Source organism: Amycolatopsis albispora, from assembly GCF_003312875.1.
Lineage (GTDB): Bacteria > Actinomycetota > Actinomycetes > Mycobacteriales > Pseudonocardiaceae > Amycolatopsis > Amycolatopsis albispora.
The window spans coordinates 5,698,258-5,754,067 of record NZ_CP015163.1 but is presented as its reverse complement, the minus strand read 5'-3'; the positions used below and the strand labels follow the sequence as shown (position 1 = coordinate 5,754,067).

Annotated in this window: 52 protein-coding genes (1 of these 52 cut by a window edge); 28 read left to right on the top strand and 24 right to left on the bottom strand. The window is 70.8% G+C overall.

Annotated elements, in window-relative coordinates; genetic code table 11:
- The 5 genes in view from ftsH to folK are tightly spaced (at most 35 nt apart) and all read left to right on the top strand, a layout consistent with a single transcriptional unit that may run on beyond the window.
- Nucleotides 1-1,814: the 3' portion of an ATP-dependent zinc metalloprotease FtsH gene (gene ftsH, locus A4R43_RS27120; protein ID WP_113694892.1), read on the top strand. The gene continues 580 nt to the left of window position 1, outside the view; 1,814 of the gene's 2,394 nt are visible here — the last part of the coding sequence; the start codon falls outside the window, past its left edge; its stop codon occupies nucleotides 1,812-1,814.
- Entirely contained in the window at nucleotides 1,789-2,409 is a 621-nt protein-coding gene (folE, locus tag A4R43_RS27115) for a GTP cyclohydrolase I FolE (RefSeq protein WP_113697909.1), read from the top strand. The genes ftsH and folE overlap by 26 nt, the downstream gene beginning before the upstream one ends.
- 35 nt (nucleotides 2,410-2,444) lie before the next feature.
- Nucleotides 2,445-3,239 carry a dihydropteroate synthase gene (folP, locus tag A4R43_RS27110; RefSeq protein ID WP_113697908.1) on the top strand — a complete coding sequence of 265 codons (795 nt, stop codon included), beginning with the start codon at nucleotides 2,445-2,447 and terminating at the stop codon, nucleotides 3,237-3,239.
- Nucleotides 3,236-3,610, top strand: coding sequence for a dihydroneopterin aldolase (gene folB / locus A4R43_RS27105; RefSeq protein ID WP_113694891.1), 375 nt, complete (start codon nucleotides 3,236-3,238; stop codon nucleotides 3,608-3,610). The genes folP and folB overlap by 4 nt, the downstream gene beginning before the upstream one ends.
- Entirely contained in the window at nucleotides 3,607-4,086 is a 480-nt protein-coding gene (gene folK / locus A4R43_RS27100) for a 2-amino-4-hydroxy-6-hydroxymethyldihydropteridine diphosphokinase (RefSeq protein ID WP_113694890.1), read from the top strand. Before folB ends, folK begins: the two co-directional genes overlap by 4 nt.
- On the opposite strand, the gene A4R43_RS27095 is transcribed toward folK, so the two are convergent.
- Nucleotides 4,083-5,033: a helix-turn-helix domain-containing protein gene (locus A4R43_RS27095; RefSeq protein ID WP_113694889.1), complete on the bottom strand. Its 951-nt coding sequence runs from the start codon at nucleotides 5,031-5,033 to the stop codon at nucleotides 4,083-4,085. The two genes, folK and A4R43_RS27095, sit on opposite strands and share 4 nt — an antisense overlap.
- Before the next feature lie 61 nt (nucleotides 5,034-5,094).
- On the opposite strand from A4R43_RS27095, the gene A4R43_RS27090 reads away from it, so the two are divergent.
- From A4R43_RS27090 to A4R43_RS27050, 9 genes are all read left to right on the top strand, one after another.
- On the top strand, nucleotides 5,095-5,556 hold the full coding sequence (locus A4R43_RS27090; RefSeq protein ID WP_113694888.1) for a DUF3180 domain-containing protein: 462 nt from the start codon (nucleotides 5,095-5,097) through the stop codon (nucleotides 5,554-5,556).
- Between the two features lie 69 nt (nucleotides 5,557-5,625).
- The gene (locus A4R43_RS27085; protein ID WP_113694887.1) at nucleotides 5,626-7,374 is read left to right on the top strand and encodes a DUF6779 domain-containing protein; all 1,749 of its coding nucleotides are present in this window, start codon (nucleotides 5,626-5,628) and stop codon (nucleotides 7,372-7,374) included.
- Between the two features lie 736 nt (nucleotides 7,375-8,110).
- Complete coding sequence (locus tag A4R43_RS27080; protein WP_113697907.1) at nucleotides 8,111-9,244, top strand: PrsW family intramembrane metalloprotease; 1,134 nt, start codon at nucleotides 8,111-8,113, stop codon at nucleotides 9,242-9,244.
- Nucleotides 9,245-9,379: 135 nt separating this feature from the next.
- Nucleotides 9,380-10,282: a Rossmann-like and DUF2520 domain-containing protein gene (locus tag A4R43_RS27075; RefSeq protein WP_113694886.1), complete on the top strand. Its 903-nt coding sequence runs from the start codon at nucleotides 9,380-9,382 to the stop codon at nucleotides 10,280-10,282.
- A complete protein-coding gene (gene panC / locus A4R43_RS27070; protein ID WP_113694885.1) occupies nucleotides 10,283-11,194 on the top strand; it encodes a pantoate--beta-alanine ligase in 912 nt (303 codons plus the stop codon).
- Nucleotides 11,195-11,203: 9 nt separating this feature from the next.
- Nucleotides 11,204-11,710 carry an aspartate 1-decarboxylase gene (panD, locus tag A4R43_RS27065; RefSeq protein ID WP_113694884.1) on the top strand — a complete coding sequence of 169 codons (507 nt, stop codon included), beginning with the start codon at nucleotides 11,204-11,206 and terminating at the stop codon, nucleotides 11,708-11,710.
- Nucleotides 11,711-11,787: 77 nt separating this feature from the next.
- Complete coding sequence (gene lysS / locus A4R43_RS27060) at nucleotides 11,788-13,290, top strand: lysine--tRNA ligase (RefSeq protein ID WP_113694883.1); 1,503 nt, start codon at nucleotides 11,788-11,790, stop codon at nucleotides 13,288-13,290.
- Between the two features lie 136 nt (nucleotides 13,291-13,426).
- Nucleotides 13,427-13,774: a histone-like nucleoid-structuring protein Lsr2 gene (locus A4R43_RS27055; RefSeq protein ID WP_113694882.1), complete on the top strand. Its 348-nt coding sequence runs from the start codon at nucleotides 13,427-13,429 to the stop codon at nucleotides 13,772-13,774.
- Between the two features lie 275 nt (nucleotides 13,775-14,049).
- Nucleotides 14,050-14,628 carry a TIGR03086 family metal-binding protein gene (locus A4R43_RS27050; RefSeq protein ID WP_113694881.1) on the top strand — a complete coding sequence of 193 codons (579 nt, stop codon included), beginning with the start codon at nucleotides 14,050-14,052 and terminating at the stop codon, nucleotides 14,626-14,628.
- Between the two features lie 8 nt (nucleotides 14,629-14,636).
- On the opposite strand, the gene A4R43_RS27045 is transcribed toward A4R43_RS27050, so the two are convergent.
- On the bottom strand, nucleotides 14,637-15,458 hold the full coding sequence (locus A4R43_RS27045; protein ID WP_113694880.1) for a (2Fe-2S)-binding protein: 822 nt from the start codon (nucleotides 15,456-15,458) through the stop codon (nucleotides 14,637-14,639).
- A 375-nt stretch (nucleotides 15,459-15,833) separates the two neighbouring features.
- On the opposite strand from A4R43_RS27045, the gene A4R43_RS27040 reads away from it, so the two are divergent.
- A complete protein-coding gene (locus A4R43_RS27040; RefSeq protein WP_113694879.1) occupies nucleotides 15,834-18,392 on the top strand; it encodes an ATP-dependent Clp protease ATP-binding subunit in 2,559 nt (852 codons plus the stop codon).
- 590 nt (nucleotides 18,393-18,982) lie between these two features.
- Nucleotides 18,983-22,084, top strand: a complete 3,102-nt coding sequence (locus tag A4R43_RS27035; RefSeq protein ID WP_335645106.1) for an AfsR/SARP family transcriptional regulator — start codon at nucleotides 18,983-18,985, stop codon at nucleotides 22,082-22,084.
- Here the strand turns inward: A4R43_RS27035 and A4R43_RS27030 are convergent.
- Nucleotides 22,081-22,881, bottom strand: coding sequence for an ABC transporter permease (locus A4R43_RS27030; RefSeq protein WP_113694878.1), 801 nt, complete (start codon nucleotides 22,879-22,881; stop codon nucleotides 22,081-22,083). The two genes, A4R43_RS27035 and A4R43_RS27030, sit on opposite strands and share 4 nt — an antisense overlap.
- Nucleotides 22,878-23,846 carry an ATP-binding cassette domain-containing protein gene (locus A4R43_RS27025; protein WP_113694877.1) on the bottom strand — a complete coding sequence of 323 codons (969 nt, stop codon included), beginning with the start codon at nucleotides 23,844-23,846 and terminating at the stop codon, nucleotides 22,878-22,880. Before A4R43_RS27025 ends, A4R43_RS27030 begins: the two co-directional genes overlap by 4 nt.
- Nucleotides 23,847-23,967: 121 nt before the next feature.
- Here A4R43_RS27025 and A4R43_RS27020 point away from each other — a divergent pair, with 121 nt between their 5' ends.
- On the top strand, nucleotides 23,968-24,945 hold the full coding sequence (locus A4R43_RS27020) for an endonuclease/exonuclease/phosphatase family protein (RefSeq protein WP_113694876.1): 978 nt from the start codon (nucleotides 23,968-23,970) through the stop codon (nucleotides 24,943-24,945).
- Here the strand turns inward: A4R43_RS27020 and A4R43_RS27015 are convergent.
- From A4R43_RS27015 to A4R43_RS27005, 3 genes are all read right to left on the bottom strand, one after another.
- Nucleotides 24,929-25,759, bottom strand: coding sequence for an SIR2 family NAD-dependent protein deacylase (locus A4R43_RS27015; protein WP_236808303.1), 831 nt, complete (start codon nucleotides 25,757-25,759; stop codon nucleotides 24,929-24,931). The two genes, A4R43_RS27020 and A4R43_RS27015, sit on opposite strands and share 17 nt — an antisense overlap.
- Entirely contained in the window at nucleotides 25,756-26,067 is a 312-nt protein-coding gene (locus tag A4R43_RS27010; protein ID WP_113694875.1) for an antibiotic biosynthesis monooxygenase family protein, read from the bottom strand. Before A4R43_RS27010 ends, A4R43_RS27015 begins: the two co-directional genes overlap by 4 nt.
- Before the next feature lie 127 nt (nucleotides 26,068-26,194).
- Complete coding sequence (locus tag A4R43_RS27005) at nucleotides 26,195-27,622, bottom strand: M1 family metallopeptidase (protein WP_113697904.1); 1,428 nt, start codon at nucleotides 27,620-27,622, stop codon at nucleotides 26,195-26,197.
- Between the two features lie 14 nt (nucleotides 27,623-27,636).
- Here A4R43_RS27005 and A4R43_RS27000 point away from each other — a divergent pair, with 14 nt between their 5' ends.
- Nucleotides 27,637-28,401: an alpha/beta fold hydrolase gene (locus A4R43_RS27000; protein WP_113694874.1), complete on the top strand. Its 765-nt coding sequence runs from the start codon at nucleotides 27,637-27,639 to the stop codon at nucleotides 28,399-28,401.
- Here A4R43_RS27000 and A4R43_RS26995 read toward each other — a convergent pair.
- Both A4R43_RS26995 and A4R43_RS26990 read right to left on the bottom strand, forming a co-directional pair.
- Nucleotides 28,391-29,452 carry a peptidoglycan recognition protein family protein gene (locus tag A4R43_RS26995; protein WP_113694873.1) on the bottom strand — a complete coding sequence of 354 codons (1,062 nt, stop codon included), beginning with the start codon at nucleotides 29,450-29,452 and terminating at the stop codon, nucleotides 28,391-28,393. The genes A4R43_RS27000 and A4R43_RS26995 overlap by 11 nt on opposite strands.
- 184 nt (nucleotides 29,453-29,636) lie before the next feature.
- Nucleotides 29,637-30,512, bottom strand: coding sequence for an HhH-GPD family protein (locus tag A4R43_RS26990; protein ID WP_113694872.1), 876 nt, complete (start codon nucleotides 30,510-30,512; stop codon nucleotides 29,637-29,639).
- Nucleotides 30,513-30,589: 77 nt separating this feature from the next.
- Between A4R43_RS26990 and A4R43_RS26985 the strand changes: the two genes are divergently transcribed.
- The gene (locus A4R43_RS26985) at nucleotides 30,590-31,126 is read left to right on the top strand and encodes a TIGR03086 family metal-binding protein (protein WP_113694871.1); all 537 of its coding nucleotides are present in this window, start codon (nucleotides 30,590-30,592) and stop codon (nucleotides 31,124-31,126) included.
- Nucleotides 31,127-31,283: 157 nt separating this feature from the next.
- Here A4R43_RS26985 and A4R43_RS26980 read toward each other — a convergent pair whose 3' ends face one another.
- Nucleotides 31,284-32,384 (bottom strand): LacI family DNA-binding transcriptional regulator, encoded by a 1,101-nt coding sequence (locus tag A4R43_RS26980; RefSeq protein WP_113694870.1) that lies wholly within the window; start codon nucleotides 32,382-32,384, stop codon nucleotides 31,284-31,286.
- A 153-nt stretch (nucleotides 32,385-32,537) separates the two neighbouring features.
- Between A4R43_RS26980 and A4R43_RS26975 the strand changes: the two genes are divergently transcribed.
- Genes A4R43_RS26975 through A4R43_RS26965 form a run of 3 tightly spaced genes read left to right on the top strand, consistent with a single transcriptional unit; the run spans nucleotide 32,538 to nucleotide 35,311 of the window.
- Nucleotides 32,538-33,596 (top strand): metal ABC transporter solute-binding protein, Zn/Mn family, encoded by a 1,059-nt coding sequence (locus A4R43_RS26975; RefSeq protein WP_113694869.1) that lies wholly within the window; start codon nucleotides 32,538-32,540, stop codon nucleotides 33,594-33,596.
- Nucleotides 33,593-34,417 (top strand): metal ABC transporter ATP-binding protein, encoded by an 825-nt coding sequence (locus A4R43_RS26970; protein WP_113694868.1) that lies wholly within the window; start codon nucleotides 33,593-33,595, stop codon nucleotides 34,415-34,417. The genes A4R43_RS26975 and A4R43_RS26970 overlap by 4 nt, the downstream gene beginning before the upstream one ends.
- Entirely contained in the window at nucleotides 34,418-35,311 is an 894-nt protein-coding gene (locus A4R43_RS26965) for a metal ABC transporter permease (protein WP_113694867.1), read from the top strand. It begins immediately after the preceding gene.
- Here A4R43_RS26965 and A4R43_RS26960 read toward each other — a convergent pair.
- From A4R43_RS26960 to A4R43_RS26950, 3 genes are read right to left on the bottom strand one after another with little or no spacing between them, the layout of a single operon-like run.
- Complete coding sequence (locus tag A4R43_RS26960) at nucleotides 35,265-36,578, bottom strand: alginate O-acetyltransferase AlgX-related protein (protein ID WP_113694866.1); 1,314 nt, start codon at nucleotides 36,576-36,578, stop codon at nucleotides 35,265-35,267. The genes A4R43_RS26965 and A4R43_RS26960 overlap by 47 nt on opposite strands.
- 13 nt (nucleotides 36,579-36,591) lie before the next feature.
- Entirely contained in the window at nucleotides 36,592-37,818 is a 1,227-nt protein-coding gene (locus tag A4R43_RS26955) for a DUF445 domain-containing protein (protein WP_113694865.1), read from the bottom strand.
- 42 nt (nucleotides 37,819-37,860) lie between these two features.
- Nucleotides 37,861-39,084 carry a DUF445 domain-containing protein gene (locus A4R43_RS26950; RefSeq protein ID WP_418190754.1) on the bottom strand — a complete coding sequence of 408 codons (1,224 nt, stop codon included), beginning with the start codon at nucleotides 39,082-39,084 and terminating at the stop codon, nucleotides 37,861-37,863.
- A 92-nt stretch (nucleotides 39,085-39,176) separates the two neighbouring features.
- Here A4R43_RS26950 and A4R43_RS26945 point away from each other — a divergent pair, with 92 nt between their 5' ends.
- Entirely contained in the window at nucleotides 39,177-40,061 is an 885-nt protein-coding gene (locus A4R43_RS26945; protein WP_113694863.1) for a coiled-coil domain-containing protein, read from the top strand.
- Here A4R43_RS26945 and A4R43_RS26940 read toward each other — a convergent pair.
- Complete coding sequence (locus A4R43_RS26940) at nucleotides 40,048-41,436, bottom strand: FGGY family carbohydrate kinase (protein WP_236808302.1); 1,389 nt, start codon at nucleotides 41,434-41,436, stop codon at nucleotides 40,048-40,050. The genes A4R43_RS26945 and A4R43_RS26940 overlap by 14 nt on opposite strands.
- Before the next feature lie 224 nt (nucleotides 41,437-41,660).
- Between A4R43_RS26940 and lepB the strand changes: the two genes are divergently transcribed.
- Nucleotides 41,661-42,476: a signal peptidase I gene (lepB, locus tag A4R43_RS26935; RefSeq protein ID WP_162788609.1), complete on the top strand. Its 816-nt coding sequence runs from the start codon at nucleotides 41,661-41,663 to the stop codon at nucleotides 42,474-42,476.
- Here lepB and A4R43_RS26930 read toward each other — a convergent pair.
- Complete coding sequence (locus A4R43_RS26930) at nucleotides 42,412-43,056, bottom strand: hypothetical protein (RefSeq protein ID WP_113694860.1); 645 nt, start codon at nucleotides 43,054-43,056, stop codon at nucleotides 42,412-42,414. The genes lepB and A4R43_RS26930 overlap by 65 nt on opposite strands.
- Nucleotides 43,057-43,226: 170 nt before the next feature.
- On the opposite strand from A4R43_RS26930, the gene A4R43_RS26925 reads away from it, so the two are divergent.
- On the top strand, nucleotides 43,227-44,081 hold the full coding sequence (locus A4R43_RS26925) for an imine reductase family protein (RefSeq protein ID WP_113694859.1): 855 nt from the start codon (nucleotides 43,227-43,229) through the stop codon (nucleotides 44,079-44,081).
- Here the strand turns inward: A4R43_RS26925 and A4R43_RS26920 are convergent.
- The 9 genes from A4R43_RS26920 to A4R43_RS26880 form a co-directional block, all read right to left on the bottom strand.
- Nucleotides 44,074-44,487: a type II toxin-antitoxin system VapC family toxin gene (locus A4R43_RS26920; RefSeq protein ID WP_113694858.1), complete on the bottom strand. Its 414-nt coding sequence runs from the start codon at nucleotides 44,485-44,487 to the stop codon at nucleotides 44,074-44,076. The two genes, A4R43_RS26925 and A4R43_RS26920, sit on opposite strands and share 8 nt — an antisense overlap.
- Nucleotides 44,484-44,909, bottom strand: coding sequence for a helix-turn-helix domain-containing protein (locus tag A4R43_RS44825; protein WP_418190753.1), 426 nt, complete (start codon nucleotides 44,907-44,909; stop codon nucleotides 44,484-44,486). The genes A4R43_RS26920 and A4R43_RS44825 overlap by 4 nt, the downstream gene beginning before the upstream one ends.
- 106 nt (nucleotides 44,910-45,015) lie before the next feature.
- Nucleotides 45,016-46,452 carry an MBOAT family O-acyltransferase gene (locus A4R43_RS26910; protein ID WP_113694857.1) on the bottom strand — a complete coding sequence of 479 codons (1,437 nt, stop codon included), beginning with the start codon at nucleotides 46,450-46,452 and terminating at the stop codon, nucleotides 45,016-45,018.
- Between the two features lie 68 nt (nucleotides 46,453-46,520).
- Nucleotides 46,521-47,489 carry a 23S rRNA (guanosine(2251)-2'-O)-methyltransferase RlmB gene (gene rlmB, locus A4R43_RS26905; protein ID WP_113694856.1) on the bottom strand — a complete coding sequence of 323 codons (969 nt, stop codon included), beginning with the start codon at nucleotides 47,487-47,489 and terminating at the stop codon, nucleotides 46,521-46,523.
- A 2-nt stretch (nucleotides 47,490-47,491) separates the two neighbouring features.
- Nucleotides 47,492-48,877: a cysteine--tRNA ligase gene (gene cysS / locus A4R43_RS26900; RefSeq protein WP_113694855.1), complete on the bottom strand. Its 1,386-nt coding sequence runs from the start codon at nucleotides 48,875-48,877 to the stop codon at nucleotides 47,492-47,494.
- Between the two features lie 48 nt (nucleotides 48,878-48,925).
- Entirely contained in the window at nucleotides 48,926-49,612 is a 687-nt protein-coding gene (locus A4R43_RS26895; protein WP_113694854.1) for an HAD family hydrolase, read from the bottom strand.
- A 4-nt stretch (nucleotides 49,613-49,616) separates the two neighbouring features.
- Nucleotides 49,617-50,099: a 2-C-methyl-D-erythritol 2,4-cyclodiphosphate synthase gene (gene ispF, locus A4R43_RS26890; RefSeq protein ID WP_205215092.1), complete on the bottom strand. Its 483-nt coding sequence runs from the start codon at nucleotides 50,097-50,099 to the stop codon at nucleotides 49,617-49,619.
- The gene (locus A4R43_RS26885) at nucleotides 50,096-50,752 is read right to left on the bottom strand and encodes an IspD/TarI family cytidylyltransferase (protein ID WP_113694853.1); all 657 of its coding nucleotides are present in this window, start codon (nucleotides 50,750-50,752) and stop codon (nucleotides 50,096-50,098) included. Before A4R43_RS26885 ends, ispF begins: the two co-directional genes overlap by 4 nt.
- A 32-nt stretch (nucleotides 50,753-50,784) precedes the next feature.
- Nucleotides 50,785-51,276 carry a CarD family transcriptional regulator gene (locus A4R43_RS26880; RefSeq protein WP_020669809.1) on the bottom strand — a complete coding sequence of 164 codons (492 nt, stop codon included), beginning with the start codon at nucleotides 51,274-51,276 and terminating at the stop codon, nucleotides 50,785-50,787.
- A 297-nt stretch (nucleotides 51,277-51,573) separates the two neighbouring features.
- Here A4R43_RS26880 and A4R43_RS26875 point away from each other — a divergent pair, with 297 nt between their 5' ends.
- From A4R43_RS26875 to A4R43_RS26865, 3 genes are all read left to right on the top strand, one after another.
- On the top strand, nucleotides 51,574-52,365 hold the full coding sequence (locus A4R43_RS26875; RefSeq protein WP_162788608.1) for a copper chaperone PCu(A)C domain-containing protein: 792 nt from the start codon (nucleotides 51,574-51,576) through the stop codon (nucleotides 52,363-52,365).
- Between the two features lie 33 nt (nucleotides 52,366-52,398).
- Nucleotides 52,399-53,772 carry a DNA repair protein RadA gene (gene radA / locus A4R43_RS26870; RefSeq protein ID WP_113694851.1) on the top strand — a complete coding sequence of 458 codons (1,374 nt, stop codon included), beginning with the start codon at nucleotides 52,399-52,401 and terminating at the stop codon, nucleotides 53,770-53,772.
- A 158-nt stretch (nucleotides 53,773-53,930) separates the two neighbouring features.
- The gene (locus tag A4R43_RS26865; RefSeq protein ID WP_113694850.1) at nucleotides 53,931-55,304 is read left to right on the top strand and encodes an IS1380 family transposase; all 1,374 of its coding nucleotides are present in this window, start codon (nucleotides 53,931-53,933) and stop codon (nucleotides 55,302-55,304) included.
- Nucleotides 55,305-55,810: the final 506 nt, after the last annotated feature.

The following is a 55,810-nucleotide window of genomic DNA, read 5'->3' as shown; positions in this document are numbered from 1 at the left end:
CGCGCTACCAGGCGCTCGGCGCGAAGATCCCGAAGGGCGTGCTGCTCTACGGGCCGCCGGGTACCGGTAAGACGCTGCTGGCGCGCGCGGTGGCCGGTGAGGCCGGTGTGCCGTTCTACACGATCTCCGGTTCGGACTTCGTGGAGATGTTCGTCGGTGTCGGTGCCTCCCGCGTGCGTGACCTGTTCGAGCAGGCCAAGCAGAACGCGCCGTGCATCATCTTCGTCGACGAGATCGACGCGGTCGGCCGCCAGCGCGGCGCCGGCCTCGGCGGCGGGCACGACGAGCGCGAGCAGACGCTGAACCAGCTGCTGGTCGAGATGGACGGCTTCGACGCGCGCGGCGGCATCATCCTGATCGCCGCCACCAACCGCCCGGACATCCTGGACCCGGCGCTGCTGCGCCCCGGCCGCTTCGACCGCCAGATCCCGGTGTCCGCGCCGGACATGCGCGGCCGCCGCGCCATCCTGGCCGTGCACTCCAAGGGCAAGCCGATCGCGCAGGGCACCGATCTCGACGCGCTGGCCAAGCGCACGGTCGGCATGTCCGGTGCCGACCTGGCCAACGTGATCAACGAGGCCGCGCTGCTCACCGCCCGCCAGAACGGGCACGTGATCACCGACGCCGCGCTCGAGGAGTCGGTGGACAGGGTGATCGGCGGCCCGGCGCGCAAGAGCCGGATCATCTCCGAGAAGGAGAAGAAGATCACCGCCTACCACGAGGGCGGGCACGCGCTCGCCGCGTGGGCGATGCCGGACATCGAGCCGGTGTACAAGCTGACCATCCTGCCCCGCGGCCGGACCGGCGGGCACGCGCTGCTGGTGCCCGAGGACGACAAGGAGCTGATGACCCGGTCGGAGATGATCGGGCGCCTGGTCTTCGCGATGGGTGGCCGGACCGCGGAGGAGCTGGTCTTCCACGAGCCGACCACCGGCGCCTCGTCCGACATCGAGCAGGCGACCAAGATCGCCCGCGCGATGGTCACCGAGTACGGCATGAGCGCGCGGCTCGGCGCGGTCAAGTACGGCCAGGAGCAGGGCGACCCGTTCCTCGGCCGGTCGGCGGGCCGCCAGGCGGACTACTCGCTCGAGGTCGCGCACGAGATCGACGAAGAGGTCCGCAAGCTCATCGAAACCGCGCACACCGAGGCGTGGGAGGTGCTCAACACCTACCGCGACGTGCTCGACGAGCTGGTCATCGAGCTGCTGGAGAAGGAAACCCTGCAGCGCAAGGACCTGGAGCGCATCTTCGCCACGGTGGAGAAGCGGCCGCACATCACCGTGTTCAACGAGTTCGGTGAGCGCACCCCGTCGGACAAGCCGCCGATCAAGACCCCCGGTGAGCTGGCCATCGAGCGCGGGGAGCCGTGGCCCCCGCCGCAGGAGAAGCCGGTGGTGCGCCCGGCGCCGACCCCGGTCGGCACCGCGCCCGGTGGGGGTGACCTGCCCGGCGGGCCGCCGCACGGCGCGCCGGAGCCGCCGCCGAACCCGAACCCGTTCGCCCCGCCGCCCCCCGGTGGTTACCCGAACGGCGCCCGGCCGCACAACGGCCCGAACGGCACCGCGCACTGGCCGCAGCCGCAGGCACCGCAGCCGTACGGCGGGCAGCCGCCGTACCAGCCGGGCAGCGGGCAGAACCCGGCCGGGCCGCCGCACTACGGCGCGCCTCCCGGCTGGACCCCGGCCACGTCGCCGGGTGGGCAGCCGGCCCAGCCGTGGCGGCCCGCCGACCAGCCGCCGCCCGCCGATCCGGGCCAGGCCCAGGGCGGTCAGCGGCCGGAGGGTGACGATCAGGACGGCCAGCAGCGCCGCTGAGCACCGGGTCAGCGATGATGGTCCGGTGTTCGATCAGGATCGTGCCGAGAAGGCCGTGCGCGAGCTGCTGCTCGCGTGCGGCGAGGACCCGGACCGCGAAGGTCTGGTAGAGACGCCCGCGCGGGTGGCGCGGGCGTATCACGAGATGTTCGCCGGGCTGTACAGCAATCCGGACCAGGTGCTGGACCGCACCTTCGACGAAAGTCACGAGGAGCTGGTCCTGGTCACCGACATCCCGCTGTACAGCACCTGCGAGCACCACCTGGTGCCGTTCCACGGGGTGGCGCACGTCGGCTACATCCCGAACTCCCACGGCAAGGTGACCGGGCTGTCGAAGCTGGCGCGGCTGGTCGACCTGTACGCCAAGCGCCCGCAGGTGCAGGAGCGGCTGACCTCGCAGGTCGCCGACGCGCTCGACCGCAAGCTGCAGCCGAGCGGAGTGATCGTGGTGGTCGAGGCCGAGCACCTGTGCATGGCGATGCGCGGCATCCGCAAGCCGGGCGCGCGCACCACCACCTCCGCGGTGCGCGGCATCCTGCGGACGTCGGCCACCTCGCGGGCCGAGGCGCTGAACCTGATCAAAGGCCGCGGGTGAACCCCGCGCTGCCGGCCCCGGAGCGGTGCGCGGTGATGGGCGTGCTGAACGTCACCCCGGACTCGTTCTCCGACGGCGGCCGCTACCTCAACGTCGATGCCGCGCTGGCGCACGCCCGTGAGATGTGGGCGCGGGGGGCGGACGTGATCGACGTGGGCGGTGAGTCGACCAGGCCGGGTGCGGCCAGGGTGGACGCGCCGACCGAGATCGCGCGCGTGCTGCCGGTGATCAGGGCGCTCGCCGAAGAGGGCATGGTGCTGTCGGTGGACACCACGCGGGCCGCGGTCGCGGCGGCCGCGGTGGAGGCCGGTGCGCAGATCATCAACGACGTTTCCGGCGGCCTCGCCGACCCGGACATGGCGAAGGTGGCCGCGGCCACCGAAATGCCCTGGGTGCTGATGCACTGGCGCGGGCACAGCCGTGAGATGACCAAGCTGGCCGTCTACTCCGACGTGGTCGCCGAGGTGCGCGCGGAACTGTCCGCGCGGGTGGACGCGGCACTGGCCGCCGGGGTCGACGCCGGCGCGATCGTGCTGGACCCCGGCCTCGGTTTCGCGAAGCAGGCCGAGCACGACTGGGCGTTGCTGCACCACCTGGACGCGGTGCTTTCGCTCGGCTTCCCGGTGCTGGTCGGGGCTTCGCGCAAGCGTTTCCTGGGCAGGCTGCTGGCCGACGAAGCCGGTGAACCAAGGCCGCCCGCCGGTCGTGAGCACGCCACCGCCGCGGTGTCCGCGCTGGCCGCCGCGGCCGGGGCGTGGGGCGTGCGCGTGCACGAGGTCGGCGCCTCACTGGACGCCGTCGCCGTCGCCGCGGCCTGGAGGCGGGGATGACCGACCGCATCACGCTGACCGGCCTGCGGGTGTTCGGGCGGCACGGGGTCTTCGAGCACGAGAAGCGCGACGGGCAGGAGTTCGTCGTGGACATCACCGTGTGGCTGGACCTGGACGAGGCCGCCGCCACCGACGACCTGACCAAAACGCTGCACTACGGCGAACTGGCGCAGCTGGCCGCGGACATCGTCGCCGGTGAGCCGTACGACCTGATCGAGAGCGTCGGCGGCCGGATCGCCGACGAGGTGATGAAGGACTCGCGGCTGCACGCGGCCGAGGTGACCGTGCACAAGCCGTCGGCCCCGATCTCGCTCACCTTCGACGACGTGGCGGTGACCATCCGCCGGTCGCGGCGAGGGGCACGCGGATGAGCCGCGCGGTGCTCTCGCTCGGCTCGAACCTCGGCGACCGGCTCGGCCACCTGAACTCGGTGGTGACCGCGTTGCGGCCGGTCGCGGTGTCCTCGGTGTACGAGACGAAGCCGTGGGGTGTGGAGGACCAGCCGGACTTCCTGAACGCGGTGTGCGTGGTGGACGACCCGGCCCGCGACCACTGGGCGTGGCTGCGGGCCGGGCAGGAACTGGAGCGCGCGGCTGGCCGCGTCCGGGAGCTGCGCTGGGGGCCGCGCACGCTGGACGTCGACGTGGTGACCGTGGACGACGTGCGCTCGGCCGATCCCGAACTGCTGCTCCCGCACCCCGGTACGCCGGAGCGGGCGAGCGTGCTCATCCCGTGGCTGGAGATCGAGCCGGACGCCGTGCTGCCGGGGCACGGCCCGATCGCCGACCTGCTGGCCGCCCTGCCCGACGCGGGCGTGCACCGGCGCCGCGATCTGGTGCTCGGTTAGTCGATCGTCGCTCGCATCGCCTCGATGAGCCACCGCACGGCGGGCGCCTGGGTGGGGATCGGCGGCCAGCCGTTGATGATCGCGAGCAGCTGCCAGTACCGCTCGGCGCGTGGATCACCACCTTGGGCGAATCGCTCGAGCACTTCACGCCGATATAACACATCCGACGCGTCCCGCTCACCGGCCGAGGCGTTGAACAGTTCGTCGGCCAGCGCTCGTCCTTCTGGCGAATCCGGCGCTAGCCCGGCTGCCAGCGCCTCGTTCGCCCGGGTGAACAAGGTGGTGTAGTCCGGTTGGTCCGCGGGCGCCATCGACTCGCCGCGCTCGCGGGCCGCGGAATGCTGCTCGCTCATCCGCCGGATCAGCGCCCGGAAGTCCGGGTCCTGCACCAATTCGGCGAATTCGATCCAGGCTTCGAGCTGCTCGGCGGACGGGTCCTCCGGCAACTCCGGCTTCGCCGACCGCATCCGGTCGTAGAACTCCTGGTGCACGTCGAGTCCTTCGACCATTTCGGCCCAGAACTCGTCGATCAGCCGACGCCGTTCTTCGTCGGACATCGAGGCCAGCTTGTTCATCAGCTTCACTTCCTCCAGTTCGGATCCCCGTTTCGCGACCGCGCGCAGCACCGACCGCCGCAACCGCAGCCGCCGGATCTGCTCGTCGAGCGCGTCCACGTGCACCGCCGCGAGGTCGGCCACGCTGGCCTGCCCGGCCAGCGCGCGTTCCACCTCGGGCAGGCCGAGCCCCAGTTCACGCAGGGTCTTGACCAGTTCGAGCCGGGCCATCGCCTGCGCGTCGTAGAGCCGGTACCCGGCGTGGGTCCGGTCCGTCGGCGGCAGCAGGCCCTCGTCGGAGTAGAACCGGATCGTCTTCACCGGCAGGCCGGTGCGCCTGGCCAGCTCGCCGATGGTGAACCGGGGCGCGGTCGCGGAGTGCACAACAGGCATGCTGAACCTTCCAGTCGCTGGAGGGTCAAGCCTGCCAGCCGCGCCTGGGTACCGTGGGGTAATGCACTTCACCAGGCCCCGCGAGCTGGTTGTCGCCGGGCTGATCGGCCTTGTCCTCGGTTTCGCGCTGGTCGAGCTCTTCTACGGCGAACTGCCGCGGTTCCCGCTGCTCGCGGGCCTGCCGCTGCTGATCGTGGCCGCGGTCGAGGTCATCCTCGGGTTCACGCTGCGTAGTCGCATCCGCGCCGGTCGGGTACTGGACCCGATCGCCGTCGCGCGCGCGGTCGCGCTCGCCAAGGCGTCCTCGCTGCTGGGCTCGTTCATGACCGGTGCGTGGCTCGGCGTGTTGGCGTACCTTGTTCCGCGAGGTGGCGATGTCGCCGCCGCCGCCGATGACCTGCCCGGCGCGGGTATCGGGGCGGTGTGCGCGGCCGTGCTGGCGGGGGCCGCGCTGTGGCTGGAGCACTGCTGCCGCGCGCCGGACTCGCGTGATTCCGATCATCCGGGGCGGCCGACCGGTTAACGCACAGAAATCACCGCTCGAAGTACCGACTAGGTCTCGGTCGGGTTACTAGAAGGTACGGTATTGAGCATGACTGGCGTGGGTGACGACTCGCGCGGCCGCCGTTCGGGTAGGCCGTGGCTCGTAGTCGGCTTTGCCCTCGTGGTCGCCGCGACCGCCGCTCTGGTGCTCGCCCAGGACCTCCGCTGGCTGCGGCTGGGCATCATCGCCGCCCTGTGGGCCGCGTTGATCGGGGCCTTCATCGCCGCCAAGTACCGCAGGCAGGTGACGGCCACCGAGGACGAGGTGGCCCAGGCGCAGGCGGTCTACGAGCTGGAGCTGGAGCGGGAGATCGCCGCGCGCCGCGAGTTCGAGCTGGAGATCGAGGCGGAGAGCCGCGAGCGGGCGGCCGACGACGCGCGCGAGGAGCTGGACGCGCTGCGCGCCGAGGTGAGCGCGCTGCGGGAGAGCCTGCAGTCGCTGTTCGGCGGTGACGTGCTGTTCGAGCAGATCGCGCTGACCGCGCAGGCGACCAGGATGCGCTCGGTCAACGAGGACCAGCGGCTGGTGCAGGCGTCCAGTTCGACGGCGAAGCCCGCGCAGATCGCCGGGCCGAAGAAGGCCGCCGGCGAGCAGGCCGACCCGGCGGACCGGCCGACCGAGCTGATCGAGCGGGTCGAGCACGTGGTCGAGCGCAAGCTGGTCACGCCGGAACGCCGTCGCCGGATCATCGACGCCGAAGCCGTGCAGCCGCCTGGTGAGAGTTCCCAGAGCCTGCCGAACGTGCTCAACCCGCCGTCACCGCAGCAGCAGCCGAGGCGCCCGGAGCCCGCTGACACCGCCGGTCCGCCGACCCGCCGCGTGCGCCCGGCCGACAACGTCGGCTCGGCCGCCGCGCGTGCCAGCAAGGCCGCCGGTGAGGCGAGGGCGGAGTCCGCCCGCCGCCAGGCGAAGCAGGCCGAGCTGGACCACGCCGCGATGACCCCGCCGCCGCCTTCGAAGCGCCGGGTGCCGCCGCCCGCGCCGAAGCCGGAGGAACGCCGTCCGCGTCGCGAGGACCTGACGCGCCCCGGCATCACACCGCCGCGTCCGGCCGCGCCCAAGCCCGCACGGGCTCCGGAGCCGCAGAAGCCCGCGGCACCGAAGCCCGCCGCGCCGAAGCCGGCCGCCGCGCGGGCCGAGCCGCCCGCCGACCGCTACCTGCCCACCGGGCGCCCGACCGAGCTGTCGCAGGAGTTCGACCTCGACTGGACGGCGGAGCCGGCTTGGGAGTCGGGTCGCCGCAACGGCACGTCGAACGGGACGCGGTCCGGTGGCCGCCGCCGTGCCGACACCGGCCAGTTCGACGCCGTGCGCCAGGAGCCCGCGAAGCCGAAGCCGCCGGAACCGGCGAAGCCCGCCGAGCCGTCGCGGCCCGCTGAGCCGTCGCGGCCCGCGCGTCGCGCGCCGGAGCCCGCCGCGGCGAAGCAGAACCCGACGCTGCCGCCTTCGGTGCGCGCCATCCAGAGCGAAGGCCGTCCGGGTGGCCGTCGCCGCCGCAGTGACGACGAGGGTGGGGGTTACCAGTCCTCGGCGAACCTGCCGCTGCCGAAGCCGGAGCCGGCCCAGCCGGTGAACGGCGGTGGCCGCCGGCGCCGCGCCGAGGGGGAGCCGCCTTCGTGGGAACGCCTCGCCGAGGCCGCCCCGGCCAACGGCTCGCGGCACACCGGCGGGCACGCGAAACCGGAGGCGGAGAAGCCGGAGGGCACCCACGCCGAGGGCCGCTCGGTCAACGAACTGCTCGCCGCACACGGCGCCGGTGGCACCACCCCCCGCCGCCGCCGACGCGCCGAAGACTGACCCGCGCCCGAAGCCTCCTCCACGCCGGGGGCGGCCCCCTGAACACGAATGTGGCTTTGGGGGCGCATTTCGCCCCGAAAGCCACATTCGTGTCCGACAACCACCCCCGATGGCCACTTTCGCTCCGGCAGCCGCCCCTGATGGCCGCTTTCGCTCCGGCAGCCGCCCGGATGAGCGCTTTCGTGTCTCGAAGACCGCCCTGATGGCCGTTTTTGCGTCCGGCGGCCGCCCGGTTGGCCACTTTCGTGCCCGGCGACCATCCCGATGGCCGCACTCGTATTCGGCGCGCGCCCCGAAAGCCACCTTGGTGTGTGTCCGCCGGGCCCCGTAGGCCACATTCGCGCCCGCGCGCTGGCGCCCCGATGGCCGCCCTGGTGTCCGGCGGGCGTCCCGAAGGGTCGCTTTCGTGCCCGCGCGGCCGCCCCATGGCCACAATCGCGCCCGCGCGCTGGCGCCCCGAAAGCCACATTCGTGTCCAGCGAGCGCCCCGAAAGCCACATTCGTGTCCAGCCAGCGAGCGCCCCCAAAGCCACATTCGTGTCCAGCGAGCGCCCCCAAAGGCACCTCCGCGTCCCCCGCCAGCGCTCCCCAAGCCACCTTCGTGACGTCCCCGTCCCCACCTTCGTGTCCACCGGCCGGAGGACGGGGCGCTGCTCCTCATCGGACTGCGTATGGTCTGCAGACCGTGATCGCCACTTCGACGATTCAGCGACGGCACCGCCCGCGCCGGATCACCGTGTTGCTCCCGGTGCTGGGGCTGATCCTGCTCGCCCTGTGCGGCCTGATCCTCTTCGGCGTGCTGACCTCGCGCGTCGGCGTGCTCGCCGTGGTGATCGGGGTGGCCGCCGCGTTGATCCCGGTGGGGCTGGTGGTCGCCGCGTTCCTCTGGGTGGATCGCTGGGAGCCGGAACCAGCCGGCCTGCTGCTGGTCACCTTCGCCTGGGGCGCCTTCGTCGCCACCGCCACCGCGCTGCTGATCAACAACACCGCCGAAACCGTCGGCGACCTGCTGCTCGGCAGCGGCAACGGCTCCACGGTCAGCGCGGTGGTGTCCGCGCCGCTGGTGGAGGAGGCGGTCAAGGCGGCGATCGTGCTGATCGTGTTGCTGCGCCGCCGCAAGGAGTTCGACGGCGTGGTGGACGGCATCGTCTACGCCGGCATTTCCGCGGCCGGGTTCGCCTTCACCGAGAACATCTACTACTTCGGCCGCGCCTTCGCGGAGAACGGCTTCGGTGACGGTTCGCACCCGGGCGTGCTCGCCGCGTTCTTCCTGCGCGGCGTGCTCTCGCCGTTCACGCACCCGCTGTTCGCCGTGTTCACCGGCCTGGGCATCGGCCTGGCCGCGCGCTCGACCAGCCGCCCGGTGCGGGTGCTGGCGCCGCTCGGCGGCTACCTGGCCGCGGTCGCGCTGCACGCGCTGTGGAACGGCGCGGCCACCATCGGCGGCGCCGACGCCTTTCTCAACGTCTACTTCCTGATCATGGTGCCGATGTTCGTCGGCGTGCTGATGCTGGTGGTCTGGCACCGGCGCCGCGAGCAGCGGATCGTGGCCGCCGAACTGCCCGCGATGGTGTCCGCGCGCTGGGTCGCACCGTCCGAAGTGGACCTTCTGGCCAGCCTGCCGGGACGGCGGAAGTGGCGGCGCCAGGCGGGCCGCGAGTCCGGCCGGGCGGCGGCGCGCGCGGTCGGTGCCTACCAGGCCGCGGTCACCGAACTGGCCTTCCTGCGCCGCGCGATGGCCACCGGAACGGCTCCCGCGGACGCGGAGAGCCACCAGGACGAACTGATCGCGACGCTGCGCGCGTCCAGGGCCGAGGCGGTCCGGCTGTCCAGGCGGAACGCGCCCCGCGAGGGGAGCGGGACCGGGTGAAGCTCATCACCTCCCCGCCGACAGCACCTGGCCCGGCGGTTAATCTCGCCGAATTGCCGCAAGCCGGGCGCGATGAGGCGGGACCGGAACGCATGAGGGAGCATGACCGGTATGAGCGTCGGAGATAGCCGCGCCATGGATCGTCCGGCCAGGCTCGCCATCGGCGTGGTCTCGGCCGGCCGGGTCGGCAGCGTGCTCGGGGCCGCGCTGACCAGGGCCGGGCACACCGTGGTCGCCGCTTCCGGACTGTCCGCCGCCTCCGTGCGCCGTGCCGACCGGCTGCTGCCGGGGGTGCCGCTGCTGCCGCCGGACGAGGTGGTGCGCAGCGCCGACCTGGTGCTGCTGGCGCTGCCGGACGACGCGCTGGCCGGCATGGTCCGCGGCCTGGTGGCCACCGATTCCCTGCGCCCCGGCCAGATCGTGGTGCACACCTCGGGCGCGCACGGCGTGGAAATCCTGGAACCAGCCGCGAAAGCCGGGGCGCTGCCGCTCGCGCTGCACCCGGTGATGACCTTCACCGGGCGCGAAGAGGACATCGAGCGCATGGCGAACTGCTGCGTCGGCGTGACCGCCACCACCGGCGACGACGCGGCGTGGAACGTCGGCGAGGCGCTGGTGGTGGAAATGGGCGGGGAGCCGGTGCGCATTCCCGAACCCGCCCGCCCGCTCTACCACGCCGCGCTCGCGCACGGCGCGAACCACCTGGTCACGCTGGTCGCCGACTGCGCGGAACTGCTGCGCGGCGCCGGGATCTCCGACGCCGAGCGGGTCCTCGGACCGCTGCTTTCCGCGGCATTGGACAATGTGCTGCGTCAGGGCGATCGTGCGCTGACCGGTCCGGTGGCCAGGGGAGACGCCGGGACCGTTCGGTCGCACCTGCGGGTGCTGGCCGAACGCGCGCCCGAGGTGTCCGCCGCCTACACCGCGCTGGCCCGTCGCACGGCGGCCCGCGCGGCGGGTGCCGGACTGCTGGCCACGGACACCGCGGCGGACCTGACCGGCCTGCTCGACGACCACGCCCGAGGGGCTGATTCCTGAATGACCACACCAAAAACCGCGCCGAAGTTCACCAGGGGCGGGCTGAACACCTACCAGCGCCCCGAAGACCTGCGCCGGGTCACCAGGGCGTTGCGCCAGGTCGGCCACCAGGTGGCGCTGGTGCCCACCATGGGCGCGTTGCACGCCGGTCACCGCGAGCTGCTGCGCCGGGCGAAGCGGCTGCCGAACACCGTCGTCGGCGCGTCGATCTTCGTGAACCCCCTGCAGTTCGGGGAGAACGAGGACTTCGACGCCTACCCGCGCCCGCTGGAGCGGGACCTGGAGGTGCTCGGTGAGGTGCGGGCGGAGTTCGCCTTCACGCCGACCGCCGCGGACCTGTACCGACCCGGCGCGCAGGTGACCGTCCACCCTGGACCGCTCGGTGACGAACTGGAGGGCGCCGCCCGGCCCGGCCACTTCGCCGGCGTGCTGACCGTGGTGGCGAAGCTGTTCAACATCGTCCGTCCGGACTACGCGTTCTTCGGCGAAAAGGACTACCAGCAACTGGTCCTGATCAAGAAGATGGCCGCGGAACTGGACTTCGAGACCAAGGTGATCGGCGTGCCCACGGTCCGCGAGGCCGACGGGCTCGCGCTGTCCTCGCGCAACGTCTACCTCTCGGACAGCGAGCGGGCCGACGCGGTGGTGCTGTCCAAGGCGCTGACCGCGGGAGCGCACGCCGGTCGTGAGGGCGCCGAAGCCGTGCTCGACGCGGCACGTGCCACGCTCGCCGCGGTTCCGCGGGTGGACGTGGACTACCTCGAACTTCGCGGGAACGATCTCGGCCCGGCCCCCGTCGATGGGGAAGCACGGTTGCTGATCGCCGCACGCGTGGGCCGCACGCGCTTGATCGACAACGTATCCGTCCTGCTCGGTGCGGCCGCCGAGCACGGCATCCCGACCGGGGAGTAGTACACCGACATGTACCGCACGATGCTGAAGTCCAAGATCCACCGGGCCACGGTGACCCAGGCGGACCTGCACTACGTGGGCTCGCTCACGGTGGACGAGGACCTGATGGAGGCCGCCGACCTGCTGCCCGGCGAGCAGGTGTGCGTGGTGGACGTGACCAACGGCGCGCGGCTGGAGACCTACGTCATCGCCGGCGAGCGCGGGTCCGGCATCATCGGCATCAACGGCGCCGCCGCGCACCACGTGCACCCCGGCGACCTGGTCATCATCATCTCCTACGCGCAGCTGGACAACGCCGAGGCGGCGGCCCACCAGCCGCGGGTGGTGTTCGTCGGCGCGGACAACGAGGTGCTGGTCCAGGGCCAGGACCCGGCCGAGGTGCCGGACGGTTCCGGCCTGCTCAACGGCTCGCTGCCGGTGATCCAGCAGGGCATGGACGCCGCGGGCTTCCCGGTCGCCGAGACGGTCGACGCGGCCCGGCTGGACGCGTTGCTGCAGGAACAGTCCGAGCGCTGAGTACTCGCCGTTTTCCGGATTACCAAAATCGGTAATCCGGTTGGCGTAGCCGATCAGCGGGTTCGTACCCTGTGCGCATGAGCGAGAACCCCGCATCCGTTACGAGTGAAGACGACCTGCCCGAACAGATGCGCGTCCGGCGGGAGAAGCGGGAGCGGATTCTCGCGGAAGGCATCGAGCCCTATCCGGTCGAGGTACCGCGCACGCACAGCCTCGCCGAAATCCGCGCCGCGCACGACGGGCTGCCCGCCGACACCGCCACCGGGGTGCACGTCGGCATCACCGGTCGCGTGATGTTCATGCGCAACACCGGGAAACTGTGCTTCGCCAGCCTGCGCGAGGGCGGCAGCGAGCTGCAGGCGATGATCAGCCTGGCCAAGGTGGGCGAGGACGCGCTGGCCGCCTGGAAGTCCGATGTGGACCTCGGTGACCACGTTTTTGTCACCGGCGAGGTGATCACCTCCAAGCGCGGTGAGCTGTCGGTGATGGCCGACGGCTGGCGGCTGACCTCGAAGGCGCTGCGGCCGCTGCCGGTCGCGCACAAGGAACTGGCCGAGGAAACCCGCATCCGGCAGCGTTACGTGGATCTCATCGTGCGCCCGAAGGCCAGGGAAGTGGTGGAAACCCGGGCCGGGGTAGTGCGCTCGCTGCGTGATTCCTTCCACCGCCGCGGGTTCACCGAGGTGGAGACGCCGATGCTGCAGACGCTGCACGGCGGTGCGGCCGCGCGCCCGTTCGTCACCCGGTCCAATGCCTTCGACATGGACCTCTACCTGCGGATCGCGCCGGAGTTGTATCTCAAGCGCTGCGTGGTCGGCGGTATCGAGAAGGTCTTCGAGATCAACCGCAACTTCCGCAACGAGGGCAGCGACTCGTCCCATTCGCCCGAGTTCGCCATGCTGGAGTACTACGAGGCGTACGCCACTTACGACACCAATGCGGTGATGACCAGGGAGCTGGTCCAGGAAGCCGCCGAGGCGGTGTTCGGCACGCAGGTGGTGACCCTTTCCGACGGCAGTGAGTACGACCTGTCCGGCGAGTGGGCCACGCTGACAATGTATGGCTCGTTGTCCGAGGCACTCGGTGAGGAAGTAACCCCGGAGACCTCGGTGGAGAAGTTGCGTGCCTTCGCCACCGCGCACGATCTGGAGTTCGATCCCAAACTCGGCCACGGCAAACTGATCGAGGAACTGTGGGAACACTTCGTCGGTGATCACCTCCACGCGCCCACATTCGTCCGGGATTTCCCGCTGGAGACCTCGCCGCTGACCAGGCAGCACCGCTCGCAGCCGGGCGTGGCGGAGAAGTGGGACCTCTACGTTCGGGGATTCGAACTGGCGACCGGCTACTCCGAGTTGGTCGATCCGGTGGTCGAACGGCAAAGGCTGGCCGACCAGTCCAGGCTGGCCGCCGCCGGGGATAGTGAGGCCATGCGGCTGGATGAGGATTTCCTTCGCGCCCTTGAGTACGGAATGCCGCCGAGCGGGGGAGTGGGAATGGGTATCGATCGCTTGCTGATGGCGCTGACCGGGCTCGGTATCCGGGAGACCATCCTGTTCCCGCTGGTTCGACCCGAATAACCCAATCGAGATTTGCGTTTACTCGCTCGAGCGAGTATTAATGTCTTAACCGGCAGCTCCTGTCAAGGGGCTTGTGGCCCCACACCCGATCTTTCCTGACCAAGTTGCGAGCTAGCCCTAAGCAGGAGGAAACCCAATGGCGCAGAAGGTCCTTGTCTCACTTGTGGACGACCTGGACGGTTCGGAGGCCGAAGAGACCGTCGAGTTCGGTCTGGACGGTGTGAGCTACCAGATCGATCTGTCGGCGGACAATGCCGAGGAACTGCGCGACGCGCTTGCCCAGTACGTCGAGCACGCCCGGCGCGCCGGTGGCCGCAAGCGTTCCGGTGGCCGCCCGGCCGCCAAGGCCGTTGCCCGTCCGGCCACCGTCGACCGCGAGCAGAACCAGGCCATCCGCGCCTGGGCCCGCAAGAACGGCTATCAGGTTTCCGACCGCGGCCGCATCCCGTCCGAGGTTGTCGAGGCCTACCACAAGAAGAACTGAGCATTACCCCGCTCTTGCCGCGCAGGGGCATCGGCCATCGGCCGGTGCCCCTGCGCTGTGTCGTGGTGCGGAAATTCCGGGCCGGGACTTCCCCGGCCCGGCCGAGCGCGATCGGCTGCTTAGGGCAGTCGGTTAGTGGCTGATTCGCTGGTTGTGCCGCTTTTGGCCGCTGAATCGACCTCGCCGGTTTTGCGTCCTTGATGGGTGGTCAACTCGAACCGCGGCTTGTCGCGTTTGTTCAAGACAGCGCGCACCGGGTGTGAGCTAATCGGCGCATGCCAGAACTGCTTCCGCACGCGGCCGATCGGTTCACCGAGATCGTCCGCGCTATCGAACCCGGTGAACTGGGCGCGCCCACTCCCTGCGCCGACTACGACGTACGGGCGCTGCTGCGGCACCTTTTGTACTGGGGACCATTCCTGCTGGCCGGGGCACGCCGGTCGGCCCCGCCCGAAGCGGCCGGAGACGAGACCGGGCTCGTGGTGCCCGACGACTGGGCGCCGCGCCTGGAGCGCCAGGCCGCCGACCTCGTCGAAGCATTCGCGCGCCCCGGCGCGCGCGAGGGCATGGCGAGCTTCGGGACGTCGGAACTGCCCGCGCCGATGCTGCACGGCATGGTGTTCGGCGAGCTGGTGGTGCACGGCTGGGACCTGGCCCGCGCGACCGGCCGCCCGTTCAGCATCGATCCCGGGGTCGCCGCCGCGTTGTACGAGGACATCGCGGCGAACGCGGAAACCGCGCGGCAGATGAAGGTGTACGGCCCCGAGGTCCCCGTGCCCGCGTCGGCGCCGATGCTGGACCGCCTGCTGGGCCTGACCGGCCGCGACCCGTCCTGGACGCCCCCGGCCCGATAACAAACGTGCTACGACGGGCGGGCGCAGGTGCGCGGGCAGCCGGCGCATTCGGCTTCCTCCGGCAGGAGGTAGGAGAAGCAGCAGCTTTCCCGCCGTCGCGCCCACTCGCGCTGCTCGGTCATCCGCAGGGTGGAGGCCGAGGTCAGCGGCGGGTAGGTGGTGTCGAGCACAAAGGCGGCGTCGGCCACGCCCGCGCCTTCGTCGCCGCCGTGCCTGCCCGCCCACCACAGCGAGTTGTCCAGTGCGTCGGTGGCCGCGGCCCACAGCGTGCGCGCGCCGAGCGGGCTCACCGTGCGGTAGGCGCGGACGAAGCGGGCCGCGTGCGCGATGTAGCGGGCACGCAGCACGGCGACCAGCTCGTGCTCGTCGGCCACGACGGTCGCCTCCGGCAGTGTCGAGCCCGGGTCGCTCGGCAGGCAGTAGAACTCGGTGCCGAGCACCGCGATGCCGTCGGGGTGCGGCCGGTCACCGGAGAGCTTGAACGCCAGTTCGGCCGCGCGCAGCGACGGCACCCGGCGCTCGTGGTGCAGCAGGAGCGCGGCGGCGTAGGCGGGCACGTGCAGGTACCACGACATGACGTAACCGGCGGCCGTCCGCTTCGGCGCGGCGCCGTGCCGCGCGCGCAGCCAGTCGCCGAGCAGGTCGTGCCACTTCGTGAACAGCGTGGGGTCCTCGATCAGCTCCTCGCAGCGCTGCCACTGGCCGCGGCTGGGCCCGGTGGGCAGGTCGAACCGGATGCCGGCCCGGTCCTGGAGCCCGTCCACCCGGCGGAGCGACTCGGCGAGCCCGCCGACGGCGACGGTGAGGTCACCGGGGCCGCGGACCGACATCGAGCCTCCTGCGTGGGCTGTTCGGGTGATTAGGCGTGCCTTACCTTACAGGCGGTCGGGAAGCGCGCCACCCGGGTTCCCCGAAAGTGGGACGATCCACGGGCCTTCGGGTTGTTCGCGCTGAGCGGACAGCGCGGTGCCGCCGGAATCCCCCGGCGACCTGCGACGTTGGACCACACGTCAACCATCAGCGGAAACGTCTGAATTCGAGCCCGGCCCGATGGCGGCCGGGTATGCCGACTGACTGAGGCACCAACTGACGTAGTGGTACGCCAGCGCGACCGCATGGCTACTACAGTGGTCTTACGGTGCTGAACTCATCGTGGAAGGAATCGGTGGGTACTCACCGCCGGCGCAGCAGTCGAGGGAGTGGGAATGTTCGAGAGGTTCACCGACCGCGCGAGGCGGGTGGTCGTCCTGGCCCAGGAAGAGGCCAGGATGCTCAACCACAACTACATCGGCACCGAGCACATCCTCCTGGGTCTCATCCACGAGGGTGAGGGTGTCGCCGCCAAGGCGCTCGAGTCGCTGGGCATCGCCCTGGAGGGCGTTCGCCAGCAAGTCGAGGAAATCATCGGCCAGGGGCAGCAGGCGCCCAGCGGGCACATCCCCTTCACGCCGCGGGCGAAGAAGGTGCTGGAGCTCTCGCTGCGCGAGGCACTGCAGCTCGGCCACAACTACATCGGCACGGAGCACATCCTGCTCGGCCTGATCCGCGAGGGCGAGGGCGTGGCCGCGCAGGTGCTGGTCAAGCTCGGCGCGGACCTCAACCGGGTGCGCCAGCAGGTCCTGCAGCTGCTGTCGGGTTACCAGGGCAAGGAGCCCGCCGAGGCCGGTGGCGGCCGCGGCGAGGGCACTCCGTCGTCCTCGCTGGTGCTCGACCAGTTCGGCCGCAACCTGACCTCGTCGGCCCGCGAGGGCAAGCTGGACCCGGTGATCGGGCGCGGCAAGGAGATCGAGCGCGTGATGCAGGTGCTCTCCCGCCGCACCAAGAACAACCCGGTGCTGATCGGTGAGCCCGGCGTCGGCAAGACCGCCGTGGTCGAGGGCCTGGCGCAGAACATCGTCAAGGGCGAGGTCCCGGAGACGCTGAAGGACAAGCAGCTCTACACCCTCGACCTGGGTTCGCTGGTCGCCGGTTCCCGGTACCGCGGTGACTTCGAAGAGCGCCTGAAGAAGGTGCTCAAGGAGATCAAGACCCGCGGCGACATCATCCTGTTCATCGACGAGATCCACACCCTCGTCGGCGCGGGTGCCGCCGAGGGCGCGATCGACGCGGCGTCCATTCTCAAGCCGATGCTGGCCCGTGGTGAGCTGCAGACCATCGGTGCCACCACGCTCGAGGAGTACCGCAAGTACGTCGAGAAGGACCCGGCGCTGGAGCGCCGCTTCCAGCCGATCCAGGTCGGCGAGCCCTCGCTCGAGCACACCATCGAGATCCTCAAGGGCCTGCGTGACCGGTACGAGGCGCACCACCGCGTCTCGATCACCGACTCGGCGCTGGTGGCGGCCTCGACGCTGGCCGACCGCTACATCAACGACCGGTTCCTGCCGGACAAGGCGATCGACCTGATCGACGAGGCCGGCGCGCGGATGCGCATCCGCCGGATGACCGCGCCGCCGGACCTGCGCGAGTTCGACGAGAAGATCGCCGACGTGCGCCGGGACAAGGAATCGGCCATCGACGCGCAGGACTTCGAGCGCGCCGCGCGCCTGCGCGACGAGGAGAAGACCCTGCTGGGCCAGAAGTCCGAGCGGGAGAAGCAGTGGAAGGACGGTGACCTGGACGTCGTCGCGGAGGTCGACGACGAGCAGATCGCCGAGGTCCTGGCCAACTGGACCGGTATCCCGGTGTTCAAGCTCACCGAGGAGGAGACCACGCGTCTGCTCCGCATGGAGGAGGAGCTGCACAAGCGGATCATCGGCCAGGAGGACGCGGTCAAGGCCGTGTCGCAGGCCATCCGCCGCACCCGCGCCGGCCTGAAGGACCCGAAGCGCCCGTCCGGCTCGTTCATCTTCGCCGGCCCGTCCGGTGTCGGTAAGACCGAGCTGTCCAAGGCGCTGGCGAACTTCCTGTTCGGCGAGGACGACGCGCTCATCCAGATCGACATGGGCGAGTTCCACGACCGCTACACCGCTTCGCGGCTGTTCGGTGCCCCTCCGGGCTACGTCGGCTACGAAGAGGGTGGCCAGCTGACCGAGAAGGTGCGGCGCAAGCCGTTCTCGGTGGTGTTGTTCGACGAGATCGAGAAGGCGCACCAGGAGATCTACAACACGCTCCTGCAGGTGCTGGAGGACGGCCGCCTGACCGACGGCCAGGGTCGTACCGTCGACTTCAAGAACACCGTGCTGATCTTCACCTCGAACCTCGGGACGCAGGACATCTCGAAGTCGGTGAGCCTCGGCTTCACTTCCGGCAACGACGTTTCGTCGAAGTACGAGAAGATGAAGCAGAAGGTCAACGAGGAGATGAAGAAGCACTTCCGGCCGGAGTTCCTGAACCGGATCGATGACATCATCGTCTTCCACCAGCTGACCAAGGACCAGATCATCGCCATGGTGGATCTGATGATCGCCAGGGTGGAGACCCAGCTGAAGTCCAAGGACATGGACATCGAGCTGACCGAGAAGGCCAAGTCGCTGCTGGCCAAGCGCGGCTTCGACCCGGTGCTGGGGGCGCGGCCGCTGCGCCGGACCATCCAGCGGGAGATCGAGGACCAGCTGTCCGAGAAGATCCTGTTCGGCGAGGTCGAGGCCGGCCAGATCATCGTGGTCGACGTCGAAGGCTGGAACGGCGAAGAGGGCGAGAAGGACGACCAGGCGAAGTTCACCTTCCGCGGTGAGGCCCGGCCGTCCAGCGTGCCGGACTCGCCGCCGGTGAGCATCGGCGCCTCGGCCGCCGGTGACGACCACCAGGAGCCCGACAGCGAGTAACACCCGCTCGGAACGCGCCCCCGGAGCCCACGCTCCGGGGGCGCTTTTCGTCGCCGCGGCTTTTCGTGTCACCCGCGTGAGCCGGGGGCCCAGCCATTCCCCGGTGCCCCGCCGGGACGCCATTCGCCCCTGGGCGGGCGCCATCCGTACCCGGCTCCCGCCTCCTTTCGGACACGAATGTGGCTTTGGGGGCACATTTCGCCCCGAAAGCCACATTCGTGTCCCACCCGCGGCAGCCGCGCCAGCCCATGTCGGCCGGGTTGCCCGTGCCAACTGGGGGCCGCCCCAGCCGCGCCCGCCCATGTCGGCCGGTTGCCCGTGCCAACCGGGGGCCGCCCCAGCCGGGCTCGCCCATGTCGCGCCCGCCCATCCCCGGCGCGCCCCCGTCCCCACCGTCACGAAAGCCACATTCGAGACATCAAACGTCCCGAAAGCCACATTCGTGACACCCCACCCCCGCCATCCGACCGAGGCGGCGCCCGCGCCCCCCGGTCTGGAAGGCTGGGGTGGTGCGCGTACTACTCCTCGGCCCCGTCCGCGTTCATGCGGATCAGGGGCCTCCGGTCACCATCGGTGGCGCGCGCCTTCGCATGCTCCTGGCCCGTCTCGCGCTCGCCGCCGGGCGGGTGGTGACGGCGGAGGCGCTGACCGCCGATCTCTGGGGCGGCGAGCTGCCCGCCGACGCCGCCAACGCGCTCCAGTCCCTGGTCTCCCGCCTCCGCAAGGCCCTGCCCGAGTCCGGCGTGCTCACCTCCGCCGGCGGCGGCTACCAGCTGGCCGCCGACGTCGACGCCGCCCGTTTCGAGACCCTCGCGGCCCAGGGGCGCGCGGAGCTCAAGGCAGGCCGCCCGGCGAAGGCCGCCGCCCTGCTCGGTGAGGCCCTCGCGCTCTGGCAGGGCCCCGCGCTCGCCGACATCCGGGACGCCGGGTTCACCGCCGCCCCCGCCGCGCGGCTCGACGACCTGCGCACCGCCGCCCACGAGGACTGGTTCGAGGCCGAACTCGCCGTCGGCAGGCATGCCGAGATCCTCGCCGACCTGGAGGCCGCCGCCGAGCGCCATCCGCTTCGCGAGCGCCTGGCCGCGTTGCGCATGCGGGCGCTGTCCATGGCGGGCCGCCAGTCCGAGGCGCTCGCCGTGTTCGACCAGGTGCGTCAGACGCTGGCCGACGAGCTGGGCGTGGACCCGTCACCCGAGCTGACCGAAACCCAGCTGGCCGTGCTCCGCGGCACCCTGCCCCAACCGGCCGCGGCCCCGGCCACCACGCATCCCGCCGCCTTCCCGGCCCGCCTGACCAGTTTCGTCGGCCGGGACGACGAGCTGGCCACGATCGCCGCCCGCCTCGCCGAGCACCGCCTGGTCACGCTGGTCGGACCGGGAGGCGCGGGCAAGACCCGGCTCGCCACCGAGGCCGCCGCCCGGCATCCCGACGCGGGTCAGGGCCGCGCCTGGTTCGTGCCGCTCGCCGGTGTGCGCAACGCGGCCGACGTGCCCGCCGCCGTCTCCGCCGCGCTCGGCATCCGCGAACGCCGTGTCATCGACAGCACCTCGCTCGACCTGACCATGCCGGACGTGCTCGAACAGGTCACCGAGGTGCTCGGCCACCGCTCGTGCCTGCTGCTGCTCGACAACTGCGAGCACGTCATCGAGGCGGTCGCCGACTTCACCAGCGACCTGCTCGCCCGCGTCCCCGCGCTGCGGGTGCTGACCACCAGCCGCGAGGCGCTGGCGATTACCGGTGAGGTGCTGTGCCCGCTCGGCCCGCTGGGCCTGCCCGACCGTGAGGTGCCCGCCGACGAGGCCCCGGCCGTGCGCCTGTTCACCGACCGCGCCCGCGCGGTCAGCCCCGGCTTCACCCTCGACGAGACCACCACCCCCGCGGTGGTGGAGATCTGCCATCGCCTCGACGGCATGCCGCTCGCGCTCGAACTGGCCGCCGCCCGCCTGCGCTCGATGACCGCGACGCAGATCGCGCAACGCCTCGACGACCGGTTCCGCCTGCTCACCTCGGGCAGCCGCAGCGCGCTGCCACGCCAGCGCACGCTGCGCGCGGTGGTCGAGTGGAGCTGGGACCTGCTCGACGAGCCGGAGCGCGAACTGGCCCGGCGGCTGTCGGTGTTCTCCGGCGGCGCCACCATCGAAGCCATCGAGCGCGTCTGCGGTGGCGACGTGCTCTACGTGCTCGGCTCGCTGGTCGAGAAGTCCATTGTGGACGCGCGACCGGACGAGCACGGGCAGCCGCGCTACCGGATGCTGGAGACCATTCGCGCCTACGCCGACGAGCGGCTGGCCGAGGCGGGCGAGCGCGAGGCGTACACACGCCGCTACGCCGACTACTTCGTCGAACTGGCCGAACGCGAGGAGCCGCGCACCCGCACCCCGGAGCAGCTCGAAGCCATCGCCGTGTTCGACGCCGAGTACGACAACCTGATGACCGCGCTGCGGTGGGCGATCAGCGCTGGCGAGTACGAGCCGGCGCACCGGCTGGCGCTGGCCATGCTGTGGATCTGGATGGTGCGCGGCCAGCACCCGCAGGCCGTCGAGATCGCCCGTGAGCTGCTCGCCGTCGCCGACCGGCTGCCCCGGTACGCCACGGCGATCTTCCGGCTGGTGCACGCGATGACCGAGGTGCTCCGGCTGGGCACCGCCGACGGGCCAGACCTGCTGTCCCTTGTGGACGAATGCGTGGAGAGCGGGGCGGCGGACCGGTTCCCGATGCTGGCCATCGCGCTGCCGATGGTCGCCTTTGTCACCGGCGACGGCAAGCTGGCCGACCGCGAGATCGCCAGGGCGCGCAACAGCGGCGACAAGTGGGCCCGCGCCTCCGGCCAGTGGGTCCAGGGCTTTGTGCTCGGCGACCGTGGCGACCGCGAAGGCGCCAACATCGCCAGGGTCGGCGCGCTGAGCGAGTTCGAGGCGCTCGGTGACCGCTGGGGCATGAGCATGGCGTGGGCCATGGTGGCCGAGGAGCGCTCGCTGCGCGGTGACCACGACGGCGCGATCGAGGCCTACCGGCGCGGCTACGAGATGGCGCGTGAGCTGAACCTGGCCGAGGAGATGGGGCAGCAGGTCTGGCGGATAGCGCTGGAACGCGCCCGTACCGGCGACCTCGCGGGCGCGTGGGCGGATCTGGCCGAGCTGGAACGGCTCCACGAGCAGCGTTCCCACTTCGACCTGACCATTCTCCTGTTGTACGCCAAGGCCGAACTGGCTCGCCGCGGCGGGGATTTCGCGTTGTGCCGGGAAATGCTGGCCGAACTGGCGGCCCAGCCGGTGGACGGGCCGATCCCGCAGAACAGCGCGGTCGAGTGGGCGGGCCGGGGCTTCGCCGCGCTCGCCATGTCCGAGGGCAGGTTCGCCGAGGCGCGGCGGCAGCTCGGCATCTCCGCCCGCTCCGCGACCACCGGTCACGACGTGGCCGACATGTCCCGCAACGCCGAGGTGCTGGCGCTGGTGCTGCACCGCGAAGGGAACGCGCTCGACGCGGCGACCATGCTCGGGGTCAGCGAGGCGCTGCGCGGGATGTTCGACCACGGTGAGCCCGAACTGGCCGAGGCGATCGAGAACCTGGTCGCGGTGCTCGGTGAAGACGCCTACCGCGGCGCCTACCTGCGCGGCTCCCGGCTGTCCAAACAGGACGCCGTGGCGGAGCTGCTGGCGCAGGTAGGCGACCCGGACCAGGCGACCGGCTAGGTGACGCGCTTGCGGTAGGACCGCATGGCCAGCGGGAAGAACACCGCCAGCACGGCGGCCATCCAGGCCAGCGCGCCGAGCAGCGGCCCGGCCACCGCGCCCCCGTTGAGCAGGCCGCGCAACGCGTCCGACAGCAGGCTCACCGGGCTGATGTCGGTCCACGCCCGCAGCCAGCCCGGCATCGTCTCCGACGGCACAAAAACGTTGCTGCCGAAGGACAGCGGCATGATGAACACGAACATCAGCCCCTGCACCGCGCCGGGGCTGCGCATCAGCATGCCGACGAACACCGAAATCCAGCAGAAGCACAGCCCGAACAACACCACCAACGCGCTGGCCGCCACCAGCGACGCCGGATCGGTGCTGATCCGGTAGCCCATCACGGTGGCCACCACCAGCAGCACCACCAGGCACACCAGGTACCGCACCACGTCGGCCAGCACCGCGCCGAACAGCGGGGCGGACCGGGCGATCGGCATGCTGCGGAACCGGTCGTAGAGACCCTTGGTCACGTCGGTGTTCATGTGCACGCCGATCGTCAGGCTGACCTGCATGATGTTCATCACCATCACGCCGGGCACCACCATGGTCAGGTAGGCGCCGGTGTCGCCGGAGATGGCCCCGCCGAACAGGTAGACGAACATGGCCAGGAAGACGATCGGCATCAGCACCACGTCGGCCAGCTGCTCGGGGTTCTTGCGGATCTTCAGCACGCCGCGCCAGGCCAGCGTGAGCCCGTGGCGCAGACCCCTGGCCGGGCTGACGTACCGCGGTGGTGCGGTGGTCAACGTGGTCACACCAGGCTCCCTTCTCGTTCGGTGGTCTCTTCGGCGGCGTGCCCGGTCAGCGCCAGGAACACCTCGTCCAGGCTGGGCAGCCGCAGGGCCAGCTCGTCGGCGGTCACCCCGGCCTCGTCGAGCTTGCGGACCAAAGTGGACAGCAGCATCGGGTCGGCCACCGGTGCGGTGAGCAGCCCGGTGTCGCGGTCGCGGTGCGGCCGGGCGCCGGTCAGCTCGCCGAGAATGCGCTCGACCAGGCCGAGGTCGGCGGCCGAGGTCGGCCGCACCTGCAGCGTCTGCCCGCCGACGCGCCGCTTCAGCTCGTCGGACCGGCCGTTCGCCACCACCCGGCCGTGGTCGAACACGGTGATGGTGTCGGCCAGCTGGTCGGCCTCCTCCAGGTACTGCGTGGTCAGCAGCACCGTGGCGCCGTCCGCGATGAGCCCGCGGACCACGCTCCACACCTCGTTGCGGGCGTGCGGGTCCAGCCCGGTGGTCGGCTCGTCCAGGTACAGCACCCGCGGCCGGCCGACCAGGCTGGCGGCCAGGTCCAGCCGCCGCCGCATACCGCCGGAGTAGGTCCTGATCGGCCGGGTCGCGGCGTCGGTCAGCTCGAACTGCTCCAGCAGTTCCCTGGCCCGTGCCCTGGCGTCGGCCCGGCTGAACTCCAGCAGCCGCCCGATCAGCACCAGGTTCTCGGTGCCGGACAGGTCCTCGTCCACCGAGGCGTACTGCCCGGTGACGCCGATCAGCCCGCGGACCCGCACCGGGTCCTTCACCACGTCGAACCCGCCGACTTCGGCGCGCCCGGCGTCGGGCTGGATGAGCGTGGCGAGAATGCGGACGGCGGTGGTCTTGCCGGCGCCGTTGGGCCCGAGCACGCCGACCACCTTGCCGGTCGGCACCTCGAGGTCCACCCCGTTCAGCGCCCTGGTCTGCCCGTAGGTCTTCACCAGGCCCTCGGCCCGGATCGCATGCGACATGGTGTCCTCCTTCACGTGTCGCGCTCGCCGCCCACGATGGCCGGGGGAGCTGGCAGGGCACGCACAGCGCGCTGTCAGGAGTTGCCAGGTCGTGCCAGCGGATTTGGGCATACTGGCTGGCATGATCGATCAGCAGGAGGCGCCGCCACGCAAGGTGAGCCTGGGTGCGCGCGTGGTGACCGGGCTGCTGGTGCTGGCCACCGTGCCGCTGGTGGTGCTCGTCGCGATGCGCCTGCTCGGCATCGACGGCAACGCCTACACCACCGCCGCGCTCGCGCTCACGCCTTACCTGACCGTGGCCGGGTTCCTGCTGGGCGTGCTGGCGCTGGTGCTGCGGCGGTGGAAAACCGGCGCGGTGGTGCTGGTGCTGGTCGCCGCGCTGGTATCGGTGGTGGTGCCGCGCATGGTCGCCGAGGAACAGCCCGCGGTGACCGGCCGGGACCTGCGGGTGATGGCGTCGAACCTGTTCCTCGGCCGCGCCGAGGCGCAGTCCATTGTGGACCTGGTGCGGGCCAACCAGGTGGAGGTGCTGAGCCTGCTGGAGCTGAGCCCGGCGATGGTGGGGGACCTGGAGCGCGCCGGGTTGTTCACCCTGCTGCCACACCGGGTGCTGCACCCGATCCGCGGTGGGGCCGGGTCGGGGCTGGTGTCGAAGTACCCGCTGACCGAAGCGAACCTGGCCGGGCCGTCGAGGCTGCGGCAGCCGAGCGCGCGGGTCGAGTTCGGCGACGGCAGCGGGGTGGAGATCGTCGCGGTGCACCCGATGCCGCCGGTGGAGGCCCCGGCGGACTGGAAGGCGGAATTGGCCGGGCTGCCCGAGCCGACGGCCGACCTGCCGGTGCGCATCCTCGCCGGGGACTTCAACGCCACCTTCGACCACGCGTCGTTCCGCGAGCTGATCGACGCCGGGTACGCCGACGCCGCGGCGGAACTGGGCAAGGGCTGGCGCCCGACCTGGCCGGGCAAGGTCTTCCCGCCGCCGGTGACCATCGACCACATCCTGGTCGACGACCGGGTGGCCGTCCGCGACTTCCAGGTGTTCGACGTCGCGGCCAGCGACCACGACGCGGTCTACGCCCAGCTCACCGTGCCGGTGTGAGCGCCGAATCGAGGCGGGACAACGCATCCAGCGAAGTGAGCGGCAGCGAGATGCCGCGCCCGTGGCGGACATCGGGCTCACGCGGGTTGATCCGGATCAGCTTGCCGGTGGCCGCGCTGGCCAGCTCGGCGTAGCGGCGCACGGTCGGCACGGCCTTGCCCGCGCCCACTTCGACGACCACGAGGTCGCGGTGCTTGCGGCGCCACGCGGTGAGCGCTTCGAGCGGGCCGTCGCTGCGGTGGGGGAGCCAGCCGAAGTCGTCGAACATCAGGATGTTCGGCCTGGCCAGGCCACCGCAGTCGGGGCAGGACGGCAGCGGCGGCCGCGCACGCATGGTCTCCGGATCGACCTCGACTTCGATGTTGTCGGCTGCCCAGATCCGGTCACCGCAGCGGCTGAAGCACTGCAGGTGGTGGATCGAGCCGTGCACCTCACCGACGTGCCCGGCCGGCCAGCCCGCCCGCTGGAACTGTCCGTCCACATTGGAGGTGAACACCCTGGCGCCGCCGGGCTTGCCCGCGCCCCACCGGCGCAGGATCTCGAATCCCCGGTGCGGCGTGGTTTCGCGGTACAGGTGCAGGCGGTGGCCGAAGAAACCCCAGGCCAGTTCCGGATCCGCGCCGAAGTGCCCCGGATCGGCCAGCTCGGCGAAGCTCAGGCCGAGCCGGGCGTACGGCGGGTAGGCACGCCAGAAGCCCTCGTCACCGCGGTAGTCGGGCAGCCCGGAGTCGACGCCCATGCCCGCGCCCGCGCAGACCAGCAGCGCTTCCGCGCCGCCGATCCACTCGGCGGCACGGTCCACCGCGTCCGTCACTGGTCGTGCTGGTCCAGCGTGCTCAGCACAACCTCGAACTCCAGCAGGCTGGCGCCACTGGCCACCGGCTTGCGCTGCCCGCCGTGCGCCTCCTTGGCCGGGCCGTCGGCCCAGGCGCGGAAGTGCTCCTCGGACTCCCACTTGGAGTAGACGAAGTAGCGGTTGTCCCCGGCGACCGGGCGCAGCAACTCGAACGAGATGAAGCCGGGCTGCCCGTCCACCGCGTGGAGCCGGGCCATGAACCGCTTCTCCAGCTCGGGCCCGGCGCCCTCGGGAACCTCGATTGCGTTGATCTTCACCACAGCCATGGGGTTAGCGTACGTGCTACCCGGCGACCCCGGCTTGCGTTCCGCTGCCGCCCTGATGTCACGAATGTGGCTTTCGAGACGTCTGGTGTCTCGAAAGCCACATTCGTGACATCGGCGGGGCCACCGGTCAGGGGCGGAGGGAGCCGGGGTAGAGGTGCTCGTCGGCGGGCAGTTCGGTGCCGCGGAACCAAGCGTCGAAGAACGGGCCGAGATCGCTCCGGCCCGCCTTCGCGCTGACGAACTGCTCGAACTCCCGCCAGGTGGCGTTCCCGTCCTTGTGCAGCGACGGCCACTCCCGCAGCACGGCCGCGAAGGGCTCGTCGCCGATTGTCCGCCGCAGCGCGTGCATGGCGAGAATGCCCTTGTCGTAGACGCCGTCGAACTCCGCGCCCGCGGCGGCTTCGTGCAGCTTCGACGACCACAGCCGCGTGCTTTCCCGCGTCCGGTCGATCGTCGAGCGGTACCGGTCGTCGAGGTTCTCGCCGTCCTTCGCCTCGGCCCACAGCCACTGGCTGTAACTGGCCACGCATTCGTTGAGGCACACGTCCGACCAGTCGCGCACGGAAACCGAGTTGCCGTACCACTGGTGCGCCAGCTCGTGCACCACCGTCTCCAGGTCGGCCCAGTTCGCGTAGGTCGGCCGCCCCTGCGTTTCGAGCGAGTACCCGATCCGGTCGTCGGTGTAGATGCCACCGGCCGCGGTCTGCGGGTACGGGCCGAAGCGCGACGCCAGGAACTCCACCGCCTCCGCCGTGCGCGCGGCCACCTCGCGCTTGCCCTCCGCACCCGGCGCAAACGCGTTCACCAGGGGCTTTCCGTCGGGGAGCGTGCTCCGGTCGAAGGTGAAGCGATCGATCGCGACGGTGGTCAGGTAGCTCGCGGCCGGGGTGTCGTCACGCCAGGTCGAGGTGGTCCAGCCGCCGTCCGTCCTGGTGCCCTCCTCGATGCCGCCGGACACCACCGACCAGCCCTCCGGTACGCGCGCGGTCACCCGGAAGGTGGCCTTGTCACGCGGGGTCTCGTTGACCGGGTACCAGTACGCGGCCGAGTGCGGCTGGCCGACGACGTACGCCCCACCGGACGGCGACGGGTGCCAGCCGCCGGCCCCGAGACCCTCCTCACCGCTGCTCGGCTGGCCCGAGTACCGCACCCGCGTCTTGAACGTCTGCCCAGTTGCAAGCGTTTGCGCCGGGGTGATGACCAGCTCGAACTCGCCGTCACGGGTGAACTCCGCGCGCTGCCCGTCGACCTCCACGGACGCCACGTCCAGCCCGCGCAGGTCCAGGTTGAACCGGCTCAGGTCCTGCGTGGCCGTCGCGGTGAGGGTGGTGTCGCCGTCGAGGTGCTTCGACGGCGGGTCGTAGGTGATCGAGACGTCGTACCCGAGCGCGTCGTAGCCGCCGTTGCCGTCGTTCGGGTACGCCGGATCACCGGCACCCGGCGCGCCCGGGGTGGCCACGCCCGGCACGGGCGCCGCCGGCGGATCCGCGGCCGGGGTGCAGCCGATAATGAGCGGCACCAGACCGCCGAGGACGAGGAACGGGCGGCGGCGCATGGGCGGGAGCATAGATGGACCGGCGTGACACTGTTGTTGACTTCGGCGGCGACGGCCCGCCGATCCTGCTGCTCCACGGGCTGATGGGCCGCGCGCGCACCTGGTGGACGCCCGCGCAGTGGCTCAAGCCGTACGGGCACGTGGTCGCGCTGGACGCCGCCGGGCACGGGCGTGCCGCGCGGACCGGGCCGTGGACCACCGAGCGCTTTGTCGGCGACGTGCTGGACACCATCCGGTGGCTGGACGAGGGACCGGCGATCGTGATCGGCCACTCCATGGGCGGGCTGCACGCCTGGGGTGCCGCGGCGGCCGCCCCGGACCTGGTGCGTGCGGTGGTCTCCGAGGACATGGCGCCCGACCAGGTCGGCAAGACGGTGGACCGGTGGCGCTCGTATTTCGACTCATGGCCGGTCCCGTTCGAATCGCTCGCCCACGTGCGCGCCTTCTTCGGTGAGCTCGGCGACTACTTCACCGAATGCGTGGTCGAGCGCGAGGACGGCTTCCACCTCGCCGCGGAACTCGAGAACCTGTACGAGATCGCGGCCGAATGGGGGGTCCGCGACTACTGGTCCATTGTGGACGCGGTGAAGTGCCCGCTGCTGGTGGTCGAAGGCGGCCGGGGCTCGATGCCGCCGGGGCAGCAGGCGCGGGTCGCGGCGCGGGCGGCCGACGGCAGGCACGTGCTCGTGCCGGGCGCGCACCACGTGGTGCACCTCGCCGCGCCCCGGGCCTACCGGGGCGCGGTCGAGGCTTTCCTGTCCGAAGTGCTCAGTCGTTGAGCAGTTCCTTCCACGCCCGCGTGGAAAGCTCGGTCACCCCGGCGGTGCGGGCACCCGCCGCGTCGGCGAGCACCGCGGCCGCGCGGGCCGCTTCGCTGTCCGTGCCCGGCTTGACCGGACGCGCCAGCAGCGGCCAGATGTCCGCGCCGAAGAACCCGGTCTCGTCGGCGTGCGCCGAAGCGGTGCACTGGTGCGGCTCGATGCCGCGTGCCGCCACGAGCCCGCTCACCGCGTCCTTCGTGGACTGTCCGAACACACCGTCGGCACGCAGGTTCCGCGCCCCGGCGTCACGCAGCAGGTGCTGGGCGGCCAGCACCCGCGGGCCGGACTCGCCCGGCTTGAGCAGCGGCCACTCCAGCGGCTGCTCCACCGGCGAGCCGAGTGCTTCGCCCACCGCCGTGCGCAGTTCCGGCAGCCTGCCGTAGAGCACGCCGCCGGGGCACTCGGTGGAGTTGAAGTCCCGGTGCCCCTTGATGTTCGCGGTGCCGATGCCGTACTGGCTCGCCATGTAGGCGACCAGCTTCACCAGCGAGTCCCACAGCGCCTTCGGCACGTCGACCTCGGTGTAGAGGCCCTCGTTCTCGATGCCGATGACCTGGCTGTTGTGCCCGCCGACGTTGGCGCCCTGGACGTGCTTGGTGCCGCCGCGCAGGGTTTTCAGGCTCTCGTGACGGCCCTCGGTGATGTAGCCACCGCGGCTGTTGGTGAACTGCTGCCCGGTGTCGATCCAGCCGCGGGTGTCCATGTGGAAGTTCTGGATCGCCTTGGAGATGGCGAAGGCGCGTTCCTTGGAGAAGTCGTCGGTGTTGCCCGGCTCCACGGTGTGGTGCACCACGATGTAGGTGGGCTTGTGGTTCTCGATGGTGATCGCCCCGCTCGGCGGGCGGGCGCCCCAGGCGGTGGTGCTGTAGATCGTCGGTTCCGGTGCGGCCCCGGCGGCCAGCTCGGCGTTCGCGGCGTGGGCCGTCCAGCCGCCGAACGCGCCGACCGCGGTCACGGTCAGGCCGCCCTTGAGCGCGGTACGTCGGTCAAAACCCGGTTTTCCGGCCATTCGATCTCCCTCGGCCAGGGCGCGGCGGAACGCGAGGCCCACCGGCCCAGATCGGTTTCTGGCGGTCATTCGGTTATGCGCAGGTGTTCATCGCAGGGTGCGCTCCGGAACGGTAACCGCCCGGCCACGTACAGACAATAGATAACCAACTTTGGTCTGGAATTGTGGGAAGCTGCCCTAAAGATCAATGTTCACCGGGCAGCGCGAACAACCCGTCCGCGGTTTGCTCGACCAGCCCGTCCACCAGCAGCGAGTCCAGGCAGCGATCGCGCTGCCCGGCCTGCGCCCACGCCTTGTCCAGCCGCGCCTTCTCCACCGGTCCTTCGGTGCCGCGCAGCACGTCCAGCAGCAGGCCGCGGACCTGCCGGTCGGTACCGGCGAACTTCTGCACGGCCTTCGCCGGACCCGCGTAAGCCGGGCGTCCCGCGCGTTGCCAAGCACATCCCGCGTACACCGGGCAGTCGGCGCAGCGCGGTGTGCGCGCGGTGCAGATCAACGCGCCCAGTTCCATCAACGCGGCCGACAGCTTCGCCGCGCGATCTTCTTCCGGCGGCAGCAAGGCTTCCACGTCCGCCATGTCCCGCGTGGTGGACGGCGGACCGGCGTCACCCGCGCCGTGCACCGCGCGGGCCACCACCCGGCGGACGTTGGTGTCCACCACCGGGGCGCGCTTCCCGTACGCGAAAGTGGCCACCGCGCGGGCGGTGTAGGCGCCGATGCCGGGCAACGCCAGCAGTGTGTCCACATCGGACGGAACCACGTCACCGTGCTCGGCGGCGATCACCCCGGCCGCGGCGTGCAACCGCAGCGCGCGGCGCGGGTAGCCGAGCTTGCCCCAGGCCCGCAGCACCTCGCCCTGGGTGGCCGCGGCCAGCGAGGAGGGGCGCGGCCAGCGCGCCATCCACTCGTGCCAGATCGGCTCGACCCTGGCGACCGGGGTCTGCTGCAACATGATCTCGCTGACCAGCACGCCCCAGCCGGTGCGCTCGGCGTGCCGCCACGGCAGGTCGCGGGCGTGGGCGGCGAACCAGTCGATCAGGGTGTCGGCGTCGATGGACATTGCCGGAATCTTACTTGTCGGTCTTGGGGCACCTCGTTCGTCGGGCTGGTGAAAGCCCGTCGGACGAAGGAGAAGAGATGACCACCAAGCTCGCGCTCGACCGCTTCGAGGAACTGCTCGCCGCGGTGCCCGCGGACGGCTGGGAGCGGCCGACGCCCTGCGCCAAATGGACGATCGCCGACCTGACTTCGCACGTCGTCGCGGTTGTGCGGCTGGGCCGCGAACTCGCGCTGGGCGCCGAGTTCCCGCAGGAAGCGGAGGACCAACGCGAGGCCGACCCGGTCGCCGCCTGGCGGGAGGCACGGTACGCGTTGGAGGACGTGCTCGCGAACGCCGATTTCACCGCGGAAGTCGCGGCACCGGTGGGGCCGGTACCGCTGCGCACCATGCTCGACACGTTCTTCCTGACCGAGATCGTGGTGCACAGCTGGGACCTGGCCACCGCGCTCGGCGTGCCACCCGCGCTCGACGCGGAACTGGTGCGGAAGGTGGGGGATTACGTGCGGCCGTTCGGCGGCGCGGGCACCGAAGGCCTGTTCGACCCCGCCGTGCCCACCACACCCGGCGCCGACGAGACCACACGCCTGATGAACCAACTGGGCCGAACGGCCTAGGTGGGATGTCACGAATGTGGCTTTCGAGACATTCGGCGTCTCGAAAGCCACATTCGTGACACTAATCGGCGCAGGCGGCCTAGGGGCCCGTGTCGCAGGAGCGGCGCCTCGCAGGCCACCCGTTCGCGGCATGGCGCCGCCCACGCGGCCTAGCGAACTAGGGGCCGAACCACATCTGCTCGGCGGTGCGCGGCGGGGCGGAGGTCGACCGGACCTTCAGCTCCGTCGGCAGCGTGATCACCCGCGGCGCACCGTGCTCGGCCGAGGCCAGCAGCAGCTTCCCGGCCGCCTTGCCCTTGTCCAGCACGGGCTGGTGCACGGTGGTCAGCCCGTGCCGCTCGGCCTCGGCGATGCCGTCGAACCCGGTCACCGTCAGCTCGGCCGGCACCCGCAGGCCGCGCCGGTCGGCTTCGGCGAGTGCGCCGAGCGCGAGAATGTCCGAGGTGCAGACCAGGGCGGTGACCTGCGGATACGCGTCCAACAGCTGCCGCGCCGCCGACGCGCCGTCGTCCACGGTGTGGTCGAACCGCTCGACCACCGGCACGCTCGACCAGTCCACGCCGACCGCCTCGAAGGCCTTCGCCAGCGCGGCCAGCCGGGTCCGCTGCACGTGGAAGTGGGCCTCGCGCTGGCGCTGCACCGAGGCGAAGTCGTCGTTGCGCTCGCGGGCCAGCCGCATGCACAGCACGCCGATCTGCCGGTGCCCCAGCTCGACCAGGTGGTTGGCCATGCCGGTGATGGCGGCCGCGTCGTCCGGGCCGACCCGGTCCACGCCCTCCACCCGCGGCTGGTCGACGATCACCGTGGGCACCGGCCGTTGCAGCACGGCGGCCAGGTGGGGGTCGTCGTCGGGCACCGAGTAGACGACAAAGCCGTCGACCCCGGCGCGGTGCACGGCCGCGACGTCCTCGCGGCCGGGGCTGGCGGGCACCAGGTGCAGGCCGACGCCCGCGTCCTCGCAGGCCAGCGCGAGCCCTTCGAGCACGCCGATGGCCGCCGGGTCGCGGAAGGCGTAGGAGAGGTTCTCGGTGAGCAGCAGGCCGACCGCGCCCGCCTTGCGCGTCCGCAGGGACCGGGCCACCGGGTCCGGACCCGGATAACCCAGCCGTCGTGCGGTTTCCAGCACGCGGCGGCGCAGCTCGGGGGACAGCTGATCGGGCCGGTTGTAGGCGTTGGACACCGTGGTCCTGGACACGCCCAACTCAGCGGCCAGTGACGCCAGCGTCGCCTGCCGCCTGGTGCGAATTGGACGACCCATCCGGTCACCGTAACGGTTCAGTTCCCGATGGTGAAGCGGGTGCCTGGTCACAGTTGATCTGCCCGCCTCACCCGATGGGGTAAAGTGAATTCGACAACGGTTTCCATTAGCTACTCGCGGTACCCGGACCGCCCCCGTTCAGGAGAACCAGCCATGACCCCTCGCCGCCCGTTCCGCCTGGCCGCCACCACCACGGCCGTCGCCGCCCTCGCCTTCGGGGCGGTGGCCTGCGGCAACGGCGAGCAGGCCGCCTCCACCGACGGCAAGGTCCCGGTGGTGGTCTCCACCAACGTGTGGGGCAGCGTGGTCAGCGCGGTCGGCGGCGACAAGGTGTCGGTGAAGGCGATCATCGACGACCCGAGCGGCGACCCGCACTCCTACCAGTCCACCCCGGAGGACGCCGCCGACGTGGCCGGCGCCAAGCTGCTGCTGGCCAACGGCGGGGGTTACGACGAGTTTTTCACCCAGATGGCTGACCAGGCGCCGGACGCGCGCAAGGTGGTCGCCTTCGACGTCAGCGGACACGCCGCCGAGGGCGACGCGGGCCACGCCGAACCCAGCGCCGCCGAACCGGGCCACGAAGGCGAGCACGGCCACGAAGGCGAGCCAGGTCACGAGGGCGAGGCCGGTCACCAAGAGCCCGGTCACGCAGGCGAGGCCGGTCACGAGAGCCACGCGCACGGCGAGGTCAACGAGCACGTCTGGTACGACCTCCCCACCGTGGGCAAGGTCGCCGACCAGGTCGCCACCCAGCTCGGTGAACTGCAGCCCGCCGACGCCGCCACGTTCACCGCGAACGCCACCCAGTTCAAGGGCAAGCTCGACGAGCTGATCAAGCAGGCCGAGCAGATCGGCACCACCCACCCGGACCGCAAGGTGGTCGCCACCGAGCCCATCGCGCACTACCTGCTGGACACCGCGAAGGTCGCCGACGCCACCCCGCCGGAGTTCGCCAAGGCCATCGAGGAGGAGTCCGAGGTGCCCGCGGCCGCGCAGGACGCGATGAACCAGCTGGTCACCGGCAAGCAGGTGAACGCGGTGATCAACAACGCGCAGACCACCACCCCGGTCACCGAGCAGCTGGTGAACACCGCGAAGGGCGCCGGCGTGCCGGTGGTCGACGTGACCGAGACGCTGCCGGCCGGCGTCACCGACTACATTGCCTGGATGACCCAAGAGGTGAACGACCTGGCCGCGGCGTTGGGCCGATGACCCGACCCACCCGACCTGCTGTCGAGATTTCCGGGGCCCGGCTGAGCTTCGGCGAGCGCACCCTGTGGTCCGGTTTGGACCTCCAGGTGCGGCCGGGGGAGTTCCTCGCCGTTCTCGGCCCGAACGGCTCCGGCAAGACCAGCCTGCTGCGTGTCCTGCTCGGTCAGCAGGGGCTGAGCGCGGGCACGGTCCGGGTGGCCGGGCACGCGCCGGGCGGCAGCAACCCGAACATCGGCTACATCCCGCAGCAGCGCGCGCTGGAGGAGGGCCTGACCCTGCGCGGCACCGACCTGGTCGGCCTCGGCCTGGACGGGCACCGCTGGGGCACCGGCCTGTTCGGCCTGTCGAAGCGCCGTCGCCGGATCGCCGACGCGCTCGAAGCCGTCGGTGCCGAGTCGTACGCGAATTCGCCCGTCGGCAGGCTTTCCGGTGGTGAACAGCAGCGCCTCCGCGTCGCGCAGGCGCTGATCGGCGACCCCGAGGTGCTGCTGTGCGACGAGCCGCTGCTCTCGCTCGACCTCGCGCACCAGCGGGTGGTCAGCGGCCTGATCGACGCGCGACGCCGGGCCGCCGACACCGCCGTGCTCTTCGTCACGCACGAGATCAACCCCATCCTGTCCTATGTGGACAGGGTGCTGTACCTGGTGAACGGGGAGTTCCGCATCGGCACCCCGGACGAGGTGATGAGCTCGGCCACGCTGTCCGAGCTGTACCGCACCCACGTCGAGGTGCTGCGGGTCGGCGGGCAGATCCACGTCGCCGGCGCGCAGAGCGCGCTCTGCGAGGACGAATCCCACCACCTCACCGACCAGGTTTCCTGAATGGACAAGCTCTTCGACTTCACGCTCACCGAGCGTCTCCTCGGCCTGCCCTTCGTGCAGAGCGGGCTGCTCGCCGCGGCCGTGCTCGGCGTGGTGGCGGGTCTGCTCGGCCCGCTGATCGTGATGCGGCGGATGTCGTTCGCCGTGCACGGCACCGCGGAACTGGCCTTCACCGGCGCGGCGGGCGCGCTGCTGCTCGGCATCGGCGTGGAGTACGGCGCGCTCGCCGGTGCCGTCGTCGCCGCGCTGCTGCTCGGCCTGCTCGGCGGCCGCGAGTCCGAACGCGACTCGGTGATCGGCGCGATCCTGTCCTTCGGGCTCGGCCTCGGCGTGTTGTTCCTGTGGATCTACCCCGGCCGCGCGGCGAACAAGATGGGCATCCTCACCGGGCAGATCATGTCCGTGGACTCGGTGGACGCCACCGTGCTGGTGCTCGCCGCGGCGGTGGTGCTGGCCGTGCTCGCGGTGATCTACCGTCCGCTGCTGTTCGCCAGCGTGGACCGCTCGGTCGCGCTCGCGCGCGGCGTTCCGGTGCACGCGCTGTCCGTGGTTTTTGCCGTGCTGGTCGGCATCGCCACCGCGATCGGCGTGCAGATCGTCGGCGCGCTGCTGGTGGTCGCGCTGATGGTGACCCCGGCCGCGGCGGCCGCACGGGTCACCGCCAGCCCGCTGCGCGCGACCGTGCTGGCCATCGTGTTCGCCGAGGTGGCCGCGCTCGGCGGCATCGTGCTCTCGCTCGCGCCCGGCGCCCCGGCCAGCGCCTTCGTCACCGCGATCTCGTTCCTGATCTACCTGGTCTGCCGGATCATCTCCTCCGTGCGCGGCCGGGCGCGCCGGGCCGAGACGGTCACCGAATCGGCCGAGCGGCCAGCTGCGTCCGCACCGAGTCGATGAACCCGTCCTGCAGGAACGGCAGGTTCCCGGCGGCCACCCCGCGCTCGACCACCTCCAGCACCACCACCTCGGAATCGGCGAAGGCCTTCACCGCGTCGGCGGTGCTGTTGCGCTGGTTGTGGTAGGCGAGCATGGTCACGTCGCTGAAGGCGGCGGTCAGGTACCGCGAGCTGACCTTCACGAACGAATCGCCGTAGAGCAGCGTCTTCTTGGTCACCATGCCGGGCAGCGGGCGCTGCGTGCGGCGCTGCGGTTGCTCCATGCCCTCGACCGGTTCCGCGGTGCGGTCTTCGACGCCGTCCGGCCGCAGCTCGAACTTGGTGTTCGTCTTGGGCGCGCGCTTGCCGAGCAGCGGCGGCAGGTCGGCGTCGATGGTGTAGTCGCCGGACAGCGGGGTCTGCCAGAGCCGGGTCACGCCCGGCCGGATGGCCTCGGCCACCTGCCGCGACAGCACGATCGCGCCCTCGTCGGACCAGTGCGAGTCGTTCGGCGGGTAGATCGGGCGGTTCATCTTCCGCTGCGCGTCGTTGAGGTACGGCTGCAGGTCCACCGCGCCCGCCTCACCGACGATCCGCCGCCACAGCTCCGGGGTGTTGCTGGTGACGCAGTCCTTGCCCGGATAGCTCGACGGCAGGTGCTGCGGCACCATCGTGGTCTTGTCCGGCGCCACCACCAGCACGAACTGGCGCCCGGAGCTTTCCACCGCGTCACGCAGCTTGGCCAGCTGGCCGACGGTCTCGCCGATGTTCCGGGTCGGCGAGCACTTCGCCTCGGCGTCCTGTCCGTAGTACAGCCAGCCGTCCGAACCCTCCACGACCTGCCGGAACCCGGCGTCGCCGTTGGTCGGCCCGCCCGGCCCGACCGGCGGCTGCTCACCCGCCGGGGGCGGCGGGCTGCCCGGCAGCGGCCCCGACTTCGGCGCGCCGCCCTGGTCGAGCGGGGCGGCTTCGCCGAACAGCGCGCGGCTGATCCCGTCCGCGGCCTGGATCGCGCCACTGCGGAAGATCAGCTGGTCGGTCGCCCACTCCGGCAGGTCGGTGACCAGGCCCCAGCCGTCGGAGATGCTGGGGAAGGACTTCAGGCTGTGGTTCTCGATCTCGGCAGGCCGCGCGCCGAACACCCAGAGCAGGGTCGGCGTGACAAAGAAGGCGAGCGCGCAGATCAACGCCGTCCGCTGGCGGCCGCTGTGCCGCGGCCGGTAGAGGGCGTGTTCGCGGGGCAGCCAGGCTTCGTGCACCGCGGGCAGCTGCTGGGGTCGTCGGGACACCTCCCCACCGTACTCAGTGGAGCATGAGCAGGACCTGCAGTTCGCCGACCACGAAGCCGATCACCCCGCCGACCGCGATCAGCTTCCACTCGTCCTGCCGGAACGCGGGCCGCAGCAGGTTCTCGTACTCCTTCGGCGTGAGGTTGAGCATGCGCTCCTCGACCATGTGCGCCACGTCCATCGCCTTGGTCAGATAGCCCTCGGCGTGCCGGACGGTTTCCGGCAGCCGCTGCACCGCGCGCGCGGCGGCGGCCTGCTTCATCTCGTTCAGCCGCCGCGGGCCGATGGTCACCGCCACCATCGGCCCGGCCATGCTGGTCTGCTCGTCGATGGCCTTGGCCACCATCCGCTGCACCAGCGCCACCAGCCGGTCCGAGCGCGGCCCGCGCAGGATCGCGTCGACCAGGTTGTGCACGGTCAGCACCTCGTGCGCGATCAGCTCGCCGTACTGCCGCGCCACCTCGGCCCGCCGCCGCTGGAACTTGCCCTGCAGGGTCACCCTCGGCAGCACCCGCACCGGCTCGCGCGGCACGAAGATCAGCTTGATCGCCAGCCAGTCGGTGAACAGCCCGATGCAGCCGCCGAAGATGGGCAGCACCCACGGTTCCTTGGTCAGCGCCCAGACGATCGCCTGCACCACCCCGAGCCCGAAGCCGAAGTAGATGCCGGTGCGCGCGATGAACGCCATCTCCGGGCGCGAGGTCTCGCGGATCAACCGCACCAGCAGGGCCTTGTCCCTGGTCAGGTGCTGCACGGTCATGTGCTTGACGTCCAGGAACTCGTCGAGGTTCTCGCGGATCTCCAGCATCAGCTCGCGCACCACCCGCGGGGAGGACGCCTGCAGCTGCTTGATGATCAGCTCCTGCGCCATCGAGGGCAGGACCTCCCACAGTCGCGGGTGGTACTCGGCGAGCACGTCGCGCGCGATTTCGTCGACCGCGCGCAGCAGCGGCTGCTCGATCTCGCCGGTGATCTGGTCGGGGTCGATCCGGTCGACGATGTCCTTGAGGTCCAGCAGGTTCGCGGTGAGCAGGTCGGTGGCCACCGCGGCCATCCGGCCGCCGTGCTTGGGCACCACGCCCTGCCAGCCGAGGAACGGCCGGATCCCGACGAACTCCAGCGGCCGGAACATCATCTCGATCGCCACGCGCTTGGTCACGTAACCGATCAGCGCGGCGACGAACGGGATCAGCGCGTACAGCGGCCAGTGCTCGGCGAGATCGGCCAGCACCGCGTCCACCCTGTTCCCCTCCCTGTCGGGGTGCACGGTAGCGGGCGCTGATCAGTGCAGCAGCAGGAGTACCTGCAGTTCACCGACGATTCCGCCGATCACCGCCCCCACGGCGATCAGCTTCCACTCGTCCTGCCGGAAGGCGGGCCGCAGGATGCCCTCGAACTCCAGCGGTTTCAGCTGGCCCATCTTGTCCACGATGGTGTTGCGCACGTCGAGCGCCTCGGTGGCGTACTTCTCCACGTGCCGCACGGTTTCCGGCAGGTGCTCGATCGCCTTCGCCGCGGCCGCGCGCTTGATCTCCTGGTACTCCTTGCCGCCCACGGTCAGCGCGACGAGCGGCTTCGCGATGCTCGCCTGCTCGTCGATGGTGCGCTGCACCTCGCGCTGGATGAGCGCGAACAGCCGGTCCGACTTGGGCCCGGTGAGCACCGCCTCCAGCACGTTCGACACGGTCAGCACCTCGTCGGCGATCAGCGTGCCGTAGTCCTGCGCGACCTGGCGGCGGCGCTTCTGGAACAGGCCCTGCCAGCGGAAGAACAGGAACCGCTTCTCCTCGCGCGGCAGGAAGATCATCTTCAGCGCCAGCCAGTCGGTGACGAACCCGGTGAGGAAGCCGAACAACGGCATGATCAGCGGTTCCTTGGTCAGCGCCCACACGGCGAACTGCACCAGCCCGATGACGAATCCAAAGTAGATCCCCGAGCGGGCGATGAACTTCAGCTCCGGCTGGGCGACTTCTTCGATCAGCCGCACGGTCAGCGCCTTGTCGCGGACCATCGCCTCGATCAGCATGTCGTTGACGTCGAGTACGTCGTCGATGTTGGCGGAGACCTCGCGCAGCAGCCGTGCGACCACCTTCGGCGCCTGCGCGCGGATCCGGTCGAGCAGCAGCCGCTGCGCCCTGGCCGGCAGCAGTTCCCACAACCTGGGCTGGTGCTGCTCCATCACTTCGCGGGTGACGTCCTCCACCGCGCGCAGCAGTGGTTCCTCGAGTTCGGCGACCATGCGGTCCGGGTCGAGCCTGGCGAACAGCTCGCGCGGGTCCACCAGGTGGCTGGTGAGCAGCTCGACCGCGGTGGTGGCCATGCGCCGCGCGTTCGCCGGGATGACGCCCTGCCAGCCGAGAAACGGCGGGACACCACGGAATTCGAGCGGCTTGAACATCATCTTGATGGCCACGCGCTTGGTGACGTATCCGATGAGCGCGGCGATGAGCGGCATCGTCGCGTAGACGTGCCAATGGGCGGCGATGTCGTCGAGTATGGCGCGCACGAACCCCTCCGCTCGTTGGCCGCCCGGCAACAGTAACCGATACCCCATTTGGCGGTATGGGCTGTGAGCCCTCCCATCACTACAGTGCACGAATGGTTGCTGCCGACAAGACCGCCCCGGCTCCGGCTCCCGGCCCCGCCCAGTTCGAACTGACTCGCCGCGGATACAACCAGCGTCAGGTTGACGAGCGCTTCGCGCGCCTGTCCGCCGACCTGAAGGCCGCCTCGCGAGGACGTGACGAGGCGCTGGCTTCGGTCGCCGAGTTGTCCAAGGCGCTCAGCTACGCGCAAAAGGAACTCGCGGAAGCGAAGGACGGCCTCGCCAGGCTGACCGCGAGCCCCACCGGGGCCTCCGCGATGGCCGAACGGGTCCGCATGATGATGCAGCTCGCCGAGGAGGAGATCGCCGAGCTGCGCGCCAAGGCGGACGAGGACGCCGCCGCCACCAGGGAAGAGGCCGACAAGTACTCGCGTGACGCGCGCCGCGCCGCCGAGCAGCTGGCGAAGGAGCGCACCGCCGAGCACGAGCAGCTGCTCGCCGACGGCCGCGCCGAAATCGAGAAGCTCAACGAGGCCGCCGCCGAGGAGCGCCGCCGGCTCGACGCCGAGGCGCAGGCCCGCCGCGACGAGGCCGACAAGAAGGCCGCCGACGAGCTGCTCGCCCGCAAGGCCGAAGCCGAAGCCGCGCTGGAGAAGCACGAAGCCGAGGTCAAGGCACGTGCCGCGGCTTTGCTGGCCGACGCGGAGAAGAAGCTCGCCGACGCCACGGAGGACCGCAAGCTCGCGCTGGACCTGCGGCGCCGGGTCACCGAGCGGATCAGCGCGGCACAGAGCGCGGTGCTGGAAGCGGTCAAACAGCTCGGCCCGGCCGAGCCGGAAGAAGCCAGCGAAAAGCCTGCCTCTGGTGCTGGATCTGGGGACAAGCCTGCGGCTGCCGCCGCCGAGAAGCCGAAGCCTTCGCCGGTCAGCTCGTCGTGACGGCGTGAAGCTCGTCGTCGATCCAGCCGCGTTGGTGTAGTTCGCCGCAGAACCGGTGGTACGAGGCCAGAAGGGCGTCCCGCTCGGCCGCCACCGGTTCCACCGGCGTGCTGCCGCCGTGGTCGCGCAGGCCGCCCGGCCACACCCCGGCGGCGGCCAGCAGTGCGGCCCCGTAAGCCGGTTCTGCGTGCGGTGCCACGTTGATGCGTACTCCGCTCACGGTCGCCCTGATCTGTGTCCACAGTAGACTTTTTTTGGTGCCGGGCCCCGCGGTCAGCAGTGGTTCCGCGGGCACGAGGCGCAGCCGCCGCAAGTGATCCAGGGCGAGCCGCTCGACAAAGGCCGCGCTCTCGAGCCTGGCACGGTGCAACTCCACCTCGTCCGCCGGTTCTCCAGTGATGAACTCGCTGGTTTCGCTGGCGTCAAAGGGTTTCCGGCACAGCACGAGGTCCGCGGGCCCGCGGGCGGCGGCCGCCGCGTCCAGCCGTGCGATGTCCCGGAGCGCCTCACTGCCGAGGTTCGAGGTGATGCCGGGCAACCACCGGCCACCCGGCAGCCGGTAGCTGTCCGGTGCTGGGGTGTCCGACACTCCTTTGAGGACATACGTTTCCCCGAGCATCGCGGCGAACCGGCCGGGCGAGACGGCACCGGCGGCAAGCGCGGCGGCGCAGTCCTCCGGCATGCCCGCCACCACCGGACAGCCCTTCGGCAGCCCGGTCAAGGCGGCGCTGGTACGGGAAACGGTGCCGAGCACGGTCGACGGCGGTACCACTTCGGGCAACCACTTCGACGGTATGCCGAGTGATTTGTGCAGCTCGCTCGCCCAGGTGTCGGCACGCGGGTCGTAACCACTCCCACGCGCATGCCCCGAGTCCACGGCTACGCGTTTTCCGGTCAGTTGGGTGCCGATGACCTCGGGCCCGTGCCGGATCCCGCGTGCCTGGGGAGCGTGCTCAGCCAACCAAGCCACCCGCCCAAGCGCAGCTGACGGCGTTCCCTCCGCGCGCCCGCCGATCTCCATCGCGCGGTTGTTGAAGGCCGCACCTCGCAGGTCGTCCGGGAGCAGGGCCGGTCCGGCCGGGAGCCCCCGCCGGTCCACCGGCACGATGGTGCCCTCGGTGGCCGTCACCGCCACCGCGCCGATCTCCCCGCGTGGCAGGTCCGCGGTGACCTGGCACAACGCCCGTTCGACCGCGGGCCACCACAACCGCGGATCCTGCTCGCTGTGCCCCGGCCGATCGCGAACCGGCGGCGGCAGCGGTACCACCGCCGACGCGCGCACCCGGCCGTCCTCGTCCACCGCGATGGTGTGCACGCACGCGGCACCCAGGGTCGCGATGCCGATGCCGATCGTGATCGAGGTCAGGGGAATCACCGTGCCGTATGCCGTTTCGGCCGATTCTCGCAGGTTTCGGCCGCGACGGCTGCGCATCGCCGAGGTCCGGCGTCGCCCCACGTGTTCGAGTGGGTAGGTGGATAGCGCAAGCAACCAGCTGAGCTTTGCCTGAGACTTTTGCTACGGTTCTGTCGCGACCCCGCCCTTTTTTGCCGCGCGCCGATATTTTTTCGCTGGCGATCTTCGCGAGCGGGGTGAATTCGGTGCCAGGGGTTGGTGAAGAACTGTCGGGAAGACAATCGCGGCCGTGGTGGTGGCGGGGTGCGCCGTTCATCCTGCTGCCGCTGCTGATCGTCGGCGGCTTCCTGGTCGCGTTCGGTTTCCTGCACCCGCGCATCACCGCGGCGCTGGATGGTTCGGACCAGGCGGTCCAGACCGCCGCCGGTGACCGGTCGATGGGCGCCGCGTACACCCCGGGAAGCCTGCTGCTGCTGGGAGAACCGGGCGATGTGCGCCGCGGTGACGTGGTGGTCGTGGACGCCGGGGCGTGGCAGCGGGAGGGGCAGCTGGTCAGCCGGGTGGTCGGCATCGGCGGGGACACGGTGCTCTGCTGCGACCACCGCGACGCACTGGTGGTGAACGGCATTCCGGTGCACGAGGATTACCTCGGACCGGATCGCGGCACATTTCCCTTTAGGGTGGTTGTGCCGCCTAATTCGGTGTTCCTGCTCGGGGACAATCGCGGTAATGCGTTCGATTCCCGCGCATTCGCCGACAGCCCGGAACGCGCCGCACTGCCATTGTCCGCGGTGCGTGGCCGGGTGGTCGCCGAACGTGGGGCCGACGGCGCGGAGCGCAACCTGCCGCAGGCGGGTGCCTTCGTCACGGCCGGGCTCGCCGAACCGCGTCCGGCCGAGACCCTGCCGGGGCCGCTGACCTGGGCCGTTGTCACCGGCTTCGGGTTCGGTGCGCTCGCCGTGGTGACCGGGGCGGCCATGGTGGTGGCGCGCCTGGTCAGGAGACGAGCTTCCGGTGGTCCTCGTGCAGTTGAGCCGGACGCGGCAGATTCGGCTTCTTGATCTCGGCGAGCGCGGCCGGGCCGAGGCGCTGGCGGCGGGAGAAGCCGTACTGCTGGGTGTCGGTGACCTTGCTGAACTCGAGGTCATCGGGCTCGACGCCGATGCCGTAGGCGAACAGGTACTCGTCGGTCAGCGTGTCGGTGAAGGCGCACCAGGCGCCGGCGAACCGCCAGACCTTCGCGGCGAGGATCTCGCCGTCGAGTTCCCAGGAGGCGTTCTCCCAGCGGTGGTGCTCGGCCGCGGCGTGCTCGACCTCGGCGACCACCGCGTCCAGCACCTTCTCCGGCCGCTGGTCGGCGGCGGCGGGCAGGGTGAAGTTGGACATCGCGAAGGCGGCGGTGAAGGCCACTTGGCTGAGCCGGTCGGCGCCGGGCGCGGTGTGCAGTTCGTCGTGGCGTGTGCGGGCGGCCGAGCCGGTGAACACCGCGGCGTCGTTCGAGAAGTGGCCGAGCCAGGCTGCCCACAGTGGAGTGCCGACCTTGCCTTCGAGCGCGGCCAGCCAGCGGGCGCCCTGCCAGGAGTCGCTCAGGCCGTAGAGCGCGAAATCGAGCGGAGGCGAGTCGTCGACGCGGTCGGGCATAACTCGGGAATTCCTTTCCGGTGCCGGTCGACAGGCGGGACCCGGATCTTCTCACCCCGGTGTGGGGCAGGCAACCAGCCCCCGGTCCACACTGGCCCTTTACCTCGACTTTGGTTGAGGTCATATGGTCGCTGAACTGCACTGACGCCAGTCCGGAGAGGATCCATGAAATGACTGACCCGATTACCGTGCTCGGCCTCGGCGAGATGGGCCACGCCCTCGCGGCGGCGTTCGCGGCCGGTGGGCACCCCACCGCGGTGTGGAACCGCACCCCGGGCAAGGCCCCGTCGGGCACCCGCGAGGCCGCGACGGTGGCCGATGCCGTCGCGGCGGGAGGGCTGATCGTGGTCAGCGTGAAGGGCAACGAGGTGGCGCGCACGCTGCTTGAATCGGCGGGTGACCTACGTGGACGCTCGGTGCTGAACCTGACCGACGGCACCTCGGACGAGGCGCGTTCGGTGGCGGACTGGGCTGTTTCGGCCGGGGTGGCGTACCTGCACGGCCAGATCATGACCATCGCACCCGGAATCGGCCACCCGGAAGCCGTGATCTTCTTCGGCGGGAACGCCTCCGTCCACAAAGGCCACTCGGAGGCACTGGCACTGCTCGGCGGGCGAGGCACCTACATCTCCGCCGACCCGGGCGCGCCGACGCTGTACGGCATGGCCGTGCACGACACGATGTGGGGCGCCCTGAACGGTTTCCTGCACGCGGCCGCCCTGCTGACGGACGCCGGCATCCAGGTCTCGGACTTCCTGGACAAGGCCACCCCCTCGGTTTCGGCGCTGCTTTCACACCTCCCGTCGCTCGCCTCCGAAGTGGACAGTGGCTCGTTCGCGCTGGAATTCGGTGCCCTGCAACACCACCTGCCCTCTTTGGCCGACCTCGTCCGGGAAAGCAAAGCGCGCGGCATCGATGCGGAGTTCCCGGCCTACACGCAGAACCTGGTAACGCGCGCCATCGCTTCCGGCCATGCGAACGACAGCTACTCCCGCCTCGTCGACCACTTCCGCAAAGCTAGCTAGGCAGTAGGTCGAAGGAGCGGACGTGCCGCGGCCTGACCACGGAGAAGTGCCGCTCGTCCAGGGTGGCGATGCGCGTCACGCCCAGCCTTTCCGCAAGTGCTACAACACACGCGTCTGCCGTTCCCAGCGGCAGGTCCGCGTATTGCTCGACCAGATCCGCCGCGCGTCCGATGTCGGCGCGATGCATGGACTCGACGGTGTAGACGCCGTCGGCGATGTCGCGGAGGAAATCCGCCTCGGCCTGCGCTCCGGCGCGGGAACCGAGCATGTAGCCGATTTCCGTGAGCAGTGGTTCGGGCAGCACCAAGGGTTCCAGGGTGGTCGTCAGCAACCGCGTGCACCGTTGGTGGTCGTCGTCCCGGCGGTTGCTCATGGCGACCACCGGGCCGGTGTCCAGGATGATCACGCGGTTCTGGTCGACCTGCCACCGAGTTCACGGCGGGCTGCTTCCTTGGCGCGCCTGCCCAGATCCGGTTCACCGTCGAAAACACCGACCGTGCGGAATCGCCGTTGTGGTTTGTCGGCCTGCGCTGGCGCGGCCAGTTCGCGGAGGAAGGCGGCGGCCTCGTCCAGGCGGGAGCCGGGCACCTTGTCCAGCAACTGGTGTGCTTCGGCGCGTTGCTTGTCCTTCGCTGGAGCTGCCGCGCCGCTCCGGCGGATCTGGGTACCGGATTCCGCCAGCATCCTGCGCACGGAGCCGTAGGAGAGCCCAGCCTCCTCGGCCAGTGCGCGGATGCTCTTGCCCTGCTCGTACTTGCGCTTCAACTGCTCGGCGGTGCGGGCGCGCGGCACGCTCCTGGCCGGCCTGCGCTTTCTCAACTCCGCCATCTCGAGCCCTTCCACGTCGCGTGCCCCCCAGTTTAGGTACTCGATGCCGCCCCGCGAACCGGCGCGCGAGTGTGTTGAGCTTAGCGTAATCGATCGTGACGTTGCGTCAGAACTGGTAGTAGAGGAACGGGCTGAAAGTGCCCGTAGCCACCAGGATCGACGCGTACACCAGGCCCACCGTCATCACCGCGATCCTCAGGCCGGTGGCCGGCTTGCTGCGGGACGACTCCAGCAGCGGCCCGGTCACCGGGTGCGCCGGCAGGAACACCACCACCAGCGCGATCAGCAACAGCACCAGCCGCTGGTTGGTCAGCGCCGCCTCGACCACGTCGGTCAGGCCGTCGAAGTCGGGCAGCAGCATGTGCCCGATCATGTTCAGGGCCCGCGTCAGGTCGGCCGACTTGAAGAACACCCAGCCGAACACCACCAGCACGAAGGTCAGCGCCCGCCGCGCGATCATGGCGCCTCGCGCTTTCGGGGCCGCCGACCAGCCGAAGGCGCGTTCGATGATCAGCAACGCGCCGTGGAACATGCCCCAGACCAGGAAAGTCCAGTCCGCCCCGTGCCAGAAGCCGGTGAGCACAAAAACGATGCACAGGTTGCGGTAGGTCTTCGCGGCGCCGTCGCGGTTGCCGCCCAGCGGGATGTAGACGTAGTCCCGGAACCACCGCGACAGCGACATGTGCCACCGCCGCCAGAACTCGGTGATGGTCACCGACGAGTACGGCCGCGCGAAGTTCTCCGGCAGCCGGAACCCGAGCATCCGCCCCAGCCCGATCGCCATGTCCGAATATCCGGAGAAGTCGAAGAACAACTGCAGCGTGTACCCCAGCGCCCCCAGCCACGCCACCGCGAAGGTCATGTCACCCGGCGGCGTGGAAAAGCACGCGTCGACCATCGGGCTGATCGAGTCCGCGATGATCGTCTTCTTGCACAGCCCCAGCGCGAACCGCGGGAACCCGGCGGCGATGTCGTCGAGCCGGTGCGACCGGTGCTGCGGCAGCTGGTCGGCGATCTCCCGGTACCGCACGATCGGCCCGGCGACCAGCTGCGGGAACATCGAGATGTAGGTCGCGAACGACACCGGGTTCTTCAGCGCCTGCCGCTCACCGCGGTAGATGTCGACCACGTACGAGATGTGGTGGAAGGTGTAGAACGAGATCCCGATCGGCAGCGCCAGCTCCACGATCGGGAAGTCACCGCCGAACGCCTGCGCGAACCACGCGATCTGCTCGGTGGCGAACCCGGCGTACTTCCACACCACCAGCATGCCGACGTTGAAACCGATCACGCACAGCAACAGCACCCGCCGCCGCGCGTCCCTGGCGCGGTCCCATTCGCTGGGCTCCAGCGCCGGCCCGGCCAGGTAGTTCAGCACCATGCACGCCAGCAGCAGCAGGGTGAACACCCCGGCGCCGCTGGCGTAGAAGATCAGGCTGCCGACCGCGATGATGCCGTTCCGCCAGCTCCTCGGGCACACCAGCACGGCGACCAGCACCGCGGGCATGAAGTACCACAGGAACAGCGGCGAAACGAACGACATGGCCGAGCGGCTCCCCCTGGTGACGTGTCAGTTCTGTGACCCTAGCCGAGGGGGCGCGGCCGCAGCGCTCAGATCCGCCCGGTCACTCGCCGCAACCGCGCCACTTCGGCCAGCAGCACACCGGCCGCCACCGAGGCGTTCAGCGACTCCACACCGGCCGCCATCGGGATCGACACCGTCGCGTCACACGTCTCGCGCACCAGCCGCGACAACCCGCGGCCCTCGGAGCCGAGCACGATCACCAGCGGATCGGTCGCCAGGTTCAGCTCGTCGATGTCCATCGAGCCGTCGGCGTCCAGCCCGACGATCATCAGGCCGTCGGCGGCCCACGCCTTCAGCTGCCGCGTCAGGTTCGTGGCCACCGCCACCGGCAGCTTCGCCGCGGTACCGGCACTGGTCCGCCACGCCACCGCGGTCATGCCCGCGCTGCGACGCCCGGGCAGCACCACACCGTGCGCGCCGAACGCGGCCGCCGAGCGGATCACCGCGCCCAGGTTGCGCGGGTCGGTCACCCCGTCCAGCGCCACCAGCAGCGGCGGCTCGCCCGAGTCGCGGGCGGCGGCCAGGAGGTCGTCCGGGTGCGCGTACTCGAACGGCGGCACCTGCAGCCCGAGGCCCTGGTGCACCGCGCGGTTGGTCTTGCGGTCGAGCTCCTCGCGCGGGATCTCCAGGATCGAGATGCCGCGGTCGCCGGCCAGCCGCACGGCCTCGGTGACGCGGTCGTCGGCTTCGATGTTGAGCGCCACGTACAGCGCGGTCGCCGGCACGTCCGCGCGCAGCGCCTCGACCACCGGGTTGCGCCCGGCGATCAGCTCCGGCGCCTCGCTCTTGTCCTTGTCGCGCTGCTTGGCCTTGGCCGCGCGCGCGGCGGCCGCCGCGGCCCGGCGCTGCGCCGGGTGGCCCGGCCGCATCTCGGCCTTCGGGGTCGGGCCCTTGCCTTCGAGCCCCTTGCGCCGCTGGCCGCCCGAGCCGACCACGGCGCCCTTCTTGGTGCCGTCCTTGCGAATCGCGCCCCGACGACGGGAGTTGCCTGCCATTGCTACGAGTCCTTAAGGGTCCACTGTGGACCGTTGGGGGTGTCCTCCACCGTGACACCCGCGTTCTGCAACCACGCGCGGACGGAGTCCGCGAGCGTGAAGTCCTTCTCCTTGCGCGCCCGCTGCCGGGTCTCCAGCAACCCGCCGACCAGGTCGGACAGCGCCTGGTGCGCCGGGCTCTCCTGCCCGGCGGCCCACTTCGGGTCGAGCGGGTCGAGCCCGAGCACCGCGGTCATGCCGCGCACCGACCCGGCCAGTTCGAGCGCCCGCTGGGTATCGCCCGAGTCCAGCGCCGCGTTGCCGTCGCGCACGGTGTTGTGCATCACGGCGAACGCCTGCGGGGTGGACAGGTCGTCGTCGAGCGCCGCGGTGAACTCCGCGGGCAGCGCTCCCGGTTCGACCGCGCCCGCCGCGCCCGCGACCCGCCGGAGGAACTGCTCGATCCGGCGATATCCCTGCGCGGCCTCGGAAATCGCCGTGTCGGAGTACTCGATGGTCGACCGGTAGTGCGGCTGCACCAGGTAGTACCGCAGCTCCACGGCCCGGTACCGGCGCAGCATCTCCGGAATCGCGACCACGTTGCCCAGCGACTTCGACATCTTCTCGCCGGACATGGTCACCCACGCGTTGTGCAGCCAGAAGCGGGCGAACGGGTCACCCGCCGCGTTCGACTGCGCGCGCTCGTTCTCGTGGTGCGGGAACACCAGGTCGACCCCGCCGCCGTGGATGTCGAACTCGCGGCCGAGGTAGGCCGTCGACATCGCCGAGCACTCGAGGTGCCAGCCGGGGCGGCCGTCGCCCCACGGCGTCGGCCAGGACGGCTCGCCGGGCTTCGCGCTCTTCCACAGCGTGAAGTCACGCGGGTCGCGCTTGCCCTCGGCGAGGCTCTCGCCCTGCTGGACGTCGTCGAGCTGCTGGCCGGAGAGCGCGCCGTAACCGTCGAACGACTTCACCGAGAAGTACACGTCACCGCCGGCCACGTAGGCGTGCCCGCGATCGATCAGCCGCTGCATCAGCTCGACCATCTGCGTCACGTGGCCGGTGGCCCGCGGCGCGATCGACGGCGGCAGGCAGCCCAGCGCGGTGTAGGCCTCCTCGAAGGCGCGCTCGTGCGTGGCCGCCCACTCCCACCACGGCCGCTCGTTCGCCGCGGCCTTGGTGAGGATCTTGTCGTCGATGTCGGTGACGTTCCGCACGAACAGCACGTCCAGTCCACTGTGGACCAGCCAGCGCCGCAGCACGTCGTAGTTCAGCGCCCCGCGGACGTGCCCGATGTGCGGGATGCCCTGCACGGTCGCCCCGCACACGTACATCGACGCCGTTCCACCGCGGGCGGGCTGGAACTCCCGCAAACTCCTGGACGCCGTGTCGTATAGGTGTAGGGCCACGCCGAAATGGTACGGGTTCGCCGTGACGAAGGCCGCACCGATCGGCGTTCAGCGCAGTTCGTGGGTCCTCAGCGCGGTCAGCAGCGCGTCCGGGCGCTCGCTCGTCGGCAGCGGATCGACCAGCGCGAAGGCGCAGCCCAGCGCCCGCGCACCGCCGTCGGCCTCCTCGGAGTCGCCGACCATCAGCGCCTCCGGGCCGGTGACCCCCAACTGGTCGAGCGCGGCCTGGAAGATCTCCGGCTGCGGCTTGATGGCTCCGACCTCGAAGGACAGCACGAAGGCGTCCACGTAGGCGTCCCAGCCGCGGGCGCGGAAGGCCGGGCGGATGTCGAAGGCGATGTTGCTGATCACGGCCACCTTGACACCACGGCCGGCGAGCCCCTTCAGCGCCGCTTCGGTGTCCGGGTACGGCGTCCACATCGCGGGATCAATCAGCCGCTGGTAGAGTGCCTCGCGCTGCGCGAGGTCCGGCACGCCGGACTGGCGGAGCACGTCGAGATAGACCTTGCGGTGCAGGTCCACGTCGAGATCGCGGTTTTCCCATGCGTGCTGGTGCTCGTCGTCGAACTGGGCCACCTGCCCGACCGGCGCGGTCATCCGCCGCATCAGCTCGGTCTGGGCTTCGAGGTCGAGCGGTGCACCGCCGTCGTCGGTGAGGTCGGCGAGCCAGGACTCGTCCTGCTCCAGCCGGAAGACGGTCCCCGAGAAGTCGAACATCGCCGCAGTGATCGTCACGGCGTCAGGCTACCGGGAGCAGCAGGGCGGTGGCGATCGCCGCGATGCCCTCGCCACGGCCGGTGAGACCGAGGCCGTCGGTGGTGGTGCCCGCCACGCTGACCGGCCCGCCGACCGCCTCCGAGAGCAGCCGCTGCGCCTCTTCGCGGCGCTTGCCGATGCGCGGGGCGTTGCCGATCACCTGGACCGCCGCGTTGCCGACGGCGAACCCCGCCTGCTCCACGCGACGGCGGGCCTCGGCGAGCAGGTCCACCCCGTGCGCACCGGCCCACCGCGGGTCGCCGGTGCCGAAGACGGCGCCGAGATCACCGAGACCGGCGGCGGACAGGAGGGCGTCGCACAGCGCGTGGGCGGCGACGTCGCCGTCGGAGTGCCCGGCGCAGCCGTCCACCCCTTCCCAGAACAACCCGGCGACCCAGCAGTCGCGACCGGTTTCCACCGGGTGCACGTCCACACCCTGGCCGACCCTGGGGATGCCGGGAATCACCGCGTTCCTCCGTGAGCTTCCGCGAGCGCCGCCTCGGCGAGCGCGAGTTCGAACTCCGACGCCAGCCGGGCGGCGTCGGGATGGCCGTCGACCAGCCGGACCTCGGCGCCGAGCCGGTCGAGCAGCCGCTCGGGGCCGTGCTCGGCGAGTTCGGGCAGCAAGCGGGTGTGGAAGGCCATCGGGGTCTGCCGCGTGCGCAGGCGCGTGCGATCGCTGGTGCCGGTGATGCGCGCGGTGGGATCGACCAGCTTGACGGTGTCGGTCATCGGCAGCACCGGGACCGCGGCGGGCGCGCCGTTCCGCACGGCCGCCACCACCGCGCTGACCAGCGCCGCGGGTGTGCGCGCACGGGTGGCCTCGTGGACCACGAGTACTTCGGAGCGTGTTCGGGCGACCACGTGCAGGGCCCCGCGCAGGGACTCGCTACGATCCGCGCACCCGGAAAAAACCCGGTAGCGCTGGGCGGCTCCGGGTACGAGTCGAACCGCCGACTCGCACTCGGCGAGCCGGCGGTCCGAATCCAGCACAATTGTCAGATCTGCACAGCCGGAACCGAGCAGGCCACGAACCGCATGAGTGAGCAGTGCTTCGCCACGGAGGGACGCGAGTGCGCCCTGGCTGGTGTCCGCGACGAGCAGAGCGACGTGGTTCATCGCCGTGCGCTGTCCGGTGGTTCCGCTGCTGCTCAGACCGCCGCGGTTTCCAGAACCTCGTCGAGCAGGACCTCGGCCTTGCCTTCGTCGGTGCCCTCGGCCAAAGCCAGTTCACTCACCAGGATCTGCCGTGCCTTGGCCAGCATCCGCTTCTCGCCGGCGGACAAGCCACGATCCTTCTCTCGCCGCCAGAGGTCGCGCACCACTTCGGCCACCTTGTTCACATCGCCGGAGGCGAGCTTCTCGAGGTTGGCCTTGTACCGACGAGACCAGTTCGTGGGCTCCTCGGTGTGCGGCGCACGCAACACGTCGAACACGCGATTCAGACCGTCCTGCCCGACGACGTCCCGCACACCGACGATCTCGGCGTTGTCTGCGGGTACGCGAACGGTGAGGTCCCCTTGCGCGACCTTGAGGACGAGGTATTTCTTCTCCTCGCCCTTGATCACACGGGTCTCGATCGCTTCGATGAGTGCGGCACCGTGGTGCGGGTAGACGACGGTCTCTCCGACCTTGAAAACCATGTGTCCTCTGCCCCTTTCGCTACCACCATCCTAGCACGGCTCGACTGGCACCATCTAGCGCCCCGAGTTCCGTCGTCGCAGGTCAGCGGCCGGATCGTGGGCCGGACGGGGGTTGACAAACGTGCATTTCCCATGCTCATGCAGGTGAGCCGCAAATCGCGGCGCGCGCGCCGGGAATTCCACTGTGGACCATTGATCTTCGAATCCGCCGCGCACAACGGCCACCGGGTTCCGGTGGGCGCCGGGGGCCGGGCTACCCTTCGCGGGGAACAGGACGCGCAGGAGGGACACGAGACCGTGAGGCAGCAGAATCGACGCGTGCTCGGCGTGGCCGCGCTCGGCCTTGGCGCGGTACTGGCGCTCGCGGGCTGCGGCGCCGGTCAGATCACCCAGACCGACACCCAGCTGCCCGCCGTCACCGGTGGCTTCGCCGATCTCGGCAAGCTCGCGGTCCGGGACGCCAAGCTGACCTTCCCCGGTGACGCCGCGTTCTACCCGGCCGGTGCCACCGCGCCGCTGGAAATGGTGGTGGCCAACAACGGGCCGGCCGACGACGAGCTGATCGACGTCAGCTCCGAGGGTGCCGCCGACGCGGAGATCCAGGGCTACCAGGCGGTCGTGTCGGGCAGCAAGCTGACCGTCAGCCCGATGGGACACGAGCACGAGCCCGCCGCGCACGCCGCCCAGCCGCCTTCGGGCACGCAGCAGCCGTCCGGCGCGCAGCAGCCGCCGAGCGCGTCGAACCCGCCGAGCAACGCGCCGGGTTCCGCCTCGCAGGCCCCGCCGCCGCCTCCGGCCGACGCGGTCGAGGAGCACCCGGTCGGGCACGCGGTGATCAACCTGGTCGGCCTCAAGGCGCCGATGTACCCGGGCCAGACCCTCAAGGTCACCCTCACCTTCCGCGACGCGGGTTCGGTCGTCGTCGACGTGCCGATCGCCAGCTCCACCCGGCCGCGCGCCGACCACGGTTCCGAAGGCGGGCACGGCGAGCACCCCGCCCCGCCCGCCGGTGCCCCGCAGGAGCACGGCGCGCCGCCCGCTTCCCACGCGGGCCCGGTCGAAGGCGACCACGGCAACCACGGGGGATAGAACTGTCGTACCCGCGCACTAGCGTGAGCGCCCGTGGCTAGGAAGAGCGGCACCTCGTACCGCTGTGGTGAGTGCGGGTACGAGGCTGCCAAGTGGGTCGGCCGGTGCCCGGAGTGCCAGGCGTGGGGCACGATCGAGGAACGCGGTGACGCCCGCCCCGCCATCGCGCGTGTGGTGGCCGGGGCGCCCAGTGCGCCCGCGCGGCCGATCGGCCAGGTCGACGTCGAGGCGGCCAGGGCGCGCCAGACCGGTGTGCCCGAGCTGGACCGCGTGCTCGGCGGCGGGCTGGTTCCCGGCGCGGTGATCCTGCTCGCGGGGGAGCCGGGGGTCGGCAAGTCGACCCTGCTGCTCGAAGTCGCCTACCAGTGGGCGGCGGGCCGGACCGGCGAGCACCCGTCGTTGTACGTCACCGGCGAGGAGTCCGCCGGGCAGGTGCGCCTGCGCGCCGAGCGCACCGGGAACGTGCACGAGCAGATGTTCCTCGCCGCGGAGAGCGATCTCGGCGCCATCGTCGGCCATGTGGACGACGTCAAGCCCGGGGTGCTGATTGTCGATTCGGTCCAGACCATGTCCTCCCCGCAGGCCGACGGCGCGCCCGGCGGCGTCACCCAGGTGCGCGCGGTGACCGCCGGGCTGGTCGCGCTGGCCAAGGAGCGCGGGCTGCCGATCATCCTGGTCGGGCACGTCACCAAGGAGGGCTCGATCGCCGGGCCGCGGGTGCTGGAGCACCTGGTGGACGTGGTGCTCCAGTTCGAGGGCGACCGGCATTCCACGCTCCGCATGGTGCGCGGGGTGAAGAACCGGTTCGGCGCCGCCGACGAGATCGGCTGCTTCGAGCTGGGGGAGGGCGGCATCGTCGGGGTGCCGGATCCGTCCGGGCTGTTCATGAACCGCACCACCGAGCCGGTGTCCGGCACCGCGATCACGGTGGCGATGGAGGGCAAGCGGCCGCTGATGAGCGAGGTGCAGTCGCTGGTCGCCGAGTCCACGCTGCCGCAGCCGCGGCGGGCGGTGAGCGGGCTCGACGCGTCGCGGGTGCAGATGGTGCTGGCGGTGATGGAGCGCCGGGCGGGCATGCAGCTGGCCAAGCGGGACGTCTTCCTGGCCACCGTCGGCGGCATGAAGATCACCGAGCCCGCCGTGGACCTGGCGCTGGTGCTGGCGATCGCGTCCTCGGTGGCCGACGTCGCCCTGTCGCCGCGGCTGGTGGCGGTCGGCGAGGTCGGACTGGCGGGGGAGATCCGGCGCGTTTCGAACGTCGGCAAGCGAATCGCGGAGGCGGCGCGGCTCGGCTTCACGCACGCCCTCGTACCGCCGGACTCCGGCAAGTTCCCGCCGGGCATCCGAGTACTCGAAGTGGGGGATGTCGGCCTGGCCCTGTCGGCGGCTGAACACGCCCGCGCCTAGCCGTCCCACGTCACGAATGTGGCTTTCGAGACGTTCTGCCTGGATCCACCGGTGTTTGTGGTGGTGGAGTGGTGTCGTTGAGGGGCAGATGCCCTCTGACTTGGGATGATTGTTCTTGCGAGGGAACAAAGTCCACTGAGTGAGAGGGCATCTGCTGGATGCGATCGTCTCATAGCGCCGGGTCGGTGTCGGTGAGGTTCGACGAGGAGAGTCTCGTGTCGTGCGCGGGGCTGGTGCCGATGCTGCGGCTGGCCGAGGGCATCGGCCTGGGTGTGTTGATCGATGAGCGGGTCGATCTGGGGATGGCGGTCGGGGCGAACACGGACGCGAAAGCCCTCTCGGTCGTGGCCGGGATGGTGGCTGGTGCTGATTCGATCGATGACCTGGATGTGATCCGGCACGGCGGGATGGGGCGGTTGTTCGATCGGGTGCGGGCGCCTTCGACCTGCGGTTCGTGGCTGCGCGGGTTCACCCACGGCCACGTCCGCCAGCTCGCCTCCGCTGCCGGGGAGGCCCTGGTCCGGCTGGCCGGGCGGGTGCCGTCACTGCTGGCCGGGGTCGACCGGCTGGCGTTTGTCGATATCGACGCCAAAATCAAGCGAACCTATGGTCACCGCAAACAGGGCAGCGGATTCGGCTACACCGGGGTCCGGGGCCTGAACCACCTGATCGCCACGCTGTCGAGCCCGGTCTGCGCGCCGGTGATCCTGACCGCCCGGCTGCGCGGCGGGACCTGCGATTCCCGCCGCGGGGCGGCCTCGATGATCACCGAAGCGATCGGGCTGGCCCGCCGGGCCGGGGCGACCGGCATGATCGTGGTCCGCGCCGACTCGGCGTTCTTCACCGGCCCGATCATCGCCGCGATCCGCGCAGCGGGCGCGTCCTTCTCGGTCACCGCCCAGAAAAACGTGGCCACCCAGGCTGTGATCGACCGGATCGGCGAGGACGACTGGACCGAGATCGCCTACCGTCACCCGATCCCCGACCCCGACACCGGCGAGTTGATCACGCACGCGCAGATCGCCGAAACCACCCTGACCGCGTTCGTCAACACCACCCAGAACCCCGGCCGCCAGGTCACCGCACGGCTGCTGGTCCGCCGCACCCCGAGAAACAAGCGCAACGACCAGGGCGAGTTGTTCCGCGCCTGGAACTACCACGCGATCTTCACCGACACCGGCTTCGACCTGCCCACCGCCGACCAGCACCACCGCGAGCACGCGATCATCGAGCAGGTCTTCGCCGACCTCAACGATTCCGCCCTGGCACATTTCCCCTCAGGCCGCTTCCCGGCCAACCACGCCTGGCTGATCCTGGCCTGCCTCACCCACAACCTGCTCCGCGCCGCCGGCTGCCTGGCCAGCGTCTTTCACGCCAAAGCCCGCACCGGCACCCTCCGCCGGCACCTGATCACCATCCCAGCCCGCATCATCCGCACCGCCCGCCGCATCACCCTGCGACTGCCCACCAACTGGCCCTGGCAAGCCAGCTACCAGGGCCTATTCACCGCCACCCACACCCGGACACCCTGACCCCCAACCCCACAACCAAGCCACAGTGGACACACCGGATGCGAGACCGGTCAATCCCACACGCCCAACCACCACCACAAGATCAACAACCACCACCTGGATCCACCGACAAAACACATCGGTGGATCCAGGTTATGCGTCTCGAAAGCCACATTCGTGACACCGGACTCGACGGAACTGCCCGGCGGATTGGCCCGCCTCCCGGGCGCCGCTCGTTCGCCCCGATCTGGGAGAGCGGTGGCCCCACCTGGCCCGCCGCTCCGGCCCACGTGCCCGCTGCCCGCTGCCGCTGCTCGTTGCCCGCTGCTCCCCGCTCGCTGCCCGCTGCTCGCCGCTCGTTGCCCGCTGCTCGTTGCCCGCTGCTCGTTGCACGCCGCTCCGCCCCACGTGCCCTCGGCCGCCGCCCGCCGCCCTCGGCCGCCGCCCGCGCCCGTCGCCCGCTGCTCGTTGCCCGCCGCTCGCTGCCCGCTGCCCGCTGCCCGCTGCCCGCTGCCCGCTGCCCGCTG

What these genes read in the sequence shown, in the direction of transcription:
- A4R43_RS27005 (WP_113697904.1), bottom strand. Translation starts at nt 27,622, where the DNA reads ATGCGCCGCCGCCCGTTCCTCGTCCTCGGCGGTCTGGTGCCGCTCATT.
- A4R43_RS27050 (WP_113694881.1), top strand. Translation starts at nt 14,050, where the DNA reads ATGCCAGAACTGCTTCCGCACGCGGCCGATCGGTTCACCGAGATCGTC.
- folP (WP_113697908.1), top strand. Translation starts at nt 2,445, where the DNA reads ATGGGCGTGCTGAACGTCACCCCGGACTCGTTCTCCGACGGCGGCCGC.
- lysS (WP_113694883.1), top strand. Translation starts at nt 11,788, where the DNA reads ATGAGCGAGAACCCCGCATCCGTTACGAGTGAAGACGACCTGCCCGAA.
- A4R43_RS27075 (WP_113694886.1), top strand. Translation starts at nt 9,380, where the DNA reads ATGGATCGTCCGGCCAGGCTCGCCATCGGCGTGGTCTCGGCCGGCCGG.
- A4R43_RS27025 (WP_113694877.1), bottom strand. Translation starts at nt 23,846, where the DNA reads ATGTCGCATGCGATCCGGGCCGAGGGCCTGGTGAAGACCTACGGGCAG.
- A4R43_RS26980 (WP_113694870.1), bottom strand. Translation starts at nt 32,384, where the DNA reads ATGGGTCGTCCAATTCGCACCAGGCGGCAGGCGACGCTGGCGTCACTG.
- A4R43_RS26975 (WP_113694869.1), top strand. Translation starts at nt 32,538, where the DNA reads ATGACCCCTCGCCGCCCGTTCCGCCTGGCCGCCACCACCACGGCCGTC.
- A4R43_RS26945 (WP_113694863.1), top strand. Translation starts at nt 39,177, where the DNA reads ATGGTTGCTGCCGACAAGACCGCCCCGGCTCCGGCTCCCGGCCCCGCC.
- A4R43_RS27055 (WP_113694882.1), top strand. Translation starts at nt 13,427, where the DNA reads ATGGCGCAGAAGGTCCTTGTCTCACTTGTGGACGACCTGGACGGTTCG.
- A4R43_RS26930 (WP_113694860.1), bottom strand. Translation starts at nt 43,056, where the DNA reads ATGCCCGACCGCGTCGACGACTCGCCTCCGCTCGATTTCGCGCTCTAC.
- rlmB (WP_113694856.1), bottom strand. Translation starts at nt 47,489, where the DNA reads ATGGCAGGCAACTCCCGTCGTCGGGGCGCGATTCGCAAGGACGGCACC.
- A4R43_RS27010 (WP_113694875.1), bottom strand. Translation starts at nt 26,067, where the DNA reads ATGGCTGTGGTGAAGATCAACGCAATCGAGGTTCCCGAGGGCGCCGGG.
- A4R43_RS26965 (WP_113694867.1), top strand. Translation starts at nt 34,418, where the DNA reads ATGGACAAGCTCTTCGACTTCACGCTCACCGAGCGTCTCCTCGGCCTG.
- A4R43_RS26880 (WP_020669809.1), bottom strand. Translation starts at nt 51,276, where the DNA reads ATGGTTTTCAAGGTCGGAGAGACCGTCGTCTACCCGCACCACGGTGCC.
- A4R43_RS26865 (WP_113694850.1), top strand. Translation starts at nt 53,931, where the DNA reads ATGCGATCGTCTCATAGCGCCGGGTCGGTGTCGGTGAGGTTCGACGAG.
- A4R43_RS27095 (WP_113694889.1), bottom strand. Translation starts at nt 5,033, where the DNA reads ATGCCTGTTGTGCACTCCGCGACCGCGCCCCGGTTCACCATCGGCGAG.
- A4R43_RS44825 (WP_418190753.1), bottom strand. Translation starts at nt 44,909, where the DNA reads ATGGCGGAGTTGAGAAAGCGCAGGCCGGCCAGGAGCGTGCCGCGCGCC.
- A4R43_RS26925 (WP_113694859.1), top strand. Translation starts at nt 43,227, where the DNA reads ATGACTGACCCGATTACCGTGCTCGGCCTCGGCGAGATGGGCCACGCC.
- A4R43_RS27090 (WP_113694888.1), top strand. Translation starts at nt 5,095, where the DNA reads ATGCACTTCACCAGGCCCCGCGAGCTGGTTGTCGCCGGGCTGATCGGC.
- panC (WP_113694885.1), top strand. Translation starts at nt 10,283, where the DNA reads ATGACCACACCAAAAACCGCGCCGAAGTTCACCAGGGGCGGGCTGAAC.
- A4R43_RS26995 (WP_113694873.1), bottom strand. Translation starts at nt 29,452, where the DNA reads ATGGCCGGAAAACCGGGTTTTGACCGACGTACCGCGCTCAAGGGCGGC.
- A4R43_RS26985 (WP_113694871.1), top strand. Translation starts at nt 30,590, where the DNA reads ATGACCACCAAGCTCGCGCTCGACCGCTTCGAGGAACTGCTCGCCGCG.
- panD (WP_113694884.1), top strand. Translation starts at nt 11,204, where the DNA reads ATGTACCGCACGATGCTGAAGTCCAAGATCCACCGGGCCACGGTGACC.
- A4R43_RS27035 (WP_335645106.1), top strand. Translation starts at nt 18,983, where the DNA reads ATGCTCCTGGCCCGTCTCGCGCTCGCCGCCGGGCGGGTGGTGACGGCG.
- A4R43_RS26970 (WP_113694868.1), top strand. Translation starts at nt 33,593, where the DNA reads ATGACCCGACCCACCCGACCTGCTGTCGAGATTTCCGGGGCCCGGCTG.
- folK (WP_113694890.1), top strand. Translation starts at nt 3,607, where the DNA reads ATGAGCCGCGCGGTGCTCTCGCTCGGCTCGAACCTCGGCGACCGGCTC.
- A4R43_RS27085 (WP_113694887.1), top strand. Translation starts at nt 5,626, where the DNA reads ATGACTGGCGTGGGTGACGACTCGCGCGGCCGCCGTTCGGGTAGGCCG.
- A4R43_RS27000 (WP_113694874.1), top strand. Translation starts at nt 27,637, where the DNA reads ATGGACCGGCGTGACACTGTTGTTGACTTCGGCGGCGACGGCCCGCCG.
- A4R43_RS26910 (WP_113694857.1), bottom strand. Translation starts at nt 46,452, where the DNA reads ATGTCGTTCGTTTCGCCGCTGTTCCTGTGGTACTTCATGCCCGCGGTG.
- folB (WP_113694891.1), top strand. Translation starts at nt 3,236, where the DNA reads ATGACCGACCGCATCACGCTGACCGGCCTGCGGGTGTTCGGGCGGCAC.
- A4R43_RS26885 (WP_113694853.1), bottom strand. Translation starts at nt 50,752, where the DNA reads ATGAACCACGTCGCTCTGCTCGTCGCGGACACCAGCCAGGGCGCACTC.
- A4R43_RS27045 (WP_113694880.1), bottom strand. Translation starts at nt 15,458, where the DNA reads ATGTCGGTCCGCGGCCCCGGTGACCTCACCGTCGCCGTCGGCGGGCTC.
- A4R43_RS27040 (WP_113694879.1), top strand. Translation starts at nt 15,834, where the DNA reads ATGTTCGAGAGGTTCACCGACCGCGCGAGGCGGGTGGTCGTCCTGGCC.
- A4R43_RS26990 (WP_113694872.1), bottom strand. Translation starts at nt 30,512, where the DNA reads ATGTCCATCGACGCCGACACCCTGATCGACTGGTTCGCCGCCCACGCC.
- A4R43_RS27020 (WP_113694876.1), top strand. Translation starts at nt 23,968, where the DNA reads ATGATCGATCAGCAGGAGGCGCCGCCACGCAAGGTGAGCCTGGGTGCG.